The 57,671-nt window shown below is 39.3% G+C and carries 52 protein-coding genes and 2 tRNA genes (1 of these 54 cut by a window edge); 23 read left to right on the top strand and 31 right to left on the bottom strand.

Features of this window, described 5'->3' with window-relative positions; translation table 11 throughout:
- Positions 1 to 345, top strand: the final stretch of a protein-coding gene (locus B4Z47_RS04425; protein ID WP_159333395.1) for a hypothetical protein. 1,335 nt of this gene lie to the left of the window's left edge; 345 of the gene's 1,680 nt are visible here — the last part of the coding sequence; the start codon falls outside the window, past its left edge; the stop codon is at positions 343 to 345.
- 94 nt (positions 346 to 439) lie between these two features.
- Here the strand turns inward: B4Z47_RS04425 and B4Z47_RS04420 are convergent, their stop codons facing one another.
- From B4Z47_RS04420 to B4Z47_RS04410, 3 genes are all read right to left on the bottom strand, one after another.
- The gene (locus B4Z47_RS04420) at positions 440 to 2,356 is read right to left on the bottom strand and encodes a peptide-N-glycosidase F-related protein (protein ID WP_159333396.1); all 1,917 of its coding nucleotides are present in this window, start codon (positions 2,354 to 2,356) and stop codon (positions 440 to 442) included.
- Positions 2,357 to 2,491: 135 nt separating this feature from the next.
- Positions 2,492 to 2,565: transfer RNA gene (locus tag B4Z47_RS04415), tRNA-Met, on the bottom strand.
- 293 nt (positions 2,566 to 2,858) lie between these two features.
- A tRNA-Met gene (locus B4Z47_RS04410) sits at positions 2,859 to 2,932 on the bottom strand.
- Positions 2,933 to 2,998: 66 nt separating this feature from the next.
- On the opposite strand from B4Z47_RS04410, the gene B4Z47_RS04405 reads away from it, so the two are divergent.
- The 5 genes from B4Z47_RS04405 (at position 2,999) to B4Z47_RS04390 (ending at position 8,299) form a co-directional block, all read left to right on the top strand.
- A complete protein-coding gene (locus tag B4Z47_RS04405; RefSeq protein ID WP_070563117.1) occupies positions 2,999 to 3,376 on the top strand; it encodes an START-like domain-containing protein in 378 nt (125 codons plus the stop codon).
- Positions 3,377 to 3,478: 102 nt separating this feature from the next.
- Positions 3,479 to 4,963 (top strand): LptF/LptG family permease, encoded by a 1,485-nt coding sequence (locus tag B4Z47_RS04400; RefSeq protein WP_070563119.1) that lies wholly within the window; start codon positions 3,479 to 3,481, stop codon positions 4,961 to 4,963.
- A 73-nt stretch (positions 4,964 to 5,036) separates the two neighbouring features.
- Complete coding sequence (locus B4Z47_RS04395; RefSeq protein WP_070563122.1) at positions 5,037 to 6,251, top strand: bifunctional 3,4-dihydroxy-2-butanone-4-phosphate synthase/GTP cyclohydrolase II; 1,215 nt, start codon at positions 5,037 to 5,039, stop codon at positions 6,249 to 6,251.
- 141 nt (positions 6,252 to 6,392) lie between these two features.
- The gene (locus tag B4Z47_RS24685; protein WP_070563123.1) at positions 6,393 to 6,788 is read left to right on the top strand and encodes a thiol-disulfide oxidoreductase DCC family protein; all 396 of its coding nucleotides are present in this window, start codon (positions 6,393 to 6,395) and stop codon (positions 6,786 to 6,788) included.
- Between the two features lie 77 nt (positions 6,789 to 6,865).
- Positions 6,866 to 8,299 (top strand): NAD-dependent succinate-semialdehyde dehydrogenase, encoded by a 1,434-nt coding sequence (locus B4Z47_RS04390; protein WP_286726881.1) that lies wholly within the window; start codon positions 6,866 to 6,868, stop codon positions 8,297 to 8,299.
- Positions 8,300 to 8,320: 21 nt separating this feature from the next.
- Here the strand turns inward: B4Z47_RS04390 and B4Z47_RS04385 are convergent, their stop codons facing one another.
- The 6 genes from B4Z47_RS04385 to B4Z47_RS04360 form a co-directional block, all read right to left on the bottom strand.
- Entirely contained in the window at positions 8,321 to 9,214 is an 894-nt protein-coding gene (locus B4Z47_RS04385; protein ID WP_286726880.1) for a DUF4476 domain-containing protein, read from the bottom strand.
- A 76-nt stretch (positions 9,215 to 9,290) separates the two neighbouring features.
- Positions 9,291 to 9,830: a CopD family protein gene (locus B4Z47_RS04380; RefSeq protein ID WP_070563133.1), complete on the bottom strand. Its 540-nt coding sequence runs from the start codon at positions 9,828 to 9,830 to the stop codon at positions 9,291 to 9,293.
- 171 nt (positions 9,831 to 10,001) lie between these two features.
- A complete protein-coding gene (hemE, locus tag B4Z47_RS04375) occupies positions 10,002 to 11,039 on the bottom strand; it encodes a uroporphyrinogen decarboxylase (protein ID WP_070563136.1) in 1,038 nt (345 codons plus the stop codon).
- Positions 11,039 to 11,557 (bottom strand): hypothetical protein, encoded by a 519-nt coding sequence (locus B4Z47_RS04370; protein ID WP_236560284.1) that lies wholly within the window; start codon positions 11,555 to 11,557, stop codon positions 11,039 to 11,041. Before B4Z47_RS04370 ends, hemE begins: the two co-directional genes overlap by 1 nt.
- 10 nt (positions 11,558 to 11,567) lie before the next feature.
- Complete coding sequence (locus B4Z47_RS04365; protein ID WP_286726878.1) at positions 11,568 to 12,275, bottom strand: response regulator transcription factor; 708 nt, start codon at positions 12,273 to 12,275, stop codon at positions 11,568 to 11,570.
- Complete coding sequence (locus B4Z47_RS04360; protein ID WP_070563141.1) at positions 12,265 to 13,140, bottom strand: sensor histidine kinase; 876 nt, start codon at positions 13,138 to 13,140, stop codon at positions 12,265 to 12,267. The genes B4Z47_RS04365 and B4Z47_RS04360 overlap by 11 nt, the downstream gene beginning before the upstream one ends.
- Before the next feature lie 213 nt (positions 13,141 to 13,353).
- Here B4Z47_RS04360 and B4Z47_RS04355 point away from each other — a divergent pair, with 213 nt between their 5' ends.
- The gene (locus B4Z47_RS04355; RefSeq protein ID WP_070563144.1) at positions 13,354 to 14,058 is read left to right on the top strand and encodes a YjjG family noncanonical pyrimidine nucleotidase; all 705 of its coding nucleotides are present in this window, start codon (positions 13,354 to 13,356) and stop codon (positions 14,056 to 14,058) included.
- A gap of 32 nt (positions 14,059 to 14,090) precedes the next feature.
- Here the strand turns inward: B4Z47_RS04355 and B4Z47_RS04350 are convergent, their stop codons facing one another.
- The 3 genes from B4Z47_RS04350 to B4Z47_RS04340 form a co-directional block, all read right to left on the bottom strand.
- A complete protein-coding gene (locus B4Z47_RS04350; RefSeq protein WP_083295832.1) occupies positions 14,091 to 14,900 on the bottom strand; it encodes a 3-keto-disaccharide hydrolase in 810 nt (269 codons plus the stop codon).
- Positions 14,901 to 14,967: 67 nt separating this feature from the next.
- Positions 14,968 to 17,409, bottom strand: a complete 2,442-nt coding sequence (locus B4Z47_RS04345) for a TonB-dependent receptor domain-containing protein (protein WP_286709744.1) — start codon at positions 17,407 to 17,409, stop codon at positions 14,968 to 14,970.
- A 99-nt stretch (positions 17,410 to 17,508) separates the two neighbouring features.
- Positions 17,509 to 17,790, bottom strand: a complete 282-nt coding sequence (locus B4Z47_RS04340; RefSeq protein WP_046671971.1) for an ATP-dependent Clp protease adaptor ClpS — start codon at positions 17,788 to 17,790, stop codon at positions 17,509 to 17,511.
- Positions 17,791 to 17,868: 78 nt separating this feature from the next.
- On the opposite strand from B4Z47_RS04340, the gene B4Z47_RS04335 reads away from it, so the two are divergent.
- Positions 17,869 to 18,915 carry a 3-oxoacyl-ACP synthase III family protein gene (locus B4Z47_RS04335; RefSeq protein ID WP_286726876.1) on the top strand — a complete coding sequence of 349 codons (1,047 nt, stop codon included), beginning with the start codon at positions 17,869 to 17,871 and terminating at the stop codon, positions 18,913 to 18,915.
- 70 nt (positions 18,916 to 18,985) lie between these two features.
- On the opposite strand, the gene atpG is transcribed toward B4Z47_RS04335, so the two are convergent.
- From atpG to B4Z47_RS04295, 9 genes are all read right to left on the bottom strand, one after another.
- Positions 18,986 to 19,885: an ATP synthase F1 subunit gamma gene (gene atpG, locus B4Z47_RS04330; RefSeq protein ID WP_070563149.1), complete on the bottom strand. Its 900-nt coding sequence runs from the start codon at positions 19,883 to 19,885 to the stop codon at positions 18,986 to 18,988.
- Positions 19,886 to 19,962: 77 nt separating this feature from the next.
- Positions 19,963 to 21,537 carry a F0F1 ATP synthase subunit alpha gene (atpA, locus tag B4Z47_RS04325; RefSeq protein ID WP_070563151.1) on the bottom strand — a complete coding sequence of 525 codons (1,575 nt, stop codon included), beginning with the start codon at positions 21,535 to 21,537 and terminating at the stop codon, positions 19,963 to 19,965.
- A 54-nt stretch (positions 21,538 to 21,591) separates the two neighbouring features.
- Positions 21,592 to 22,134: an ATP synthase F1 subunit delta gene (gene atpH, locus B4Z47_RS04320; RefSeq protein WP_112375496.1), complete on the bottom strand. Its 543-nt coding sequence runs from the start codon at positions 22,132 to 22,134 to the stop codon at positions 21,592 to 21,594.
- A 29-nt stretch (positions 22,135 to 22,163) separates the two neighbouring features.
- Positions 22,164 to 22,664 carry a F0F1 ATP synthase subunit B gene (locus B4Z47_RS04315; protein ID WP_112375495.1) on the bottom strand — a complete coding sequence of 167 codons (501 nt, stop codon included), beginning with the start codon at positions 22,662 to 22,664 and terminating at the stop codon, positions 22,164 to 22,166.
- A 96-nt stretch (positions 22,665 to 22,760) separates the two neighbouring features.
- Positions 22,761 to 22,949 carry an ATP synthase F0 subunit C gene (atpE, locus tag B4Z47_RS04310; protein WP_021188666.1) on the bottom strand — a complete coding sequence of 63 codons (189 nt, stop codon included), beginning with the start codon at positions 22,947 to 22,949 and terminating at the stop codon, positions 22,761 to 22,763.
- A 34-nt stretch (positions 22,950 to 22,983) separates the two neighbouring features.
- Entirely contained in the window at positions 22,984 to 24,180 is a 1,197-nt protein-coding gene (gene atpB, locus B4Z47_RS04305; RefSeq protein ID WP_239468755.1) for a F0F1 ATP synthase subunit A, read from the bottom strand.
- Positions 24,181 to 24,286: 106 nt separating this feature from the next.
- Positions 24,287 to 24,673 carry a hypothetical protein gene (locus B4Z47_RS04300; RefSeq protein ID WP_046671964.1) on the bottom strand — a complete coding sequence of 129 codons (387 nt, stop codon included), beginning with the start codon at positions 24,671 to 24,673 and terminating at the stop codon, positions 24,287 to 24,289.
- Positions 24,670 to 24,885 carry an AtpZ/AtpI family protein gene (locus tag B4Z47_RS24680; protein ID WP_070563162.1) on the bottom strand — a complete coding sequence of 72 codons (216 nt, stop codon included), beginning with the start codon at positions 24,883 to 24,885 and terminating at the stop codon, positions 24,670 to 24,672. Before B4Z47_RS24680 ends, B4Z47_RS04300 begins: the two co-directional genes overlap by 4 nt.
- A gap of 83 nt (positions 24,886 to 24,968) precedes the next feature.
- A complete protein-coding gene (locus tag B4Z47_RS04295; protein ID WP_286726875.1) occupies positions 24,969 to 27,194 on the bottom strand; it encodes a helix-turn-helix domain-containing protein in 2,226 nt (741 codons plus the stop codon).
- A 197-nt stretch (positions 27,195 to 27,391) separates the two neighbouring features.
- Between B4Z47_RS04295 and B4Z47_RS04290 the strand changes: the two genes are divergently transcribed.
- The 4 genes from B4Z47_RS04290 to B4Z47_RS04275 all read left to right on the top strand — a co-directional run bounded on the left by B4Z47_RS04290 (position 27,392) and on the right by B4Z47_RS04275 (position 31,024).
- Complete coding sequence (locus B4Z47_RS04290) at positions 27,392 to 27,889, top strand: cupin domain-containing protein (RefSeq protein WP_046671961.1); 498 nt, start codon at positions 27,392 to 27,394, stop codon at positions 27,887 to 27,889.
- A 238-nt stretch (positions 27,890 to 28,127) separates the two neighbouring features.
- On the top strand, positions 28,128 to 28,874 hold the full coding sequence (locus B4Z47_RS04285) for a hypothetical protein (protein WP_112375491.1): 747 nt from the start codon (positions 28,128 to 28,130) through the stop codon (positions 28,872 to 28,874).
- Positions 28,875 to 28,884: 10 nt separating this feature from the next.
- Positions 28,885 to 29,994: a hypothetical protein gene (locus B4Z47_RS04280; protein WP_112375490.1), complete on the top strand. Its 1,110-nt coding sequence runs from the start codon at positions 28,885 to 28,887 to the stop codon at positions 29,992 to 29,994.
- Positions 29,995 to 30,028: 34 nt separating this feature from the next.
- On the top strand, positions 30,029 to 31,024 hold the full coding sequence (locus B4Z47_RS04275; protein WP_112375489.1) for a hypothetical protein: 996 nt from the start codon (positions 30,029 to 30,031) through the stop codon (positions 31,022 to 31,024).
- A 71-nt stretch (positions 31,025 to 31,095) separates the two neighbouring features.
- On the opposite strand, the gene B4Z47_RS04270 is transcribed toward B4Z47_RS04275, so the two are convergent.
- Positions 31,096 to 32,205: a zinc finger domain-containing protein gene (locus B4Z47_RS04270; protein WP_286726874.1), complete on the bottom strand. Its 1,110-nt coding sequence runs from the start codon at positions 32,203 to 32,205 to the stop codon at positions 31,096 to 31,098.
- A gap of 23 nt (positions 32,206 to 32,228) precedes the next feature.
- Positions 32,229 to 33,383 (bottom strand): SPFH domain-containing protein, encoded by a 1,155-nt coding sequence (locus tag B4Z47_RS04265; RefSeq protein ID WP_286726873.1) that lies wholly within the window; start codon positions 33,381 to 33,383, stop codon positions 32,229 to 32,231.
- A gap of 167 nt (positions 33,384 to 33,550) precedes the next feature.
- Between B4Z47_RS04265 and B4Z47_RS04260 the strand changes: the two genes are divergently transcribed.
- The 3 genes from B4Z47_RS04260 to B4Z47_RS04250 all read left to right on the top strand — a co-directional run bounded on the left by B4Z47_RS04260 (position 33,551) and on the right by B4Z47_RS04250 (position 38,146).
- On the top strand, positions 33,551 to 35,404 hold the full coding sequence (locus B4Z47_RS04260) for a DNA topoisomerase IV subunit B (protein WP_070563183.1): 1,854 nt from the start codon (positions 33,551 to 33,553) through the stop codon (positions 35,402 to 35,404).
- Positions 35,405 to 35,441: 37 nt separating this feature from the next.
- Positions 35,442 to 36,284: a formyltetrahydrofolate deformylase gene (gene purU / locus B4Z47_RS04255; protein WP_112375486.1), complete on the top strand. Its 843-nt coding sequence runs from the start codon at positions 35,442 to 35,444 to the stop codon at positions 36,282 to 36,284.
- A gap of 83 nt (positions 36,285 to 36,367) precedes the next feature.
- A complete protein-coding gene (locus tag B4Z47_RS04250; protein WP_286726871.1) occupies positions 36,368 to 38,146 on the top strand; it encodes a hypothetical protein in 1,779 nt (592 codons plus the stop codon).
- A 79-nt stretch (positions 38,147 to 38,225) separates the two neighbouring features.
- Here B4Z47_RS04250 and B4Z47_RS04245 read toward each other — a convergent pair whose 3' ends face one another.
- The 3 genes from B4Z47_RS04245 to B4Z47_RS04235 all read right to left on the bottom strand — a co-directional run bounded on the left by B4Z47_RS04245 (position 38,226) and on the right by B4Z47_RS04235 (position 40,741).
- On the bottom strand, positions 38,226 to 39,131 hold the full coding sequence (locus B4Z47_RS04245; protein WP_112375484.1) for a class I SAM-dependent methyltransferase: 906 nt from the start codon (positions 39,129 to 39,131) through the stop codon (positions 38,226 to 38,228).
- A 107-nt stretch (positions 39,132 to 39,238) separates the two neighbouring features.
- The gene (locus B4Z47_RS04240) at positions 39,239 to 39,997 is read right to left on the bottom strand and encodes an ABC transporter ATP-binding protein (protein WP_070563195.1); all 759 of its coding nucleotides are present in this window, start codon (positions 39,995 to 39,997) and stop codon (positions 39,239 to 39,241) included.
- Positions 39,998 to 40,006: 9 nt separating this feature from the next.
- Entirely contained in the window at positions 40,007 to 40,741 is a 735-nt protein-coding gene (locus B4Z47_RS04235; protein ID WP_112375483.1) for an MlaE family ABC transporter permease, read from the bottom strand.
- Positions 40,742 to 40,987: 246 nt separating this feature from the next.
- Here B4Z47_RS04235 and B4Z47_RS04230 point away from each other — a divergent pair, with 246 nt between their 5' ends.
- Together B4Z47_RS04230 and ispG are read left to right on the top strand one after the other, a co-directional pair.
- Complete coding sequence (locus B4Z47_RS04230) at positions 40,988 to 41,935, top strand: LiaI-LiaF-like domain-containing protein (protein WP_112375482.1); 948 nt, start codon at positions 40,988 to 40,990, stop codon at positions 41,933 to 41,935.
- Between the two features lie 45 nt (positions 41,936 to 41,980).
- A complete protein-coding gene (gene ispG / locus B4Z47_RS04225) occupies positions 41,981 to 43,996 on the top strand; it encodes a (E)-4-hydroxy-3-methylbut-2-enyl-diphosphate synthase (RefSeq protein WP_172462447.1) in 2,016 nt (671 codons plus the stop codon).
- Positions 43,997 to 44,110: 114 nt separating this feature from the next.
- On the opposite strand, the gene B4Z47_RS04220 is transcribed toward ispG, so the two are convergent.
- Positions 44,111 to 44,545 (bottom strand): T9SS type A sorting domain-containing protein, encoded by a 435-nt coding sequence (locus B4Z47_RS04220; RefSeq protein WP_070563202.1) that lies wholly within the window; start codon positions 44,543 to 44,545, stop codon positions 44,111 to 44,113.
- A 259-nt stretch (positions 44,546 to 44,804) separates the two neighbouring features.
- Between B4Z47_RS04220 and B4Z47_RS04215 the strand changes: the two genes are divergently transcribed.
- Both B4Z47_RS04215 and rlmF read left to right on the top strand, forming a co-directional pair.
- The gene (locus B4Z47_RS04215; RefSeq protein ID WP_046671947.1) at positions 44,805 to 46,751 is read left to right on the top strand and encodes a KUP/HAK/KT family potassium transporter; all 1,947 of its coding nucleotides are present in this window, start codon (positions 44,805 to 44,807) and stop codon (positions 46,749 to 46,751) included.
- A gap of 77 nt (positions 46,752 to 46,828) precedes the next feature.
- Positions 46,829 to 47,740 (top strand): 23S rRNA (adenine(1618)-N(6))-methyltransferase RlmF, encoded by a 912-nt coding sequence (gene rlmF / locus B4Z47_RS04210; protein WP_286726870.1) that lies wholly within the window; start codon positions 46,829 to 46,831, stop codon positions 47,738 to 47,740.
- A gap of 88 nt (positions 47,741 to 47,828) precedes the next feature.
- Here the strand turns inward: rlmF and B4Z47_RS04205 are convergent, their stop codons facing one another.
- Together B4Z47_RS04205 and B4Z47_RS04200 are read right to left on the bottom strand one after the other, a co-directional pair.
- Entirely contained in the window at positions 47,829 to 49,523 is a 1,695-nt protein-coding gene (locus tag B4Z47_RS04205) for an amino acid permease (protein WP_112375480.1), read from the bottom strand.
- 80 nt (positions 49,524 to 49,603) lie between these two features.
- On the bottom strand, positions 49,604 to 50,287 hold the full coding sequence (locus B4Z47_RS04200) for an ACP phosphodiesterase (protein WP_070563210.1): 684 nt from the start codon (positions 50,285 to 50,287) through the stop codon (positions 49,604 to 49,606).
- Between the two features lie 103 nt (positions 50,288 to 50,390).
- On the opposite strand from B4Z47_RS04200, the gene tyrS reads away from it, so the two are divergent.
- Positions 50,391 to 51,674 carry a tyrosine--tRNA ligase gene (gene tyrS, locus B4Z47_RS04195; RefSeq protein WP_286726868.1) on the top strand — a complete coding sequence of 428 codons (1,284 nt, stop codon included), beginning with the start codon at positions 50,391 to 50,393 and terminating at the stop codon, positions 51,672 to 51,674.
- Between the two features lie 121 nt (positions 51,675 to 51,795).
- On the opposite strand, the gene B4Z47_RS04190 is transcribed toward tyrS, so the two are convergent.
- A complete protein-coding gene (locus B4Z47_RS04190; RefSeq protein WP_286726867.1) occupies positions 51,796 to 52,305 on the bottom strand; it encodes a GNAT family N-acetyltransferase in 510 nt (169 codons plus the stop codon).
- Between the two features lie 276 nt (positions 52,306 to 52,581).
- Here B4Z47_RS04190 and B4Z47_RS04185 point away from each other — a divergent pair, with 276 nt between their 5' ends.
- The gene (locus tag B4Z47_RS04185) at positions 52,582 to 55,317 is read left to right on the top strand and encodes an FtsK/SpoIIIE family DNA translocase (RefSeq protein ID WP_115046640.1); all 2,736 of its coding nucleotides are present in this window, start codon (positions 52,582 to 52,584) and stop codon (positions 55,315 to 55,317) included.
- A 1-nt stretch (position 55,318) separates the two neighbouring features.
- Positions 55,319 to 55,972, top strand: a complete 654-nt coding sequence (locus tag B4Z47_RS04180) for a LolA family protein (protein ID WP_112375477.1) — start codon at positions 55,319 to 55,321, stop codon at positions 55,970 to 55,972.
- Positions 55,973 to 56,069: 97 nt separating this feature from the next.
- On the opposite strand, the gene B4Z47_RS04175 is transcribed toward B4Z47_RS04180, so the two are convergent.
- A complete protein-coding gene (locus B4Z47_RS04175; protein WP_112375476.1) occupies positions 56,070 to 56,882 on the bottom strand; it encodes a lytic transglycosylase domain-containing protein in 813 nt (270 codons plus the stop codon).
- Between the two features lie 273 nt (positions 56,883 to 57,155).
- Here B4Z47_RS04175 and B4Z47_RS04170 point away from each other — a divergent pair.
- Positions 57,156 to 57,671: hypothetical protein (locus tag B4Z47_RS04170; RefSeq protein ID WP_286726866.1), on the top strand; the 516-nt coding region annotated here is incomplete at its 3' end.

Raw genomic sequence — 57,671 nt, 5'->3', positions numbered from 1 at the left:
CCGTTCAACATTCTGTTTCTTTCTATCTGTGTACCACTATTTGGTCTCAGTTCTATTAATGATCTGCTATTATCTTCCGCTATTGGCGGTATCGAAAGTATTCTGATTATGCTTTTTATTGTCAAAAGCTATCCGTTTTCGAAGGCTAGTCAATCCAATTCAAAAGCAATAACTAATCTACTGATATTAGGTCTATTGGGTATTTTGGGATACTTACATAAAACCATTTTCCACTATGAAACACTAATTTGGATCTTAGCTGGACTTGCATGGTTCATCTTCTTTTTAATGCTGAAGTACTTACAGCGAGAAGACTGGAAAGGCTTAGCTTACGACGACAATTGATTAAACAGATGAAAAAAAGCTCCATAATGGAGCTTTTTTTATCAAATTCTTCAAAATCTAAGCACAAAATATCTTCACGCTTTTCTTTATCCGGTTATCTTTTATTTATTCGTCCTTTAAACTGGCTAATACCATCCATCAAAACTTCTACGATTATTCTTCCTGATGGTAAATGACTCACATCATAATTCAGCACAGCCTGTTGAATGGATTTGTATTCGTGTTTTTGCCACAAAACGCCATCAACCATAAAAAGCACAGTCATCTCACTCGGTTCATTGGAGACTACGCTTAGTTGAGTCTTATCCACAACCGACCTTGGATAAAGCGAGAAGGCATATTGCGTTGAACTTAGACCCGTCTCAAATCCACGTTTAGCATGGAAACTAAACATTTCGCCATTTCCACAATCGCTTTCAAAAGCATGAATAAGGTTTCCTTTCAAATCGAAGATTCGTAAATGGCCATCACCATTTTCAGGTTGTGCCCAAAACTGCAGTCCGTTACCTGCGGTATCGGCCAAAGAGAGTGAGTGGTTTCCATCATTAAGGTGTAAAGTATCTCTATACATCGTTGCCGCAGCCAGTTGGGCGCCATTTTTGCGAAAGACCGTATCCTGCTTTGCATTAATTAGAAATATACGATTATCCGCCGGTTTATTATTGGTCATAAACTCCAAAACAAAATCAGTGGGAAATAGCTGCAGCGCGGTAAAGACGCTTTCCGCCTTATTGTCTATAGGCCACGCATCCGACTTGCCATTCGGTTTTAGAAGTGATACCGTAAATACATTCTCCTGATCTCTTTCTTGTATTTCTCCAGGCAGTATAACTTCTGCAACCTGATTAAAAGAAAGATTACCTTTCCAATGAAAAGTTCTGGCAGGGAATCCCTTCGTGCCATAAACAATTTCTAGGGTACGAATCGGCTCAGCACCTAAATTTCTGAAAGAGATCCTTGGGCCAACACTCGCCGGATTTAATCGAGAAAAACGCTGTTCATCACTTGGAACCATTATTGACTCAACGGCAACATCAACTTTTTGCTTAGGGGCAGAATATTGAAACAAGTAAGCGGATATATTTTCGACAGCCTGCACATTATCAGTCGCTGTATAATGTTCCATCTGTAAGGCAATTTGATGGGTACCAACTTTAGTAAATACATCAATAAAATCAGGCTGCTGTAAATCTCCAGGACACCAATATGCGCGGTCATGTACCCAGGTCCCGCCTTGTGGATAAAGTGGATTACCCCCACATTTCTTCCACATATCACGTTTGTCCACAGTCTTTCCATCGAAGGTTAGTTCGCGCCACCGGCTACAGAATTCGCTACAGCCACGTGGTTTATCCATACCATGCCCTGTATGCTGAATGCGTATTCGGCTCAATGCTGCTCCCGCACTCGAGGTATATGTTATTGGCAGTAGATTTTCTGCTATCTTTTCGTTGACATCCCCATATTTATAGGCTTTATTCCACAGCGTTGTTATTCCCAATGGGGTAACAACTGGTGGACCTGATAAAATTTCAAAATCTACGGTAAGTGCCCATCCCACAGTCTTGTCCTCAAAACCAGAATGAGTATAGACAATTTCCACGCTATCCCTTAAGAAAGGAGCAAAATCAGTTACATCGACCTGCCACTTCCAACTCCATCCCTTATTGTAAATACTACCATATGGCGTAAGCATTCTTCCTAATTCATAATTTAGTGCTGGTCCATTTTTCCCTCCTTTACGACGTAATACGATGTGATCCAAATAGTCCCAATGCGCCGTGCGCAAACTATCCGGGCTCCCCAGCGTAACAAACATAGTAACCTTTCGTATAGGATAATTTTCTTTTGGAAATACTCCCCAAGCCGGGTAAGAATTCTCGCCTTTCTGTGCATCACATAGAATGGTTTTCCGTTGATGTGTAACGACGTGGCTTTTTGTGCCTTGTTGTGCAAAAACATGATGGCAGATAAAAAAGCAAAATAGGGTTAGTATAGGTCTTATATTCATTATTTAAATATTATCCATAAAACAATACAAAGATAGATGTAATCTTGCCAGCAGCGAAAAAAAGGAAATGCGATAAAAAGGAAATACATGCAATCATAAAAAAAGCATCAATCTTGTTAAGATTGATGCTTTTAGTAGCGGGGAGCAGAATCGAACTGCCGACCTTTGGGTTATGAATCCAACGCTCTAACCATCTGAGCTACCCCGCCGTTTCGGTATGCAAATATACCACTTCGTATGTCAATTCAAAAGATTTTTTTATTTTTTTACTGATTCTGGCCTATTTAAAACTTGTATTAAACACAACAAACTCATTTTTAACTCAATAAATTTAGCATTGAAAAATAGAAAATGAACTTAAAAAAATTGACAGCCCAAAAAACAACATGTTTATTAAAAAACGGGAGCAACTTTTTACAAAAAAACTTGCAATAACAAAATAAATATGTATTATTACAAATAATAAGTTGATGCAATAAAAAGCAATTTTGGAAGAGATTTGTAGCGGGGAGCAGAATCGAACTGCCGACCTTTGGGTTATGAATCCAACGCTCTAACCATCTGAGCTACCCCGCCATTTTTGGGAATGCAAATATAGCTTATTTTTGATTTAAACAAACTAAAATTTAAAAAAACATTTTTATGGCAGATAAAATAAAATTCCAACTAGAATATATCATCAACTCTTCACCTAGAATTTTATTTCCGTATTTGCAAGAACCAAACGAATTGGCGCAATGGTTTGCAGATGATGTAAACTATAAAGACACCGTTTATACTTTCATTTGGGATGATGAACCTCACCGAGCAAAAATTGTAGCATCAAAAGAAAATAAATCTGTACGCTTTAAATGGCTAGATGATGATCCCTATTATTTCGATCTGGAGATCGATCAAGACGAGCTAACGAATGATGTTGCTCTTAAGATAACAGATTACGCTAAAGAAGAAGACCTTGAAAATAGAAAGTTAATTTGGAAAAATTCAATAGTCTATCTTCAAAGTGTTATAGGTGCATAAAAAAGCCTATCTTTGCAATATATTTCCACTAGGGGCTCCAGCAGGAGCTTCTTAGTTGGGAGATGCCTTAATGTAAAGGCATCAATTTGCTTTGCGTCACGGATGAAAAAGGTTCATTTACTTATTCTTCAAGCTTTCATAAAACCATTTATTGTCACATTCTTTATTGTGATGTTTGTCTTATTGATGCTTTTCCTATTCAAGTACATTGATGATTTGATTGGAAAAGGATTTGAATGGTATACCATCATGGAGCTAATTGGATATCAATGCGTTGTTCAAATCCAAATGGCAATGCCTTTATCCATGCTCCTTTCCTCCATTATGACTTTCGGAAATCTGGGTGAAAGCTATGAATTAGTTGCAATCAAGGCTGCAGGCGTATCTTTACGTAAAGCAATGACCCCGCTATTTATACTCGTTGCAATTTTCGCAACAAGTTCTTTTCTGTTCTCCGATTATATTCTCCCCGTAGTGAACCTAAAAATGGGTACGCTACTTACTGATGTACGTAATAAAAAGGCAGATTTCCTCATCAAACCCGGAATCTTTAACAACACCATTCCAGGTTACTCAATCCGCGCTAGAGGAAAAAACAAAGCGGGAACAATTCTCTATGACTTGATGATCTATGATCATCGTGGCGGTAATACAGCCAATAATGTACTTATGGCCAAAGAAGGGTATATCTATAACTCTCCTGACAACAATTATATGATCCTTAAACTTAAGGATGGTATCCGCTACGAGGAAGCACGGACTAAAAACTCCAAGACCTACGATCCACGCCAGCAATTTACGCGGTTTAAGTTTAAGGAAACAGAGCAAAAGTTTGATATGGGAAGTTTTCAACAGGGTAAAACTGACGAAAACCTCTTCAAGAGCCACCATGCCATGTTAAACCTGAAACAGTTAGACATGTACATCGATTCCAATCATATCAAAATAGACAGCATGGGAAAGGCAATCGTCCGTACATTAGACACCCGATATAATATCTATTCGAAATATTTTAGTGTGAATCAACCCGGACAGCCAAAGGTCAAAGAGGCTAAGATCAAACCTTTTAAAAATTTGCTTACCGATCTCGTTCCACAAGAACAACGAGCACAAATCACTATGAATGCGCTGAACCAATTGAATTATTTAAAGGAAGATCTAAACGGCCGTACACTTGAATTTAAAGATTACAAATCGAAAGATATCCGTTATCGTATTGAATGGCATCGCAAGTTTACCCTAGCTGTCTCCTGTCTCTTACTATTTGCAATTGGAGCTCCACTAGGAGCCATTATCAGAAAAGGTGGACTTGGTCTTCCTGTGGTGATGGCCATCATTTTCTTTCTGATCTATCACATTATCTCTACAGTAGCAGAAAAAACAGCTAAAGATGGTGCCATATCATCAGCCGTTGGCATGTGGATGGCCATTATTGTCTTAACACCATTGGCCGCTTTTCTAACATACAAGTCAACGACAGATTCCGCGTTATTTGATATTGATCAATATAAATTAAAAGTAGAAGCCGCTTGGAAATGGATTAAGGAAAAGCTTGCAAAAAAGAATAAATTGAAAGAATCACATTAGATTGTGACAACGCTATTATAAATAAATTTAGATTCTACACTAACTTTGTACCAATTACAATATATCACAATAAATGGATTTCAAATTAAACACGATCGAAGAAGCGATCGCTGATATACAAGCAGGAAAAGTAGTAATCGTCGTGGATGACGAAGATCGCGAAAATGAAGGAGACTTTGTCACAGCTGCCCGCAATGCAACTCCCGAAATCATCAACTTTATGGCGACTCATGGTCGTGGACTAGTGTGTGCCCCAATTACAAAAGAAAGAGCAGATGCATTACATCTGGATCTAATGGTGGGACAGAATACAGCAGTATATGAAACAAACTTTACAGTTTCCATTGACTTACAGGGATACGGTTGTACAACCGGAATTTCTGCGTCAGACCGCTCGAAAACAATTAAAGCAATGATTGATCCTAATATTCATTATGAAGAATTAGGTAGACCAGGACATATTTTCCCGCTAATAGCAAAAGATGGTGGCGTATTACGTCGCACAGGACACACTGAAGCTACCGTTGACCTGGCTCGATTAGCAGGATTTGAACCAGCAGGTGTATTGGTTGAGATTCTAAAAGAAGATGGTGAAATGGCCAGACTTCCAGAACTAATAGAGGTTGCTAAAAAATTTGATTTAAAGATCGTTAGTATTGAAGATCTAATTGAATACCGTCTTAAGCACGATTCTTTAATCAATGAAGAAGTCACTGTTAATATGCCAACGCAATTTGGTGATTTTAAGATGAAAGCCTTTACACAAAAAGACACTGGCGAACAACATTTAGCGCTTTACAAAGGCGAGTGGAATGAAGATGAGCCTATTTTGGTGCGGGTGCACAGCTCTTGTGTTACGGGTGATATTTTTGGTTCTTGCCGTTGTGACTGTGGTCCTCAATTGCACAAAGCAATGGAAATGATCCAGCAAGAGGGGAAAGGTGTTATTGTCTATATGAATCAAGAAGGTCGCGGTATTGGACTGATCAATAAGCTACATGCTTACAAGTTACAAGAAAATGGCTTGGACACGGTAGATGCCAATGTACAATTAGGATTTAAAGCAGATTTAAGAGACTATGGTGTCGGAGCACAGATTCTTCGAAATCTTGGTGTCACAAAAATGCGTCTTATGTCAAATAATCCGACAAAACGTGCTGGCCTAGTAGGTTATGGTCTTGAAATTATAGAAAATGTACCTATTGAAATAACTGCAAATCCCTTTAACGAAGAGTACTTAAAAACCAAAAGGGATCGTATGGGACATACAATCATGAAAAACCTATAAAAAGGAATTAAAAAAGGCGGTGTTTCCAATAGAAACACCGCCTTTTTTACATAGAGGACTAAACTCGGTTAATGATAAAATCTCTCCCTTTTATGATCTTGTTGTGGCAGTACTTTCAATAAATAGAAGTAACTTTATAATATGGAACAACAAGGGAGATATATCATCTTTTTCGATGGTGATTGCTTGATCTGTAATCGCTTTGTTCAACTATTATTAAGAATAGATCGCAGAAAGAAATTCTTATTTAGTTCTTTGCAGTCTGAATTTGCCCGGACCACACTAACAAATATTCCCAAAAATACTGACTCCATTGTTTTCCTATCTCCAACCGGTATCTATCTCAAAAGTGAAGCTGTTTTAAAGATTTGTAAGCAATTGGGCTTCCCATACATGACATGTTATTTACTGAAGATTTTACCACTCAAATGGAGAGATGCGCTCTATGATTATTTTGCTAAAAATCGCTATCGATGGTTTGGAAAAAATGAGTTTTGCACAATACCGTCAAAATCTGAGCGAGAGAGATTCATTTGAACAAACAACGATCATATTGAAGTGAAGTTTAGTTCAGAAATCTTCTAATTATACTTGTGACAATTAAATTTACATCGATGAAAAATACACTTTTAATTGACAGTGCCTATATCAATGGCAAATTTATCAAGTCAAAACACACCTTTGATGTGGTAAATCCTGCAACAGGGAAAGTTATTGCTTCGTTGCCAGATCTAAAAGTAGCTGACTGTACTAAAGCCATAATTGATGCTGACAAGGCGTGGAAAAGCTGGAAAAACACAACTGTACTGGAACGATGCAACACCGTCCGAAAGTGGTACGATCTTATTCAGCAATATAAAGACGATCTAGCGGAAATCATGACCTTAGAAAGTGGCAAACCCCTTAGCGAATCGAGGGTAGAGGTTGACTACGGTAGTTCCTTCGTAGAATGGTTTTCAGAAGAAGGAAAAAGGGCCTATGGTGAGACGATACCTTCTCAAAAAAAAGGAACTAGAATGCTTACAATTAGGCAAGGGGTCGGAGTTGTTGCTGCAATTACACCCTGGAATTTCCCCTTAGCGATGATCACCCGAAAGGTTGCTCCAGCTTTGGTAGCTGGTTGTACCATTGTGCTAAAACCGGCATCTCAAACACCATTTTCTGCTATAGCTTTGGCTAAACTGGCTGAAGATGCTGGGATTCCAAAAGGCGTTTTTAATGTGATTACTGGAAAAGATAGTGCTGGTATCGGCAAAGAACTCGCTACGAACAACCTCATACGAAAACTATCTTTCACAGGCTCAACCGAAGTCGGAAAAACACTCATAGAACAATCAGCCTCTAACATTAAAAAAGTGTCTATGGAGCTTGGTGGTAATGCTCCTTTTTTGGTTTTTAACGATGCGGATATTGATGCTGCAGTCGAAGGAGCTATTGCCGGAAAATTTAGAAACTCAGGGCAAACTTGCGTTTCCATCAATAGGTTTCTAATCCAAGAAGATGTCTATGATGAGTTTTCGATGAAACTTAGCCATGCTGTCAGTAAATTGAAAGTTGGCAATGGACTTGACAAAGGCGTCCAGGTAGGTCCATTAATCAATACAAAAGGGCTAGAAAAAGTGCAGCATCATGTGCAAGACGCGTTAAATCATGGTGCCGAATTGGCTACAGGAGGAAAGGTCATCAAAGACCTATTTTTCCAACCAACTGTCCTGACCAACGTCCCGAAAGAAGCACTTATATTCCGCGAGGAGACTTTTGGTCCTATTTGCGCTCTTTTCAGTTTCAAAACAGAAGATGATGGAATAGCAATGGCCAACGCTACTGAATTTGGCCTAGCCTCCTATTTCTATAGTACAAATATAAATCGCTGTTTTCGTGTTGCTGAACAGCTAGAAGCTGGCATGGTAGGTATTAACACAGGTCTTATTTCAAATGCAGCAGCTCCTTTTGGTGGAGTAAAACAATCTGGTGTAGGTCGTGAAGGTTCTAAACACGGTTTGGATGAATATATGGAATTAAAATATATCTGCTTCGGCGGTGAATAAAAAAGGAGCAAAATGCTCATTTTATTTTTTTAAAAAATCCACTAGCTTCTCCCGGGTTGAACTGAACGATAAGGCATCCCCTACTCTCTCATAATGCTGTTTATCCACACAGGTCGGATAAGCATATTTGGCAAAAGCCAGTTTATTATCATCTCGTATAAAAAGTTCCATTAAATCAACAATTTCAGTAACACTTAGGCGCATACTTTTTAATTCCCGAGCAGCTACAGCAAGCCTATCCTGATCGTTTTCCTTCTGATTCAATAGATCGTTCAATCGATTAGAATTCGTCTTTTTCATTACTCCGTTATCAGACTGATCATTATCTTCATTTTCAGCATATCCTCTTTGATTCGCTACAACGTCGCGATAAACCTTATCGTCTCCTGATTGCCTATATCGATCATTATTCCATCCTTTGTTATATCCTTCACGATTATTGTCTGGCAAATCGTCTCGATCTTCTGATTGTCTGTATCGATCATTACCTTGTTCATTGCGATATCCATCCCGGTTAGTATAAGGTAAATCCTCACGATAATTACCGTTGTTATACCGATCAACAGGATTCATGGACTCCAAGATAATCCCCCTATTTCCACGTCTGCTACTGACAGAAAATACAACATTCATATATTGTCCATTTCTATTGACAAGTTGCACGCCGCTACCGTTCAACGTTCGTTGCTGCCTATCAGCAAACACAATACGCAGATCATAACGACGACTCGTCAAATTGGGGACCCTGATATCCGTGGAAGCTCTATTGTTATACAAAACGTTGTTGATATAAAGAAAAAATGGAACATCAGTAGAATAGATATTTAATGCTCCTCCAAAAGGTCTGTATCGCTGCGCGAACCCAGCCTTTGCGACAATAAGCAACGAGACCGTCACCAAAATTTTCCTGTACATAATCCGATTCAATTTATAATCTTTCGACTACACAGCATAAAAAAGGATTAAGAAACCAGACGAATTTAACATTTTGTTATGCTTTCTTGTTCCGGTACTTCTTATAAAGTTTTACGGCCATCATTAAAGCGATGGATAAAATTAAGAGCCCCAAAACACCAAATATCCAATTCAGGGCTGACTTTAAGACAACAGTAAAAACAATCGCAAATAATAAAACTGTCGCGACCTCATTAAACAAACGGAGTTTTGTTGAGGTTAATTTGGATTCTTGACGGCTTAATTTGAACATAATCTTCTGGCAGGTAAAATGATAAATTATCATTCCCAGAACGAATGTCAGTTTTACATGCATCCACCCCATGGATAATAAGCCAGGAGAATACCATAACATAACTAGTGCAGAAAAGACTGTGATGTACATCGCAGGAGTAGTAATTACCCACCACAGTAATTTTTCCATCTTACTGAATTCTTTATGCAAAACATCAAATGCTTCCTGACTCTTGTCCTTAGCTTCTGTATGATATATAAAGAGTCGAGGCATATAGAACAGACCTGACATCCAACAAATCACAAAGATAATATGAACTGCTTTTGCATATAAATAGACCATAGGTACAAAAATAAGAAAAGTTAAGAGCAATCAATACGTCCAAACATCAATTGCACAAATCTTACATCCATTATACAAAAGAACACTATCAAAAACACGAGATTGTAGCATGTAACAACAAAAACGACCTGCCAGAGGCAAGTCGTTTTTGTTGTTGAAGTGGATAGCAAACTAATAGCTAAATTCCTTTACAACCTCAATGGCATATTTTACATTATCAAAAGGAATATCCGGCATAATACCATGACCCAAATTGAAAATAAAACCATTTTCACCTCTCATGCGCTCAAATAGTTCGATAATCTTCTTTTTGATAACAGGTTTATCTGCATACAAAACAAATGGATCCAAATTCCCTTGAACAGCAATACCCTGCGGCAGAGATTGTTTAATATTTTTTAAATCTGCATTCCAATCGATAGAAACAACATCAGGTTGCGCTTCGACCATCATTGGTGCAAAAACAGAAGATCCTTTGCAAAAGGAAATGACTGGAATATCCTTACGGTTCAACTTCGCAATAATCTGCTTATTATAATAATGCGAAAAATCACGATAATCATTCCAAGATAAGGCCAAGGCCCAGCTATCAAATAATTGAATTGCATTTACTCCGGCTGCAATCTGCATGTTAAGATATTCAACCGTTACATCTGCAATCTTTTGAAGGATCAGATGTGCTAACTCAGGCTGATTGTTCAACATCAACTTCGTTAACTTAAAATCTTTTGAAGATCCACCTTCAACCAAATAACTTAAAATTGTAAATGGTGCGCCCGCAAAACCAATCAAAGGGATGCGGCTGTCAAGACGTTGTTGAATGACCTTGATTGCATCAGCAACATACTGCAATTTATCCAAACAGTTGGTAGACAAAGCTTCAGCATCCTTTACAGAGCGAACAGGATTAGAAAAACGAGGACCGACACCTTGCTCAAAGGACAGATCCCCTCCCATAGCTTCAGCTGTAACTAAAATATCAGAAAATAAAATAGCGGCATCAATGCCTAGCAAATCTACTGGGAGCATAGTGACATCCGCAGCAATTTCTGGTGTTTTGCACATCTCCAAAAAGGAATATTTATTCTTGATATCCCAATATTCCTTCATAAAGCGTCCAGCTTGACGCATCATCCACACAGGAGGTCTTTCCGTTTGCTGCGAGAACGCAGCTCTAATCAATAAGTCGTTTTGTAAAGTAGTACTCACTATAAATGTTTTGAAATTTCGTTTTCTATTTTTGTAATAATGCTGTTCTGCCTAGCCGTCAGATGTAACTTATTGGCAACATCTGTATAAGCTCTAGCTCTTTCATAATCCAACTTTCGCAGCGCTATATTTGCTAGATTAATCATAACCATACCCTTTTCATTATCTTTTTTCCAAGGCAGACGCGAAGCTAGCTGAAAATGATATTCAGCCTCATCGACACGTTCCTCTTTAAGCGCAATGTTTCCCATCATAAATTCATAGAAATTGCGCCTGCCTTTACGAAGTGCATCCGGATTCTTTATCTCAGCAAGCAAGTTTTTTGCCTTTTCATAATCTTGTCTATGAAAAGCCTGCGTTGCCAAAAAAACGGACCCTTCTCTAAAATGACTCCAAATCAAGTAGCCTATTCCACCCGCTATCAGCACAGCAGTTTGATAATGCCCCTGGTATAAGCCATAGCCTAAAAATAATGCAGCAATAAAAATAACGGCTATTCTAGCCTTGATTGTCATCATCTCTTTCTACCTATGCGTTATTGTCGGTAAACTTATAACCAACACCTCTGATAGAATGGAAATAAATCGGATGCTTTTGATCTGGTTCGAAATATTTTCGGAAGGTTAAGATAAAATTGTCGATGGTACGCGTAGATGGATAAACATCGTAATTCCATACGGTCTCCAATATTTGTTCCCGTGATACTGCCTCATTACGTCGTTCAATCAACAGTTTCAACAGCATAGTCTCCTTCTTTGTCAAAGAAGTGATCGTGCCATCCGCATGATGTAGCTCATACGAATTAAAATAGATCGTTTTATCACCGATTTGATAAGAATTTAGTTCTTTCAAATCAACCGGTTTCATGCCACGACGCACCAAATTTCCAACGCGAAGGATCAATTCTTCTAAGTTGAAAGGTTTTACCAAATAATCATCCGCCCCTTTCTTAAGACCCGTAATTCGATCCTCACTGCTATTTTTCGCAGTTAAAAACATGATAGGAACTTCAGTGTTTTGCAGTCGAATAGTTTCAGCTACTTGGAATCCATCTATTTCGGGAATCATCACATCCAAAACCACCAAGTTGAAACGTTCCTCCTTGAAGACTTTTAGTGCTTTTTTTCCATCGGTAGCCGTAGTAACACGGTAACCTTCCATTTCGAGATTCAACTTGATAGCTTCTAACAAGTGTTCTTCATCTTCGACAAGTAATATTCTTTGTTTACTTTGCATTTCTTTCAAATGTTACTTCAAAAATACTCCCTTTAGGAGTGTTATCTTTAACTTTTATGGTCGCGTCGTGCTTCTGCAATACGGTTTTCACGATATATAACCCCAAACCTGTGCCTTTGGTTTTTCGTGTTGCCTCACTTCCCACGCGATAAAACTTATTAAAGATAAGTTTTTTCTCTTCATCACTGATACCGATACCATGGTCAGCAACAGAAAAAATTATTTTATTATTCTCCGTATATAATTTCACATCCACCATAGCACATGCCGGTGAATACTTAATCGCATTTTCTATCAGATTAGTAACCACATTACTAATCGCAAACTTATCAGCATGAATAATGATATCCGACTCCAAATAAGGTTTCAAGACTTGCGAACTACAGGAATTCTTTTGAAGTCTATCCACAACCTGTTCTACCAAAGCAGTAAAATTAAAATCCTCTTTCGGCATACTGTAGTTACGGCTGTCCAACTTGGTTGTCATCAATACATTTTCAACCAGATCATCCAAACGCTCGATATCCTTCAGCGAGTTCCTCAAGAACGTTTGTTGTTGCTCCTTGTCAAGATCACGTCTCAAAATCGTTTGAATATACAATTTGACAGAAGCCAACGGCGATTTAAGTTCATGTGTGATAGCCAAAAGAAAGTTCTGCTGTTGCTGCAACAGTTTCTGCTCCCTTTCAACCAGTCGCTTCAATCGCCATGCACCCCACAAGAAAATAATCAAGAAGAATATTCCCTCCCCTATGATCATGTTCTTTTTACTCGGATCAAAACGAATAAACATCACCCCCCACCATATCAGTTGCATAACCGCATAGAACAATAGAAAATAAAAGAGTAACAGCGCTTTCTTCATGTGACAAAAATAGGTATTCACCTATGTATTCGGAAATATCCGAAGGATTATGACACAAAGAAGAAAATTAACCGATTCGCAATAAGACTAAAATCAACAAACAGACTCATATAAACCATCGGAAACCCGATAGCGCTAAAAGTGACCTTTAATTTCATCACTAGCTAACCCAACTGACTTGGAATTTAAAATTAATTTGTTTTAATTTTGTATATGTTTAATCACGAGAAAAAAGACATTTTCTTCGACCTCGATCATACCATATGGGATTTTGATAAAAATGCCGAAGAAAGTCTGCACGAGTTATATTTTAAATACAAGTTTGATCACTTGTTCAATCAAGAGTCATCCACTCGTTTTATAGAAACTTATACGGTTAACAATCATCGCCTTTGGGGGCTCTATCATCACGGAAAGATATCAAAACCAGAACTCAGGAAAGCACGCTTTGCCGACACCTTTACTGAGCTCGGTGTCGATCCGGAGTTGTTTCCTGAAGAATTCGAACTGGAATACCTCGCTATCTGTCCAAAAAAAACAAATCTGTTTCCACATGCACATGAAACCTTGGCTTATTTGGGTGACAGATACAATCTTCACCTGATATCGAATGGTTTTAAAGAGGCCTGTGAGACCAAACTGGAAAAAAGCAACCTCAGCAAATATTTCAAACATATTTTTATTTCGGAAGTCATCGGCGTGAATAAACCGGACCCCCGAATATTTGAGTTCGCTATGACGACTGCTCAAGCTCGGGCGCAGCAATCACTGATGATTGGAGATAACCTGGATGCCGACATCCGTGGAGCCGTAAATGTAGGCATGGATGCCATTTTCTTTAACCCAAATGTTATTGAAAAACCGGACGATGTATCACATATGATTATCGACTTAAAAGAGTTACAATCGATACTATAGCAAATAGAAAAAGCAGCTTAAAGCTGCTTTTTCTATTTTAGAACCTTAACGGTAATATTCTTAAACCAGACATCATTTCCATGATCCTGAAGACCGATAAGCCCTGATTTGCTATCGCCACCAACATGGCTCAACAATTCAAAAGCCAAAGGCCATTTTTCTTCACTGAATTTACTTTTTTGCAATAAATCAATCCACGACTTATCCCATAATGTATATTCAACAACCTTTACACCATTTTGAAAATGCTCGACCTTGCCATTGTTTACTCTGATCTTAACCTTATTCCACTCGCCATACGGTTTACCATTCTGCGGCTTGGCAGGAATCATATCGTACAATGAAGTCGATTTACGGTTTCCATCTACCCCCATTTTAGCATCAGGATGGTTTTCATTGTCCAGGACCTGGCATTCTGGAGACGAGATATAAATCGGCTGTCCTTCCACTTCCTTCGCTAAAAAGAAGATACCCGAATTTGCTCCTTTAGCAACTTTCCATTCCATCTCCAATTCGAAATTCTTAAAATCATGAGCAAAGACCAAATCTCCGCCTTCTTCTTTACCAACATTAGCTTGGCTATCAAATTTGATCGCCCCCTCATTAATTACCCATCTTTTCGGGACTACGGTCTTATCATATCCTCTCCAGCCTTCCAGCGAAGTACCATCAAAAATAACATAGGCTCCAGCTTTATTCTTTTTAAATTTCTTGATATCTACACGAGGTAAATCTAAGATTTTGTAAGCAGGAACCTCTTTTTTTGCTTGCGCTACGGCAGTATTAAGATGTGCTGAAAAAGCAATCACCGATACCGCAAGAACTGTTTTTAATAACTTCATTCTTTTTAGTTTTAGGTTTGTTTTAAAATTAAATTTAAGCATTTGAGTGTATAAAGAGGAATATTTTTTAATATTCCTCTCCACCGCCCATTTCATTTGTATTTGACTCTTTCTTCTTTGATTTGTTTAAATCTTGGCTACCAAACCGATAGGAAAGTGATAAAGTTACCATCCGCTTCATCCAACGGTGCTCAAAATTGGATATAAGTTGAGAGGTTTCTGTCACACCATTCATTTTCCGCGAATTAAATACATCTCTAACATTCAACATAATTGAAGCTTTCTTCTTAAACACATCTTTTTTCAAGGCCAGATCCATACCTTTCATTGTATTCATCTGTCCCTGAGCCATTACACGGGAAGAATTATACTCGCCGCGCACTTGTGCAGAAAATGTTGGCGTAAAACGATAATTAGCGGTCAGATTAGCATTATAAGCGAAATCCTTTCGTTCTTTAATATCATAGTCCGGGTTTGCATTATACTGAATGTGGATCAAATTGAGATTAAATGTAAAGTCAAAATCCTTCGTTGCGTTGATCTTTGAAATAAACTCAAAACCCGAAAGATTACGACTGGTCATATTCTCCCATCTACTGTATGTTCTTCCATCCTCTATCTTGTAAACAAATGGCTGAATAACCTCACTTGCGTGATTGAAATAAGCCGAAGATATGAGGTTTACTTTACCAAAGGTTTTGGCAAAGCTCATTTCCAAACTGTGCACATCTTCCGGTTTCAGATTCGGATTTCCCTGACGATAATTCAAATCATCGGATACGTTTAAAAATGGGTTAACTTGCCAACCACGAGCCCGTTGAACACGGCGCGAGTAGCTAAATTGAACTTTATCCCCATTTTCACCAACATCGTAGGTTAAAAACAGTGTTGGATATAACCTGAAAAATTTCTGTTTAGCATTGGATTCCGTTTCCACAGCAGCTGGATCCTTGGAGAAATAGGTAGACTTCAGCTCAAATTGTTCTCCACGTAGTCCGATTTGATAGCCAATTTTATCCGTTAATTTATTTTGATAATTCGCATAGATCGCATGGACTGTACTCGTGAAATCAAAATCGTTGCTGATTCTATAATCTGGCACATAGTTACCTATAGAATCGAGTGATCTGGAAAACTGGGTATCAAATGACTTTCTGATTTGAGAACGGTAACCCGCCTCAAATTTGCTTACTTCAGAGAAAGGTAAAACATAATCTAATTGAAGGTTGATATTCTTGCCATCCTCAGACGTAACATTCTTCCGTGAAGTGGCCTTCCGTCCATCGGTATAATTTTGAGAAAAATCATTTGTACCATCTTCCTTGTCTCTTCCATAACTTGCATTCCCCGTCAACTCCTCTCCTTCTCGCTTAAATTGATGTTTAAAATCAGCATTTAATTCATAACCCAGATCGTCCTCAAATTGCGTTGAATTTCGAACACTCGTTCCTGTCATCTGCGATTGCTTGAAGAACTCATAATTCAAGTCCTCTATTCGCTTGTTATCACGTATACTTAAATTACCCGAAAAACTCAATGAAGTTCGATCTGACATATTATAATCAAACCCAGCTTTTACCGTATGGCTATTGCCCTTTCTTGACGATTCGGATTCGCTATAATTACGCGTGCTATCACCAAAAAACGTGTTGTCCGTTTTCCCACTTCCCAACATGTTTCGTTTATTGAAGTTATAGGATCCGAAGTAATTGAATTTCCGATCACGATAATTCAATGTTATACCAGCCATATAATTATCATAAGAACCAGCGGATGTATTTATCGATCCGTTCAGCCCTGTTCGAATATTTTTCTTTAAAACAATATTGATAATCCCAGTTTGGCCCTCTGCATCATATTTAGAGGATGGATTTGTGATGACTTCAACTTTTTCAATTGAATTGGCAGGTAGACTCTGAAGCAAAGAAGTTACATCATTTCCTGCTAAAGCAGACTCCCGGCCGTCTATTAAAATCTTCACACTACTTGATCCACGCAAACTGACCGATCCATCCTGATCAACTTGCAAAGTGGGAACATTCGCAAGCACATCAGTCGCTGTTCCACCCGCGCTGACCAAACTCTCCCCTACATTGAAGGTTTTACGGTCTATACCAATCTGCATGGCTGGAGCTCGTCCTTCAATAACAACTTCATTCAACATATTACCTGTAGGTTTCAAAGCAATTCGACCTAAGTCCTTACTTTTACCCCCTAAGACCGCTATACTATCTATAGTTTGTGGCTCGTAGCCAACATAAGTGATACGGACAATATATTTCCCAGGTTTAATATCAGACAACAAAAGGAATCCTTGGGATACAGACTGTCCCCCCTTAACAAGAACGTTACTATGGGCGTCCAAGAGCGCGACACTAGCCGATGAAATAGGTTTAGAGGTTTCGCTATCAACTAAAATAGCTTTGATTTGACCTGTTTGAGCAAAAAGGACAACAGGTAAAAAAAATACAAATAAGAAAGATTTAAACGATTTAGCGTAAAAAAACATGCTTCAGCTTAGTTTATAAGTTATAGTGCAAAGAAAACTAAAACTTATAGACAAAACTGAAGCGTAACCATATTATTACGGTAACAAAAGAATAGTAAATTACTCCACAGAAACAGTCAATCCCTCGGCTTTCAGAATTTTACGATAGATTTCCATCTCCGTATAGGTGCCTTCCAATACAGCACATTTCCCCTCAGTGTGTACTTTCCAGGCAATCTTCTCAGCTTGCTTCTCGGTATATTGTAAATGATAGATGAGACAATGAATCACATGTTCAAACGTATTGGTTTCATCATTCCACAAAATGAGTCGATTAGACTCTTTCACAGAGGCTAATATCTCTTCTAACGTAAAGGTTTCTTCAGCAGTTTGGGTACCCATGCTGCAAAAATAGAATATTTTTTTCTAAATTAACGATAATATAAAAGGGAAGAATACAATCAATTAGAGGAATTTATTATGTTACAGTCAAAAATTGCAGGAATTGGCTATTACGTTCCAAAAAACGTATATACCAATAATGACCTAACACGCTTTATGGATACCAGTGACGAATGGATTCAGGAACGAACTGGCATTAAAGAACGTAGATATGCAGACCGAATTGGCGAAACCACCACCACTATGGGGGTCGAAGCCGCTAAAATTGCCATCGAACGAGCCCATATTACACCTGAAGATGTCGACTTCATCATCTTTGCCACCTTATCGCCAGATTATTATTTCCCGGGCTGCACCGTTCTACTGCAACGGGAAATGAAGATGAAGGAGGTCGGGGCACTGGATATTAGAAACCAATGTTCAGGTTTTATATATGCACTTTCTATTGCCGATCAATTTGTCAGAACAGGGATGTACAAAAATGTGCTAGTGGTTGGTTCGGAGAAACACTCTTTTGCACTTGACTTTTCTACGAGAGGACGAGCCGTTTCTGTTATTTTCGGCGATGGTGCCGGAGCAGTGGTTGTGCAACCCACAACCGAAAACGGCAAAGGAATCCTGAGCACGCACTTACATTCAGACGGAGACGATGCCGAAAAGCTAGCTATGTATTATCCTGGTGCATCCAGTGGAATTTGGCTGGATAAAATGCCCGATTGGCCGGACCAAGAATTGGGGGGATTATTGATGACCAAGGAGATGCTCGAAGATGGGACTGCGTTTCCAAATATGGATGGACAGGCCGTCTTCAAAAAAGCTGTTATCAAATTCCCTGAGGTTATTCATGAAGCGCTAGCAAAAAATAATTTAAAAACTAATGATATCGATTTACTAATTCCACATCAGGCCAATCTTCGCATTTCGCAATTTGTACAGAAAACACTTGGATTAAGGGAGGATCAGGTATTCAACAATATTCAGAAATATGGTAATACCACTGCAGCCTCTGTACCGATAGCACTATGCGAGGCTTGGGAAGAAGGAAAGATTAAAGACGGTGATCTCGTATGTTTGGCAGCTTTTGGAGCAGGATTTACGTGGGGTTCAGCCTTAATTCGATGGTAAAAAATAGCATATATAAAAAAGGTGATAATCGAAAGATTATCACCTTTTTTATATATTTCCGAATAAAGGATTATCCGTTTGATAATGCTGCTGCACCAGATACGATCTCCGTCAATTCTGTTGTAATTGCAGCTTGACGTGCCTGGTTGTAAGATAGCTTCAGTGATTTGATTAAGTCACCGGCATTCTCTGTAGCTTTATCCATTGCCGTCATACGTGCTCCATGCTCAGAAGCATTCGAGTCTAAAACAGCTTTGTATAATTGAATCTTGATTGCTTTAGGAATCAATTCCTCGATAATCTTCTCTTTGGAAGGCTCGATGATATAATCCACCTCAGCTTCTATTTTTGCTTTATGCGTATGTTGTTTGTTTTCCTCCGCAGGTAATAAGGGTAAAATCTGTTCTGCAGTCAACTCTTGAACTGCAGCATTTTTGAACTGATTATAAACCACTTCAACACGATCAAAATTACCTTCTTTGAATTGCTCCATGATAAATTCAGTCACCACAGATACAGAACCAAAATTTAAATCAGAAAACAAATCAGAGTGATTAGCTACCACATTGAAGTTACGTTTCGAGTAGAAGTCATAACCCTTTTTACCAATACCAATGATACTCAAATTGCCCTTAGCATGTTGCTCAGCATATTTGTTAAAGATCAAGTTATTAGTCGTTTTGATAACATTTGCGTTGAATGCTCCAGCCAAACCTCTATTAGAAGAAACAACAACGATTAATACCTTATTTGGCTCGCGATCCACTGTAAAAGGAGAGTTACTTCCCTCAACACTCGCAGAAACATCCGCCAAAATATCTCTTAGTTTATTCGCATATGGGCGCAATTGTAAGATAGCGTTAGTAGCGCGCTTCAATTTAGCAGCCGAAACCATTTTCATAGCTTTCGTGATCTGCTGTGTTGATGATACCGAGGTAATCCGGTTTCTTACTTCTTTTAAATTTGCCATATTTGTTTTAAGTATTAAGTACCTAGTATTGAGTATTGAGCCTAGTCAATAGACTCAATACCAAATACTCATTACTATTAATATTTTGATGCTAAATCCTTAGCTACTGTTTCTAACACTGCAGTTAATTCATCGGAGAACTTATTAGCTTTGAAAGCTGACAATACTTCTGGATGACGTTGTTCCAATTGAGTCAAGAATTCTTCTTCAAATTCTCTCACTTTATTTACAGGAACATTACGCAATAAACCTTTAGTTCCGATATAAATAATCGCAACTTGTTTCTCTACAGAAACTGGAGAATATTGACCTTGTTTCAAGATCTCAACGTTACGAACACCTTTATCTAAGACAGATTTAGTAGCAGCATCTAGATCAGAACCGAATTTCGCAAAAGCTTCCAATTCACGGTACTGAGCTTGATCTAACTTTAATGTACCAGATACCTTTTTCATCGGTTTGATCTGCGCATTACCACCTACACGAGATACAGAGATACCTACGTTGATCGCTGGACGAATACCTGCGTTAAACAAGTTAGACTCCAAGAAAATCTGACCGTCTGTAATTGAAATTACGTTGGTTGGGATATATGCAGAAACGTCACCAGCTTGGGTTTCAATGATCGGAAGGGCAGTTAATGAGCCACCGCCTTTCACCAAGTGTTTGATCGATTCAGGTAGATCATTCATGTTGCGCGCGATATCATCTGAAGAGTTGATTTTCGCTGCACGCTCCAACAAACGGCTGTGTAGATAAAATACGTCACCTGGGTATGCTTCGCGGCCCGGTGGACGACGTAACAATAAAGAAACCTCACGGTAAGCTACTGCTTGCTTAGACAAATCATCATAAACGATCAATGCTGGACGACCTGTATCACGGAAAAACTCACCGATAGCAGCACCTGACATTGGTGCATAAAACTGAAGTGGAGCTGGATCAGCAGCAGATGCAGCCACAACTACTGTATAAGCCATAGCGCCTCTCTCCTCCAATGTACGCACGATATTCGCAACTGTAGAATTCTTTTGACCTACGGCAACGTAGATACAAAATACAGGTTCTCCTGCATCATAGAATTCTTTTTGGTTCAAGATTGTATCGATACAAACAGCTGTTTTACCTGTCTGACGGTCACCAATAACCAACTCACGTTGACCACGACCTACTGGAATCATTGCATCGATCGCTTTAATACCTGTTTGTAATGGTTCAGTTACCGGTTGACGGTAGATAACACCCGGAGCTTTACGCTCGATAGGCATTTCATACAAATCACCTTGAATAGGTCCTTTACCATCGATTGGTTGACCTAAAGTATTTACAACACGTCCCAACAAGCCTTCACCAACTTTGATGGATGCAATACGGTTGGTACGTTTAATAGTATCTCCTTCTTTGATCTCATCCGAAGGACCTAAAAGTACAACACCAACGTTGTCTTCTTCTAAGTTTAATACAATACCTTGTAATCCGTTATCAAATTCAACCAACTCACCGGACTGAACTTTAGTTAAGCCGTAAATACGAGCAATACCGTCACCTACAGCAAGTACGGTACCCACTTCCTCTAGTTCGGCTTCTGATTTAAAGCCCGACAATTGCTCTCTTAGAATTGCCGAAACTTCATCTGGTCTTACCTCTATCATTTTAATTATTATAAGGGGTTTTTTGATTTATTTTACTTCAAGTATCAGAACAAATTAATTATTCTGATTCAAATATCTTTCCAATTTATTCAACTTACCAGCAATACTTGCATCAATTTGGCGATCGCCGATATTGACTACAAATCCACCGATCAAACTATGATCAACTTTATTGATCAATATCACTTGAGCGTTGGTTTCCTTCGCAAGTACATCTTTCATCGCTGCCAAATTAGCTTCAGAAAGTGGCGCTGCAGATGTAACTGTAGCTTTCACAATTCCTTTTACCTCGTTATACTCACGAATAAATTCTTGAGCAGTGGCATACACAATCTCGCCACGACCTTTGTTGATCATGATCTTAAAGAATGCCACGATATTGGGATTGATCTTATCTTTAAATAGCGCATCCAATATGTTTTTCTTCTTGTCCAAAGGAACAATAGGATTGGCAAAAACAGCTTGCAATTCTGTACTGGATTTTAAAACAGCAATGAATGAATCCATATCCGCCTTGACTGTCTCCAGTGAGCCTTGCTCGCTAGCCAAGTCAATTAATGACTTAGCGTATCTTGATGCTACTTTAAATACTGACATAATTCTATTTCGTAATTTGAGTGACCGGATTAGTTCAATTTAACGTCATTAAGCAAATCTGCTACTAGAGCTTCTTGCTTTCCTTGGTCCTCAAATTCTTTGTTTAACACTTTACGAGCAATATCCAAAGACAAAGAAGAAACCTGAGACTTAACCTCAGCCAAAGCTTTGTTCTTTTGTTCGTTGATCTCGATTTTTGCTTGTGCAATCAATTTTGCACCTTCAGCCTGTGCCTGCGTTTTTGCCTCAGCTACAATCTTATCTTTAAGTTCTTTTGCTTCCTTAAGGATAACATCGCGTTCTGCGCGAGCTTCTTTTAGTAATTGTTCGTTCTCATTTGTTAAACGAGCCATTTCTAATTTCGCTTTTTCAGCAGCCTCTAAAGCACCTGCAATACCTTTTTCACGTTCGTCTAGGGCATCAACAATTGGTTTCCAAGCGAATTTACCTAATAAAAAGATAATAACCACAAGGACGATGACCATCCAAAAAAACAAACCGTACGAAAACGAATGTATTAATTTATCCATTGTTATACTATATAATGATAATTCTTATTTTTTAAGATTCAGGAATAATATAACCTGCAACCAACCGTTGCAGGTTATATTATAAAACCGTTGTGACTATTTACCTAATAATAAAGCACCGAATGCTAAACCTTCAAGTAAGGCACCAATGATAATCATTGCAGTTTGGATTTTAGATGCTGCTTCTGGTTGACGAGCGATAGCTTCCATTGCAGAACCACCAATTTTACCTAAACCTAAACCTGCACCGATAACGATTAAACCGGCTCCAATTAAATTGTACATAATGTATGATTTGAATAATTAAAAAATTTACTAATTAATGATCGTGATGTTCTTCAACAGCCATACCGATAAATAAGGATGACAACATCGTAAAAATAAATGCTTGTAAGAATGCTACCAATAATTCGATAACCATCAAGAAGATTGTCAAGAACATGGAAACACCGATACTACCCACTACAGTCAATTGGTGTTGCAATAAATAAACAATTGCAATCAGTCCCATTACGACAGTGTGACCAGCTGTAATATTTGCAAACAAACGTACCATCAACGAAAATGGTTTTGTAAACAATCCCAATACTTCAATTGGTGCTAAAACAAATTTAAATGGAACCGGAACACCTGGCATCCAAAAAATATGCTTCCAGTAGTTTGCGTTTGCTTTGATATTGACAATTAAGAATGTAAAAAGAGCCAAACATAAAGTTACTGTGATGTTTCCTGTAACGTTAAACCCTAGTGGTGTCAAACCAACCAAATTCAAAATCCAGATCAAAAAGAATACAGACAATAAATAAGGCATGAATTCCTTGTAACGATGACCAATGTTTGGAATAGCCATCTCATCACGTACATAGATAACCAAAGGCTCCAATACACGTCCAACACCTTTTGGCAAATTGTTAGCACCTTTTTTATACGTTTTAGCCAAACTAATAAATGCCCAAAACATTAAAAATGCAGCCAAAAACAAACCGACAACATTTTTAGTGATCGAGAAATCTAAAGGCATCGCTACAGATGGATGAAAATCAACAGCATCATGAATTTCATGAGAACCAATCACATAAGAAGTTTCAAATTCCTTTTTCTCTTCTTTTCCATCTTCATTTATAGTCATAACATAACTACCATCAGCATTTTTACGATACTCATGACCAGCCAAATTACCGGCAGCATCAGTCTTATAAATTTTTCCGTGGTACAATGCATAATACTGACCGTCAACCTCAGCAACTTTATTACCGTGATCGAATGCCGAAGCCATAAAAACTTTCAAGCCATTATCGATCAAAATAACGGGCAATGAAAAACCATAATGTTTACCTGTCTCTTCATCCGAAAAGAAGCTAAAATAATAATCATCTTGTAAGTGATGCTCAATATGGCTATTGATTTCCTCAGCCTGCGATTTTTCTCCGTGTGCATTCTCATTCGCCTTTGTTAAAAATGGCGCAACTGCAAACAGAATAACTGCTAAAAATTGAAGTGTTCTTTTAAGACTCACGATACTACTATTATGTTATTTAAAATTTTTTGCGAAAATACTATATATAAAGCACAAAAGCTACTTTAATATTACATTTTTTTGAAAAAACTATCGTTTTTCTCCCTTAGGATTTGTTTAAAGCCTTGTAAGCAAATATAACATCGTAAAAAAGGAATAAAACGACAACGATCAAATAGTTATATTTTAAAATATCAGCCTGCGGTTTTGCCAACCCATTATGGATGTATACATAATTTAGGACAAACTTTAAAGTCAATAATCCCAAGAAAACAAAACCAACATACTGCGGAAATTTCTGCGAACAGTAACTTATCCCCACCATGATGATCACGGATAATATCAGTTGAAAAATATAAATTTCATACAATGGAAAATGTAGATCTTCCAAGGAATGAATACCATCAAAAGATTTTAATAAAAAGAAATGAACGGCAAAAATCAAAACCGCAACAAAAAATAAAATAAGGGTCTGCTTTATATATACTATCATCTATCGTTTAATCGATTCACTTGTCTAATGACTTGATATAGAGAAATTCCAATCCCGCCAAGGGTACAGATCTTCATCCATAGTTGGTTCTCCGCATGAAACTTACCGTCCAGCCAATCCCCTAATAAATAAAATACATAAATGGTAAAAACCATCTGGGTTGAAATAGTCGTCAGCACAAGCCACTTGTTAGGATCTTTCTTGTCTTCCATAAGCAATCTTAAGGTTATCAATGGGCTTTCAACAAACTATATCACACAATTTGTTACAAATATACGCTATAAATTTTTATTGCCTACAATCCCAAAACTTTTTGTCCAATTTTAATATCCGGATAATCAATATCCACGCCCAAAAGCATCTTAAGTTCCGAAGAGGATTTATCCGGATTTGCACGAATAACACCAAGAATACGATCCAACTTCTCCTGCTCGATCAACTCTGTTGCTTCCACTTCCGTACCAACAAAATTAATTAAATGTCCATATATCGTACCAGCGACCATCCCGCGCTTAACCGCTATATCAGCAATGCTCATACCATCTTTAAACATTTCTAAGGAAATCTCCTTTGTATCCAACTTCTTCGGCCCTTCTTCATCTGCACTTTGCGCAGCCAATTCATCTTTTTCTTTGGTCTTCACACTAGCAGCAACATCGAGCATCGCTGTTTGAAAATCTTCCCGTTTTGAAAGCGTATCAGCAATAAGTAGACAATGTTGCAACTGCTCGCGTTTTCGCTTGTAATCAAGCAATAATGCTTTTAACTCATCAATATATTTCTTCGTACGTTTTCGTATCTGGTACTCCTCAATATGTTTGGTTAAAGCCTCAATCAGATCTACATCCATTTTCGGTAAAAACCAATTGACCGCAGCAGTAGAACGTTCACAGATGACGTCATAATCGATTGCGTTTTTATCCCGCAACAAATCATACAGTACAACAATAAATTTATGTGCAACTTTCTCTTGGGTCTGAAGGTGCTTGACCAATTGTTGGAAAAATAATACGGCTTGTTCCTTTCCATCAATATTACGCTCTTCAAGTGATTTCAGCAGCTCCGAAGTCTCGGCCAATAGTCCGTCCCAACGGAAACCGTGCATTAAAATCTGGCCAAGATAATTCCGTTGGCATTGCTCCAAAATCTCATTGACGTCAGCCTGCCCCTGAGCACGCTGTGCAAATTCGACCACTTGGTAATCGGTACGGATGGCATAAGAAGGGATAATGGATTTTAATACAAGTCCATCTAAACTCGTTAAACGGCTCAATGCAACGTACACCTGTCCCGCGGCAAACGAGGTCCCTGCGTCAATGATCGCTTTTTGAAAAGTTAAACCCTGACTTTTATGAATAGTGATAGCCCAAGCCAATCGAAGTGGAAATTGCGAAAATGTACCCAATATCTCCTCTTTAATCTGATCTTGCCCCTTATCGTAATTATACCGAATATTCTCCCAGGTCTCCCTTTTTACCGTTACAGATTCCGACCCATCAGGAAATGTAACCGTTACCGTGCCCTGCACCGTATCGATGTCCTTTACCGTACCGATCTTTCCATTGTAATATTTACGTTCATCACCGGAATCGTTTCGAATAAACATCACCTGAGCCCCTATCTTTAAGGACAACGTTTCTTCAGCAGGATAGGAGCCCTGCGCAAAATCGTCCTTTACAACTGCTTTAAGATTTAACATTTTACCCGATAATGATGCCAGCTTGGCTCCATTTATTTCATCCGCATTTCGATTATGGGAGGTCAATGTAATATACTGTTCCTCTTCATTTGGAACAAAGTCCTGTTGATAATAACCATTTAAGGTCGTGAGCATGTCACTTGTACACTGATTGTTTCGTATGGCATTCAAAATTGAAATAAAACCTTCATCTTGTTGACGATAGATTTTATTGAGCTCTAACATCACCAGCGGATTATCCCTCAAAATTTTAGCATTAAAGAAGAAAACAGAAGAATAATGATCCCGCAAAACATTCCATTCGGCATCTTTCACAACTGGCGGCAACTGGTACAAATCTCCGATAAACAGCACTTGTAATCCACCAAAAGGCCGCATATCGCGACGAACAGATTGCAGAATTACATTAATCGCATCTAATGTATCTGCACGGACCATCGAAACCTCATCAATCACCAAAAGCTCTAGCTCCTGCAAGATGGCCCGACGCTGCTTGGTCAATTTAATCGTGCTGAATAAACGTAATTTATTGTAGATATGACTATCCTGTTCGTCCCAACGTAACTCATAATCTTCAATAAAAGTCCCAAAAGGAAGCCAAAATAAAGAATGTAAAGTTGTTCCGCCCGCATTCATCGCCGCAACACCTGTAGGTGCAGTAATAGCCATCTTTTTGTAGCTATGCTCACGGATATACTTCAAGAAAGTCGTTTTTCCGGTACCCGCCTTTCCTGTAATAAATACATTCTGGTTCGTTTGGTTAACAAAAGCAACAGCCTGCATAAATGCAGTATTTTCCCGATCGACTTGAAAGTTTGACATATCCTGAAATTAGATTGATCACAAAATTAGCAATTTCATTTTTAACTTTACGCGATATAGTATAGCTTAGGGTATCTAACGCAGCTCCATTATAAAGGATTTAGATTAAGCTAAAACGGTTAACTTAAAATATTAAATGGATTTTTTTTATATTTAGCAACTGAATTAACGAATAACAAATTTTTAGAATTTTTAATATGGCTATAGATAAAATCGCATTGTTTGAAAAAGTACAGGAAATGCTGACATCCAAAGGTTTTCGTATTGATAAATCAGATGCTGCACGCCCTTGGGGAGGATTTTTCGTAATCGACGAATCCCAAGCGCAAGAATTTGCCGATGAGTACTTCGGCGGAATGGATGTACAAGAATTAAGAATCTCAGGAAAATTAAGTCCAAAAATTTTAATTGTTGCACCAGAAAAAAGACTTTCATGGCAATATCACCACCGTCGTGCCGAAATATGGCGTGTTATCCAAGGTAACGTAGGTGTTATGGTTTCTGACACCGATGAAGAATCGGTTGTTTCAACCTTGAAAGAAGGCGAAACAATTAGATTACGCCAAGGACAGCGTCACCGTTTAATTGGATTGGATGGCTTCGGTATTCTAGCCGAGATCTGGCAACACACCGATGCCAACAACCCTTCTGATGAAGACGATATTGTTCGCGTACAAGATGATTTTGGCAGATAGTAGTCCCACAGGACCATGACCACCAAAACAAAGATTCCCAATCAACAATTGGGAATCTTTGTTTTTATCCCTAACATAAAATGCGATAGCAGCTGATTCACTCGCCCTACAGGTCCATTTCATCGCTTCTATCCAAGCTCCTATACCTCCTGTATCCATTTCAGGTATTCCATAGCGCAATTCATTAGAAGAGAATATTAATTTTTATTATTTTAGTACAGATATAATCAACTATGATATGATGAGTAACGACGATACTAAAAGAGGATCCAGTATATTAAACAGTCTAAAGAAATTAATTTTTGAGGACGATCAGCCGCAGCAAACGCCACCGGCACAAGCCCCTCCAGCACCAGCTACTAACGCTGCTCCAGAAAGACCCCATGTACCACCGGCATATACATCGCCCACGGCCCAGGCTCCAACTGGAAAAACACCTCCCCCAATCCCCCTAACAGCCAATGACGGAACAACCGACCTCAAAGAAATGAAATTAAAGGTCTATGCCATTCTTGAAAAACTCAACGAGCAGGGTGTCGATTTTTTCGAAGTATGGAACGCTGCTGCCGCAATGGGAAAAGTAGAGGAAAACACATTAAAAGCGGCCTATACTTCATTGAAATTTGTAGACAGTTCGTTAACCAAGGATAAACTGGTAGCAACTGGCACAAATTATGCTAATAAATTGAAAGAAACCATTGCCAAAGAATCGGAACAAAAACAGGCTGAAAAGAAAAAGACTGAACAGGACCGAACCATGGAGATTGCAAATCTGAACACTGAAATCAAAACAATAACGGAGAATATCGCCAAATTGCAAGATGATCTACAGAAAAAACAACTCGCTTTGGCACAAATTAATGAAAAGTACGAACCAAGGATTAAAGATATCGAACAAAAAATAAACATCGGCAACGCGGCCGTTGATGAAGTGGTCACCGAAATCAACACTGCATTGCGTATGATTAATCAATCAATAACATAAAAACAAATCAATGGAAAGAAAAGATCAGTATGTTAATATTCCCGCTGAGATAAAAACGCAACTTCCGATATTTCAAGTACTGGGCGATCATTTGCCTGCACAATTAAAATCACCAGAAGCGAAGAAGACAGCTTCGTCGATCTTCTTTTGGGCGCTTTTACTTGGCGGAGCCTTTGCTTTTTTCAAATACTTACCGATTATGCTGGAATATGCCGGAAAAAGTATACTTTTTGTGCTATTCAGTATAATCCTAATTACCTTATTATTGCTAGCGCCAAAGATCATTGCGCTATTGCACAGATTGGGAACCGTCCTACTTTTTAAAGGTGAAAAATCCATCATTAGAAATAACCCCATAGAAACCTTACAACTGTTATCAAGAGATGCAAAAGACACCCTGAAACGTGTGAAGGAAAAAATCAGCAATGTAGACGGTGTCCGCATCGACATGATTCAAAGCGGTGAAACTGCTCAAAAAACAGCCGAAGAGAAGTACACCTATGCGAAACGTTTCACCGCAGAAGCGGCTAATCTCGACGAGAAATCAAAGGAGGAAACGAGCAAAAATAATGCAGAGAAGGCCAATGCTTATGCAAGAGATGCCAAAGAAACACGCACCAAAGCATTTCTATTGGGAAAAGAAGGTGAATCTGAAGAGCAAAATGCGCGCAGTTATGTACAATATGCCAATCAATTTGCAAAAGTATTGGAAGTCCTAAAAGATAATGAAAGCGCAGCACGTATCTATGTCAGCACCTTGGATAGCAGCATTTCCATTATTTCCAAGAAGCTGGAAGCAACGCAAAAGATGAAAAATGCCACCGATGGCCTAGCCGATGTGTTCAATATTAAAGATGGCTGGGCATTTCAAGAGGCCATGAATGCCGCAACAGGTGCCATCAGTCAAAATATTGCCTCTATCCGATCCAATCTTGATTTCTTGGATCAAAACAACAATATCACAGTGGGTGGTACGCCTACTCAAGGTGAACTGGAAGAGTTTATCCGAAAAGTTGACGAACGTAATCTAAATGTATTAAACGTAACGCAAATGGCCGATGCCAGCTATGAACTCAAACCCGAAGAAAAAGTAGATAAAGGATTTACATTACTCGATTAATATTAACTAAAATCAAACTTACTATACGAACATTATGGAAGAAAAATCAACATGGGCAAGATTAAGATGGCCAATCAAAGCAATTATCATCGCCTTACCTATTCTCGCAATCGGTTATTGGGCCATTCAATCAGGCAAATTTGATGCTAATTCGACAGTCCAAACAACAGATTCAACAAGCAATAATGGTCATGCGGCCGCACCTTCATCAGGCTCAGAAACGACTCGTTCATTCAACTATCAACCCGAAAAACCAGTCGACGGCGAATACAAGGGTGTCGTTGAAGTCGGCGCTTCGGGTTTCAATTCCTTTGTCGTCAATATGGACAAAGAAAATCGCTGGGAGATCATTTCCAAAGACTTCGGAAAGTCATTTGCCTACGAAGGATTGGCAAATACGGAAGACATCCGTAAAGGATTAAAAGATTATATAGGCATGATGCTCGATAAAGGCGTCAAATCCAAAAACATACATTTCGTTATTAGCTCCGGAGCTCAAAAAGAACCTAAAACTTCAGTTATCAGTGCTGAACTTAGAAAAATGGGCTTTGTGGTCAACCTAGTTACAGCAGAGCAGGAAGGAAAATTAGCGTTAAAATCGGTTCTTCCGAAAGCTTACGAAGACAATTCATTTGTTGTTGACATTGGCTCCGGTAACACCAAAATCTCCTGGATCGACGGTGACACAAAATCGGTAGAAGCACCTGGTGCGAAATATTATGAAAAAGACCTTAAAGATGATGCGGTCTATACAGAAGTAAAAAAATTAGGCGAAAAAATTCCGGCAAATAAAAGAGAGGTTTGTTTTATTATTGGCGGGGTTCCTTTTGAATTAGCATCGCAGACACGCCAAGGTGAAGAGCGTTTTACAGTTTTGAACGATCCAGCATCTTACAAAGCAGATAAAGTAAAAACAAAGAGCGGTGTCAACATCTATAAAGCAATTAAAGATGCAACCAATTGCGACACCTTCGTATTTGATTGGGATGCCAATTTCACGATCGGATTCCTACTTTCACTAAACAAATAGTCAAGACGATTAGCATAAAAAAGCGCTGTTCTCTTTTATTGAGAACAGCGCTTTTTTTATAACCGTTTTTGTTATACCATAAAACTCAATAGATACAACACAACAATGATCGCCAATACCAAAAAAGCAATTTTCCAAAAGCTATAAGGTCGTTGTCCATAAACTTTATCGTTAAAAGCATTGACCATGATCTGATAACTCTTTCCTTTGTACTGATAAGCGGATAACCATACAGGTAAAAGAATGTACTTCAATTTAATGGATTTAAAATCGCTATCAATAGAATCAATATCCTGTGTATCACCACCGATGTCATGCTCAACCTGACGTTCGATTTCCCGATCCATAATAGTCCGGGCAGTCTCCCCCGCTTTTACATGATCCACGCTAAAAGTTTCAGCGATAAAGCCACTTAAATATTGCTCATTGAAAGGTTTTAGGTAACCCAAATTCCAAGGTCCAATTTTATCAGAAAACTTTTCGGGAAGAGATGTTGATCCCGATATAACAATATCCTTAAATTGGCTATAGATACTTCCTGAAGCCGGATACCAGTTTGTGCGTCTTTCTTCGTATTCTTCCGTCTCGCCATCCGAATTGCGTCTTGTACGCGTCACATAATAATATTCTCCACGTGATCCTACGTAATCAGATTGTACATCTGCATCATAGGACCAAAATGGCACATACACCCCTTTTAAACGATCATTTCTTGAATTAAAAATTCGCTTAAAGTCATTCGGAGCGAACCATATCTTACCCGCCCATTGTGTCAATAGCCCAAAAGCATTTTTGTAATCAACGGAAAAGGGAACAAGACCATGTGGCTTCACAATACGCTTTTGCTGATGGTCAATTACCAATGGTGAAGCACAAAAAGCACATAAATCTGCCGTAACATGAGGATTCAAACGCGAGTTTGCGCCACAGTTACTACAATGCACAACTTCAGCCAAATAGCTATAGCGCTCATCGGCGAGCCCCTCCATTGCTTGTCCAAAAACTTTATAATCTGTAGATTCAATATGCCCATCTTCCGGTAGCTGATCCGCTATTTCATTCCTGGTTCCACAATAGGAACACGCTAAATAGGACGTACCGGGCTGATAAGTCAAAATAGCACCACAGCCCTGACATTTTAACCCCTGCTCTATTTCGGAGGTTTTTTCTTCAAAACTCATAAAACTCGGTAATGCATTTTACCCTAAACTCCTGGTATCGGTGGCGGGTTCTGCGAAAACAGATCCTTTAATTCGACTACCTTTTCAGCCTCAATCCAGTTTTCAAGTCCCTCTTTCCAGACCAAGGTAGCAAGTGTCATCGTCCCCTCTTTTATCAGAGCGCGCAGCTGTTCCGAATCAAAGGGCCCTTCCTGTTTACCTTTAACGGCCAGGTAATAAGCGACCGCTTTGGACAATGGAGGAGGTCCAACGGCCCCTGCAGACGAAGCCGCAGCAGCTGATCCCGTACCAGTAGGATTATTCCCATCAAAACTATTTTGCTGAAATACATTACCCATTTGACCAACCATTCCTGCTCCCAGCCCAGCACCAAATCCAGCACCTACAATCCCTCCACTACTGGGATTCTCAGCAGCTTTCTCCATTGAATTTGCGGCTTGGAATTGGGCATATGCCCCCAGATTACCAACGACCCCCATACTGCTTCGCTTATCAAGGGCCTTCTCGACTTCTTCTGGGAATGAAATATTTTCAATTAAGAACTTCGTTAAGCTCAAACCCAACTCATCAAAATCAACCCCAATTTTTTGCTGTATCAAGGCCGAAACTTCATCATAGTTGGATGCAAGATCCAAGGCCGGTATCTTCGACTCAGCAATAGCATCCATCCCCCGCGATACCGCAATGTTTCGAAGCTGCTCTGTGATATCTTCAACTGTAAATAAAGGCGTCGTCGCAACAAGCTGTTTCATAAAAACAGTAACGTCCTTCACCTGAAAAGAGAAATTACCGAAAGCCCGAAGTCGAATGGGACCAAATTCAGGATCCCGCAACATAATCGGATTTTTAGTTCCCCATTTCTGATTGACAAATTGTCGAAGGTTGACAAAATAAACATCGGCTTTGAATGGACTATTGAACCCATATTTCCAACCTCTGAGGGTTGTCATGATCGGCATATTCTGGGTCGTAAGTTCGTAACGACCAGGCTGAAAGACGTCCGCAACCACGCCTTCATTCAAAAATACCGCAGCCTGCCCTTCTCGCACAGTCAACTGTGCCCCCATTTTTATTTCATTCTGATACCGTGGAAACTTCCACACAATCGTATCTGTGCTATTATCGACCCATTCGATAATATCGACAAACTCATTCCTGATTTTATCAAATAATCCCATAAATTATTCTCTTTACAATTACTTACACTAAATGTAAACATTTCCCCGCAAACCGGCAATTTTCTCCAGCAGTACGCAAACTAGCGATATCTAAAAAATTTAGCCTTTTAAACTACTTATCGTAGTTTATTTTTTTTACTTTTGTTAGCTAAGTTCTACATTAATTTATGAGTACATATAACGAAGACAGCATTAGGTCCCTGGATTGGAAAGAGCATATCCGCCTCCGTCCGGGAATGTACATTGGAAAGTTGGGGGACGGTTCGGCCTATGATGATGGTATCTATGTTTTATTGAAAGAGGTCGTTGACAACTCAATTGATGAGTTTGTTATGGGGGCCGGTAAAACTATTGATATCACGGTAAACGAAAATAAAGTTTCCGTACGCGATTATGGACGTGGTATCCCAATTGGTTCTGTGGTTGATGTTGTTTCTAAAATCAATACGGGTGGTAAATATGATAGTAAGGCTTTCCAAAAGTCCGTCGGTTTAAATGGTGTCGGTACAAAAGCCGTAAATGCTTTGTCCAGTCAGTTTACCGTCCAGTCATACCGTCAAAATATAACACGCATTGCCCAATTCTCTAAAGGGGAATTAGTCAATGATGAACAAAAAGATACGACGCAACGGAATGGTACATCTGTAACATTCTATCCAGACGATTCTATTTTCAGAAACTACAAATACCGTCCCGAATTTGTAGAGAATATGATCTGGAACTATGTTTTTCTAAACTCAGGTCTTACGATCAACTTTAATGGGCAAAAGTTTATTTCTGAGCACGGACTAAAAGATCTACTGGAACGAAATATTGATGCCGAGTCCATGCGCTATCCAATTATCCACTTACGGGGGGATGATATTGAAATCGCGATGACTCACGGCCAGCAATATGGAGAAGAATATTATTCTTTTGTCAACGGTCAGCACACCACACAGGGTGGAACACACCAGGCAGCCTTCCGTGAAGCACTAGTCAAAACAATCCGCGATTTTTACAGAAAAGAATTTGACGCATCGGATATTCGTTCATCAATTATCGGTGCCATCGCCATCAAAGTGCAGGAACCCGTTTTTGAATCACAGACCAAAACAAAGCTAGGATCTCAAAGTGTAGGCCCAGAAGGCCCTACGGTAAGAGGATTTATCAATGACTTTGTTAAAAAAGCATTGGATGATTACTTACATAAAAATCCGGCTACGGCAGATGCTCTTCAAAAACGTATTCTTCAATCGGAACGTGAACGTAAGGATATCGCCGGTATCAAAAAACTCGCCAACGAAAGAGCGAAGAAAGCCTCTTTGCACAACCGTAAACTACGTGACTGTAAAGTGCACTTCAGCGATAAAAATGAACGTAACCAAGAAACAACGTTGTTTATCACCGAGGGGGATTCTGCATCTGGTTCTATTACCAAATCGCGGGATGTGCAGACTCAAGCTGTTTTCAGTCTGAAAGGAAAACCGTTAAACTCCTACGGTATGTCCAAAAAGATTGTTTATGAAAACGAGGAATTTAACCTCTTACAACATGCGCTTAATATTGAAGACGGTCTCGATGGATTACGCTACAACAATATCGTAATTGCTACCGATGCCGATGTCGACGGCATGCACATCCGCCTGTTGCTATTGACATTTTTCTTGCAGTTTTTCCCAGACCTTGTCAAAGCTGGCCACGTTTCCATCTTACAGACACCACTTTTCCGTGTCCGCAACAAAAAGGAAACGATCTATTGCTATTCCGATGAAGAACGACAAAAAGCAATCGCAAAATTAGGCGCTAAACCTGAAATTACCCGATTCAAAGGTTTGGGTGAGATATCACCTTCCGAATTTGGATTATTTATCGGAAAAGATATCCGTCTTGACCCGGTTATCTTGTCCAAAGACAATAAAATTCAACAGTTATTAGAATATTACATGGGCAAAAACACACCAGATCGACAAAAGCATATTGTCGAAAATCTGCGTGTTGAAGTTGACCTTGAAGAAGAACTAACAAAAAAAGCGGGTTAAAATAACCCGCTTTTTTAGCAACCTACAACCACCTTTCATGCACAACCAAACCTTAATTCTGATCCAATGTCAAGATGCCGTTGGATTGGTCGCCAACATTTCAAATACGCTGGCAAAATATCAACTCAATATTGTCACCATGCGTGAATATGTGGATGAAGAAGCCAACAAATTCTTCGTGCGTGTCGTGTGTAACGGTATCGTGCCTGAGCAGAAACAGCTTTCGGATTCCCTTGCCGAAGTACTTCCCCCATCTGCTCAGATACAGATAAATCCCAATAACCGCAAAAAAATCGTCGTCCTCGTGACCAAAGAGCATCACTGCCTTGCCGATATCCTGGTACGTCAACACTTCGAAACATGGGGAGCCGAAGTACAGGCCGTAATTGGTAATTATGAATCATTACGCTCCTTTACGGAAAAGTTTGATATTCCTTTTCATTGCATCTCACATGAAAACCTAACAAAGGAAACATTCGAAAAACAACTGATCGCACAAATCCAAAACTATAATTTCGATTACATCATTCTGGCGAAGTTCATGCGAATCTTGTCTCCTCAGTTTGTCAGTACCTTTGAAAATAAACTGGTCAACATACACCATTCATTTCTACCCGCTTTTATTGGTGCCAACCCGTACAAGCAGGCTCATGCAAGAGGCGTTAAGATCATCGGTGCCACAGCGCATTTCGTTACCGACCAACTCGATGAAGGCCCCATCATCGTACAGGATATACGACATGTCAATCACACCTATACTGTAAAAGATATGGTAACTGCCGGCAAAGAAATAGAAAAGGCTGTTCTGAGCAGAGCAATTCGTCTGCTTAGTGAAGATCGTGTGATGCGCAACGATTACAAGACAATTGTATTTGAATAGTGATTACGATCATGTCCCGATAAAACAATCATTACTTTTTTTCAGCGTTATTCTCCATTATTTCGTAAAAGAAATATTTAAGAATGACGCATACTTTTCATATCCCCGTATTAGGCTTAGCTTTCTCCATCGACTCCGCACTTAAGGTCGCACAATATGGTATCTCCACCGTAATGTCTATTGTTGACGATGAACTCATCGAGCGCATGCGCCGCTATTACTGCGGACAATATCAAATCGTCTATCATCCGATCACTAAAACAGAAGAAGATTACCGGGCAAAAAGAATTACGGCCTATCTCAATCTCGTACAGTTTGTGGTCAAGAAGCAAGTCGTGGCCTTGAAGCGTCAGCCCTTTACCGAAAATTCAGAACTTACCAAATATTTTCAGCTTTTACCCGAGTCACATCCTTCAAAACCGATTTATCACGCAATGGAAATGGAAACCAATCGCGCGATTAAAACCGAGCTGCAAGATCTATTGATCAATTATCTCAAACCGGGAGACATCGATGTTAATATTATGTCCAAAGTAGATAAAATGAATTACCAGGATGGTAACCTATTGGATCAGCGTTATTCTGATGCTTCAGCAGCCTTACGTGGTTTTGCAAATTCCAACTTGCATTCCTCCCTTATCCTTTCCGCAGGGATGAATCCACACCTATACGCTTACCTCGCTGAATTACCGGCTTTCTTCCCCAATAGTGAAGGTCTATTTGACAAAAAAGTCGTTTTGAAAGTAAGTGACTTTCGATCGGCGCTCATCCAGGCAAAATATCTCGCTAAGCGTGGTGTATGGGTATCTGAATTCAGAATAGAATCCGGTTTGAACTGCGGTGGTCATGCTTTCGCAACCGATGGTTTTCTTCTGGGACCAATCCTTCAAGAGTTTAAAGAGAAAAAAGAAAGTTTGAAAACCGAACTTTTCGAGATATACCACGCATATTGGGTTTCCCAGGAGCGCTCATTAACAACTCCTCCCAGCATCAAATATACAGTTCAAGGAGGCGTGGGAACAGCTTCAGAACATCAGTTCTTATTAGACTATTATGGATTCGATGCCGTAGGATGGGGATCCCCATTCCTGATGGTTCCCGAAGCAACCACAGTAGATCAAGAAACCCTGAAAGCATTGGAACTTGCCAAGAAAGAAGACTTCTACTGTAGTGGAGCATCTCCATTGGGAATTCCCTTTAACAATTTCAGACAAAGTGGCGCAGAGTACCTACGGTTGGAACGTATAAAAAAAGGGCGCCCCGGTAGCCCTTGTAAAAAAGAATACCTTATTTCGAACACCGAGTTTGGTGATAAACCGATCTGCACTGCATCACGCGTCTATCAACATCAAAAGATCCAGGAACTACAAAAACAAAATCTGTCCGCTGCGGAATACGATAAAGCCTTTGACGACATTACAGAAAAAACCTGTCTTTGTGAAGGGCTCGCAGCACCAGCTTATCTTAAGTACAATATCCAAAAGAGCAAAGAACAGACCGCTGTATCCATCTGCCCAGGCCCGAATCTTGTCTGGTTCAAAAAACAATATTCTTTGCGGGAAATGATCGACCACATCTATGGCCGTATATCAGTTTTTGAAAATGACAACAGACCTTTTGTTATGATCAACGAACTCAACCTGTATATCGATCATATTCAAAAATATGTCACAGACAATAAAAATATCATGAACGATAAAAAGATAAAATATGTAGCTAGATTCAAAGCACAATTACAAGCTGGAATAGCTTATTACAACGAACTTACCCAGCACTTATCGCTTATTCCACAAAATATCAGCACAGCGATACCCAGACAGCTTGAACTGGCATCACTACGTTTAAAAGACATCCATATGTAACCTCCTAATATAACTTTAAACAAACACGGGGCGCTTCAATAAGCGCCCCGTGTTATTATCAGGAATCTTTTGACAAGCCTTACTTCGCTATTTTGCGAAATTTACCGAATACCCCAAGTGGAAGTTTCGGTCCTGCTGTTGCTTGTAAGAACAACTCGCCTATTTCCAAGTTTTCCACTTTTGGGAAAGCTGTCTTAATTAAATTTTCAACAATAACAGAGGAAAACCCTAATGAATACGTATTCAAAATCAAGAAATGCTCTTTAGGATCCAATAGTTGAACGACTTCAGTCATCATTTCCATAATGTGATCTTCCAATTTCCATTTCTCGCCCTTTGGCCCATGCCCATATGCGGGTGGATCCAAAATAATCCCATTATATGTATTACCTCTTTTCAGCTCACGCTTTACAAATTTCAAAGCATCTTCAACCACCCAACGAATGTTATCCAAATTGGAAATTTCCATATTTTCATTTGCCCAGGTAACAACCTGTTTAATCGAATCTACGTGAGTCGTATCCGCGCCCGCAGCCTTTGCTATTAAAGATGCTCCACCAGTGTATGCAAAAAGATTTAGAACCTTCGGTCTTTCCGTCTTAAATGAACGTACAGATTCCGAAATATAGTCCCAATTTACAGCCTGTTCCGGAAATATCCCGACGTGTTTAAAAGATGTCAAGCCCAATCTAAATTTGATGGCCACATCCTTATTTTTATATTCGATATGCCAACGGTCTTGGGCCTGAGGATTTTTCTTCAACCATTCTCCTGAAGTAGCCGAACGACCTTTGAATTTGATATGATAACGCTTGTTCCACTCCGCATCAGTCAATGCCTTAGGCCATACAGCCTGAGGTTCTGGTCTGATTAAAATTAAATCACCAAAACGTTCCAGTTTTTCAAAATCACCACAATCAATGAGTTCATAGTCCTTCCAATGCTGTGGGGTCAATAGTTGTATATTTGTTGCTGCCAAAATCAAAATTTTCCGACAAAACTAAGCTAAATTTCAATATAAAAGAAATCTGCATGATGCTAACACAGATCAAACACATAAAATTACGCGCAATAAAGCCACGTTCCCAGCCCTTATTGCCCCATAGAAGCTTTCGCACTTTTCATTAATGGGCTTGCAAAAACAAAGTTGTTCAATTCCTCCACATCTGACCGCATCATATCCTTATTGGAACCTTCCCAGAATTTCTCTCCTTTATAGAGAAACAAAATATACTCACCAATTCCCATCACAGAATTCATATCATGTGTAACAACGACTGTCGTACATTTCAACTCTTGCGTAATTTTTAGTACCAATTCATCAATAACAATCGAAGTCTCCGGATCCAATCCCGAATTGGGTTCATCACAAAATAGATATTTAGGGTTCATACTAATTGCACGTGCAATTCCAACCCGCTTTTTCATCCCCCCCGAAAGCTCCGCAGGGAACAGTTTATTTCGTCCCTCCAGATTAACCTGTTCCAAACAATGATTTGCACGGTCTAATTTTTCCGCTTTGGACATATCCGTAAACATGTCCAACGAAAACATGATATTCTGCTCTACCGTCATCGAATCAAACAGCGCTGAATTTTGAAAAAGCATACCTATTTCTTTTCGAATAGGAACACGCTCTTCAAAATTCATCCGAGTAAAATCCTTGCCATCAAAAATTACCTTTCCTTTTTCCGGTTGGTGCAGGCCTACGATACATTTCAATAAAGTACTCTTTCCCGAACCCGACCCTCCAATAATCAGACTCACCTTTCCGGGTTCGAAATTTGCACTAATTCCTTTCAGAACATGGTTGTCACCAAACGATTTGTTAATATCTTCGATTTGAATCATAAAATCTTTTTAAAGCATTAATGCGGTTATCACATAATCCGCCGCAAGAATAGTTATACAGCCAACGACAACTGCTTCTGTGCTAGCTTGCCCAACTTCCAACGCTCCGCCCTTTACATTATACCCTTTATAAGCAGATATCGAGGTAATAATAAACCCAAACAAAACAGCTTTAACAAGGGCAACTGTCACCGTGAAGCCGTTGAAGCCATCTTGAATTCCTAAAATATAATCCGCCTGTGTCACAGCGCCCGAAAGGGATCCACCTAACAAACCGCCCACTAAAGCGCACACGATAGAAATAATCACCAACATCGGAATCATGGTGATACCCGCCAATATTTTGGGTAATATCAAATAACCAGGAGCATTGATCCCCATAATTTCCAAAGCATCAATCTGCTCTGTAACACGCATGGATCCGATCTGTGAAGATATAGACGACCCAATTTTCCCCATTAAGACCAATCCCGAGATCGTCGGTCCTAATTCCAAAATATTTGAATCCCGGTTGATCGAACCTATAATTGAATTTGGGATCAAGTCGGATACCATCTGAAAGGCAATTTGCATGGTCATAACAGCGCCAATGAAGGTGGAAATAATAACGATAAGTCCCAGAGATCCTATACCAATATCGGTCATTGCCAATACGGTTTCCTTCCAATAAATTCGCCCTTTCTCCGGTCTTTTAAAAACTGATTTCAGGAGTATGAGATATGCACCAATGTGATGAAAGATCATATTATCTATTTAATTTCAATGTATTACGCCAATTTAACGGCTATACTGAGCCAAGCTATCCATTAAAGGTAATTAATTCCAGCAAATATATAAACAAGCAAAAACCCAAAAAGTATACGAAAAACGAAATTACTTACCGATCAATTAGTCACATTTACCGATTTTTTATGTATAATAGCCTAAACATTCATACGGTATCTCCCAAAGCGACTTACTTTTGAGATATATTAACAAACGGAATTAGTTATGAATACACGAAGAATAACAACTGGTATCACCATTCTCTTTATAGGGGTTGTCTTATTATTATCACAGCTCAACACAATTTCTTTCAACTGGGTAGGTATTTTTAGATACTGGCCGCTGTTTATTGTGCTTGCCGGAATTCGTATGCTGGTACCCAAAGACCAACAGATTGGACAGTTTGTCGCCATCGGTTCTACCGTCGTAATTTTAGGTTTTTTGACTTACATAGGGCTGTCGACACCAAAGGAACCACTTTTAACACAGCTTTTAAAAAGTAAAGGCGTCAACATCAATGTCGACGATCCCAACGATAAAACAAATTATACAACAGAAAAATTAAACGTCCCGCTGGATGATAAAATCCATAGTGCTACCCTAAACCTCGATTTGGGGGCCACTTCATTAAGAAATGATAGTAGCACTACTTCAGAAATCTTCTCGGCATTTAACACCTCAAAAGAATATCTACTGGGCATAACTGTACATGGAGAATCTGCAGACAAATTAGATATCAACCTAAAGGGAAAATTCAAAAACAAGGATTTTAACAGCAAAAACAACAATACGTTTATCGCTTTAAACCCCAACATCCTATGGAATCTGAATTTTGATGTAGGTGCAATTGATGCCAGGTTAGATCTTTCACCCTACAAGATAGAAACATTGGATATCGATGCTGGAGCGACTAGTCTAAAGTTAAAATTAGGTCAACCGCTGGCAACAACTAAAATTTCTATGGATGCTGGAGCCTCCTCTATTGAAATCTCCATCCCCAAAAACGCGGCCTGTCGTATTACAAGCGACAATGCATTATCCTCGACAGATTATGAGGGCGATTTCCTAAAAAGTGAAGGCGAAGTAAAATCGACAAATTACGACTCTGCCGCTCAAAAATTCGATTTCGATATCAACGGTGGCATCGCGTCAATAAAAATTAGAAGATATTAATTGACACCCGATTTTTAGTCAAGAAAAGCTAACTTTGTGTTAGATATGGACACAAGTAATATGTTGACATTACCTGGAATCTATTGCAATTCCAAGGTAGATTATTCGAGATGGAAAACAAGGGAAATTCAGATCGGTGATATTCCCATGGGTGGCGATAATCCCATTCGTATTCAAAGTATGACTACGGTAGATACAATGGATACGATGGGCTCAGTTGAGCAGACCATTCGAATGGTAGAGGCGGGCTGCGAATACGTTCGTATTACCGCTCCAAGTATTAAAGAAGCGCAAAATTTAGCTAACATAAAAGATGAACTTCGCAGAAGAGGCTATAAAGTCCCTTTAGTCGCTGATATTCATTTTACACCAAATGCTGCCGAGGTCGCTGCGCGCATCGTCGAGAAAGTAAGGGTCAATCCCGGTAACTATGCAGACAAGAAGAAATTTGATCAGCTATCTTATACCGATGCTGAATACAAGCGCGAGTTAGATCGCATCTATCAAAAATTCACTCCGCTCGTAAATATCTGTAAGGAAAATGGTACCGCTATGCGTATTGGTACCAACCACGGCTCACTTTCGGATAGGATCATGAGTCATTATGGTGACACTCCGGAAGGGATGGTCGAATCAGCCATGGAGTTTATCCGGATGTGTGAAGATCTGAGTTTCTACAATCTCTGTATCTCCATGAAATCGTCCAACCCGCAGGTCATGGTCAAAGCCTATCGATTGCTGGTCGAAAAAATGGTTTCCGAAAACATGAACTATCCCCTACATCTCGGTGTAACTGAAGCTGGAGACGGTGAAGATGGTCGTGTAAAATCTGCCGTCGGTATCGGAACACTGTTGGAAGATGGATTGGGCGATACGGTACGTGTATCGCTAACCGAAGAGCCTGAACGGGAAGCTCCGGTCGCTATAGCACTTGTCAATAGATATAGCAAAAGAAAGGCAAACATCGCGAGTCAGCCCAAACAAGAGATTGTTCAGCTCTCTCCGGAGACACCACATATTGCTTATGCCAGCCAAGAAGTAAATACCTTCATCGGCGGCTCTTTGGTACCTAGGGTTGTGGTCGACATTTCTAAGGAAAATCTAAAGGACGCTCAGATCCTTACCAAAGTAGGTTATCGCTACGATATCTTATTAGATAAATACCACATGGGTGAGCAGTCTGTAGACTTTGTTTATCTCGCAGACAGTTTACCATCCTTTACGATGCCGGCAAATCTGAAGCAAGTATATAACTATAATACCTGGTCAAAACTTACCGATCAAACCAATATTCATCCCCTCTTTACCTTAGAAGAATTCGTAAAGTCAGACAATAAGGATAAAGTCCTGAATATGGTCAAAATCTGTAATTCAGATTTATTAACCCCATTGTTTGAATCCTTACAGCTAGACAAAACAATCGTATTTATCGTAGAAACCGATTACTTGCACGGTATGGCAGATCAAAGACAGTTCTTTCGAAATCTGCAGGAAATCGGTATTGACAATCCTGTCATTATCAAGCGTTCTTATTTAGCGGAAGAATTCTCAGGACCCATTGGTGATTTTATGAATCCCGAAGAACCGATATCAAAAATACAGCTGTACGCTTCTACAGATCTAGGGGCATTATTAATTGATGGTTTAGGTTCAGGAATTTGGATTGACTCTCCGGCAACGGCATTGGAAAATATCGCCTCACTTTCGTTCGGAATTTTACAGGCGACACGATCCAGAATATCCAAGACAGAATATATTTCCTGTCCAAGCTGTGGCAGAACCTTATTTGATCTCCAAGAAACCACGCAGATGATCCGAAGCCGTACCAATCACTTAAAAGGCTTAAAAATTGGAATCATGGGCTGTATTGTTAATGGCCCTGGAGAAATGGCAGATGCAGACTATGGTTATGTTGGGGCGGGCCCTGATAAAGTGACATTATATAGAGGTCAGCAGGTGGTTAAGAAAAATGTGAGTTCAGCCCATGCCTTAGATGAATTGATCAAGATCATTCAAGATGATGGACTGTGGATCGAAGAACTACAACAAGACCAAAATTAACAAATCAAGCTATACATAAAATAGCAAAGGGGATCATTTGATCCCCTTTGCTGTTTTATGTATACGAATGAACGTACATTACAAATTACCTTTTTATCGAAAAATGTTACTTTCTTATCGAATAGAAAATCTTTTCACCACGGTTTCCGAACCTGCAACTACGCGTACAAAGTAAAATCCTGTCGTTAATTTCCCACCATGCTCAAAGGAAAGATTTTGAATTCCTGAATCCAGATTACCATTCATTAATTGGAGAATCTCATTGCCCAATGCATCCATTACTTTGATAGACACACTCGACGATTTTGCCAATTTAAAAGAAAGATTTATTTGTTCAGCAATCGGATTGTAGAAAACCTTCACATTATTGATAAGTTTCTCTGTCTCCTTGATGTTATTATCTTCTCCGAATGCCTCACTGCCGTCCCAAATATGTTGCGAAATAGTATGGTCATAAGGAGACTTTGCATACACCCGAGTCAACCCGCTACACAATGTCAGTGCGGATAAAAGTGTTAAACAAGCTGCTTTAAGTAGATTTCTCCCCATAGTGTTAAATTAGACTTCAAATACTGGTTACGGTTTAATCAAATATAACGCTAACTATTTGAATTATCAACAACAAAGTTAGTATTTTGTTTAAAAGTTTTTCAGCAAATAGATTCATTCTAAGTTTCTTTTAACAAATTTTAACAGCTCTTGCGCATGTCAAAGTAAATGCTAAAATTTGGCGCAGGAAATGTACCTACTTAAAGTACAGGCAAAAAGTATATTTTTGCAGTATATTTTGAAATAAAATAATTGATAAATGGCAGACAACAGTCATCACAACAGTATCAATAAGGTGAGTTTCGCCGGATTATTGATCAGTTTAGGAATCGTTTTTGGAGATATCGGAACTTCTCCATTGTATGTTTTCAAAGCAATCATGGGACAAGGAGCCATTCAAAAAGACTTAGTCTTGGGCGGGCTATCCTGTGTTTTTTGGACACTGACGCTCCAAACAACAGTAAAGTATGTTTGGATCACACTCCGGGCAGACAATAAAGGTGAAGGCGGTATCCTATCCCTCTATTCATTGGTACGCAAACGTGCCCCTTGGTTAATTTTCCCGGCGATGATCGGTGCAGCGACCTTGTTAGCGGACGGAATGATCACCCCTGCCATCACAATATCCTCGGCTATTGAAGGTTTGGATCTCAAATTCCCAGGATTACCTACAGTACCTATTGTAGTTACAATTATCTCCTTATTGTTTATTATCCAACGATTTGGAACATCTGTTGTAGGAAAGGTTTTCGGCCCATTGATGACCATCTGGTTTACAATCATTGGTGTAATCGGTTTATCTCATCTTCACCTCGCACCAGAAGTGATGAAAGCGATCAACCCCTATTATGCTTTCCATATTTTGATTACCTACCCCCATTCGCTATTACTGATCGGTGCCGTGTTTTTATGTACTACAGGTGCCGAAGCATTGTATTCGGATATGGGACACTGCGGTAAAAACAATATCCGCATCAGCTGGATCTACGTAAAAATCACACTTATACTAAATTATTTCGGACAAGGAGCCTGGTTGTTGACACAGGAAGGACGTGTCCTTGGAGGTGAAAATCCGTTCTACTCAATCATGCCCGATTGGTTTATAGGCTACGGTATCGCTATCGCGACGATTGCAGCGGTCATCGCCAGTCAAGCCATGATATCCGGATCCTATACCTTAATCTCGGAAGCAGTACGGTTGAATATATGGCCCAAGGTGGCTATCCGCTACCCCAGTGAACATAAAGGTCAGTTGTATGTACCATCCATCAATTTAATTTTATGGGTCGGCTGTATGATTGTCATCTGGGTTTTTGAAGAATCAAGCCGTATGGATGCAGCCTATGGTCTTGCGATCAATTTAACGGTATTGATGACCACGATTTTAATGGGATACTTCCTCGCCATGAAAAAAGTCAACCGTGTACTAATTGCGGTATTTTTGATTGCTTATTTTGTTATTGAACTAACTTTCTTAATAGGAAATGGTGTCAAAATAGCCCATGGTGGTTGGTTGACTCTTCTGCTTGCTACTGCGCTATATATAACAATGTATTGCTGGTACACAGCGCGAAAAATTAAAAATCGTTTTGTTAACTTCATTAACATCAATAAATACTACCCCATTATCTCCGAATTGAGCGAGGACAAATCCGTCCCTCCCTATGCGTCGCATTTGGTCTATCTGACAAGTGCAAATTTCAAATCCGAGATAGAGGCTAAAATTATTTATTCAATTATTAATAAAAAGCCAAAACGTGCGGATGTATATTGGCTCGTCCACGTTGATGTGATGGATCATCCACATACAAAAGAATATTCAATCGATCAGCTTATCCCGGGTAAGTTAATACGGGTTGATTTTAAACTTGGCTTTAGAGAGGAACAGCGCATCAGTCTACTGTTCAGAAAAGTAGTTGAGGAAATGGTGAAAAAAGGTGAAATTGACATCACCAGTCAATACGACACCCTACGTAAACACAATATTCCTGGTGACTTTAAGTTTGTTGTTTTGGAAAAAGTACTCTCCAAAACCAACCAGATGACATGGATAGAAAAAGTAATTATGGACATCTATGGTTACCTCAAAAAAATGAGTTTGTCCGAAGAAAAAGGTTTTGGTTTAGATTCCAGCTTTGTTACAATTGAACGGGTTCCGCTCAATTTTCCACAGACTTCAGAGGTCCATCTCATACGGAAAGATTAAGACTCCTCAAGGTGATGCTCAAGCATCACCTTTTTTATTCAATAGAATTGCATTACTTTTGTTGCAAATAATACATCATGGCAGACGCTAATCCAAAAAAGAAATTACATCCTAGAAATAGACATCTCGATAACTACAATTTTGAAGAATTGAGCAAAGTGGAACCTTCGCTCAAAGATTTTGTTATAGAAAATGCGTATAAAGTAAAGTCCATCGATTTTAACAACCCCGATGCTGTTAAAACGTTAAACAAGGCACTTCTAAAAAAATATTACCACATTCAACACTGGGATATCCCCAAAGAGAATCTTTGCCCCCCTATTCCGGGCCGGGCAGATTATATTCATTATATCGCAGACGTTCTTGCATGGGACAATAATGGTGAAATTCCAAAAGGCGGAAACATCCACGTCCTCGACATCGGTGTTGGTGCAAATTGTATCTACCCCATCATCGGACATCAGGAGTATGGATGGAGCTTTGTAGGGTCTGAAATCATCAAGAGCGCATACAAAAACGCCATCGAGATAACACGGACAAATATGAGCTTAAAAAAGAGCATACAGATCCGCCTCCAAAATAATCCGAAGGCCATATTCAAAGACATTATTCTTCCAGGGGAAAAATATGATGTGGTGATCTGTAATCCCCCATTTTTTAGCTCTCAGACCGAGGCTTTACAGCAGTCCATCCGTAAGACCACAGGTATCAAAGACGCTAAAATAGACGAAAAACCGGTCACACAGGCATTTTCTGGACAAGGAAGCGAGTTATGGTGCGATGGTGGTGAAAAAGCGTTCTTGTCACGCATGATCTTTGAAAGCCAATTTCACAAAGATCAAGTAAAATGGTTCACAACATTAGTTGCCCACCGCGAAGACATTCGCTTTCTACAACACAAACTAAAGAAAATAAACGTAAAAGAGACCGAAGTGATCCGCATGGAACAAGGTAATAAGGTAAGCCGGATCCTTTTATGGAGATTCTAATAAGTCCATGATATTAAAAAAAAGGAGCTATCTTTTATGCAGATAGCTCCTTTTCTTTGATCCATTACTGTACGACGCTTCTCCTATACTAGGCTTGCGCCTGTTTATTTAACTTTGAATGTTTATAGCCATACATAAAATATACAGCCAATCCAATCACGAGCCAGATCACAAATATTATCCAGTTACTTGCCCCCAGCTCCGTCATTAAATACAGATTGATCAGAATACCAACGACAGGCAATAGGGAAAAGTTCATTTTAAAGCTATAAATCCCCAGTCCAAGCCAAGTTAACCAAAATATGATGACTAACATTTTATGTTCTAGAATTTCAAGGATGGTAAGCGATTTCCACTCCTGTATCGTCTCTTGCGCATAGCTAAAAATAAACACAATAGCAATCAGTAGCCCTGCACCAACCAAATACTTACCGTTGATGTAAGGAACTTTAAATTTGGATTTTGCCGATAAACCCGAATAATCCATATACAATACACCGGCGCACACAAGTATAAAGGCAAAAAAGGTACCGACGCTCGTTAAATCCACAAAGAAATCCATTTTAAAAAATAACGAAGGGATAGCAACCACCAAACCCGTTACAATAGTTGCAAACGAAGGTGTTTTATATTTTGGGTGAATGGTCGCAAATTTCTTCCACAACAAACCATCCCGACTCATCGTCATCCAGATTCTTGGTTGCGCCAATTGATACACCAGCAAGGCACTGGTGATGGCAATCACAGAGGTCACCGATATAATTCCGGCCATATGGTCAAAGCCCACATATTTAAACACGAAAGCAAGCGGATCCTTCACATTTAATTCGGTGTAATTAACCATCCCCGTCAAGACTAAGGTAATAGCGACATACAATACAGTACAAATCAATAGGCAATAGATCATCGCCTTAGGTAGATCGCGCTGCGGGTTTTTACACTCTTCGGCAGTTGTGGAGATCGAATCGAATCCGATAAAGGCAAAGAAAACCGCGGCCACACTTCCGAGTACACCTTTGAGGCCGTTCGGCGCAAAAGGTGTCCAATTTTCAGGTTTAATGAAAAATATACCCCCAAAAATTACGGCAAGGATAATCGCTACCTTGATCATAACCATAATCATACTCGCTTTCTGGGACTCTTTGATTCCGATATAAACCAACCAAGTAACCAAAAATGTAATGACACCTGCTGGTAAATCGAAAATAATAGGCATTCCTCCTATTCGTGGTGCACTATTAAAAGCATCCAGACCATGTTGGTCGATTGCGGTCAGTGCAGCCGCACCATGTTGGTTCATCTTCTCTACAGCATCATAAGCATAGCCTGGCGCCATGGACAACCAAGCCGGTATGTGGAGTCCAAAGCCCTCCAGCATGGAGACAAAATACTGCGACCAGGAAATGGCAATAACCGTATTGGAAACAGCATACTCCAAGACCAATGCCCAACCTATAATCCATGCAAACAACTCACCAAAGGCCACATAAGCGTATGTATATGCTGAGCCAGACACAGGAACTGTACTGGCAAATTGCGCATAGGCCAATGCCGTAAAAACACAGGCAAAAGCCGTAAAAACGAAGAGGAGTGATACCGCTGGTCCACCTTCATAACTCGCCAATCCAATTGTGCTGAAGATTCCAGCCCCTACAATAGCGGCGATACCCAACGAAACCAGATCTGTTACCCCCAATACCTTTGCAAGGCCCGTCCCCTCCTCTTTTTGAGTGTCATGCAGAATCTGATCAACACTTTTCTTCCGAAAAAGTCTATGTGACATGTAAATTTAGTTTTTGATACTTAAAATTATGCGAAAATAAATATTTTCAAGGTCTTATACTATTGGTATTTTCTGACAGACTAATTAAAGTCCACCAGCTCATATTGAATATACTGGTAAATTTCTTGATAATCGGTCATCTGCGTATGTAAATAGGAAATCAGCTGTTCTGTCAGAAGCTGTCTTTGCTCCACTGAAACTTCAAATTTCCACAATCGCTTACAAATATTGAAAAGCGCACCTGCAATTTTTTCTACCTGTGCATAGTCATAAATATACGCCCACTCAATAAACTGATGATAGAACTTTTCAAACTTAGGAATATCACTCAGCTGATTAATTTTCAAAAACTTCCGAACAGCATCTTCATTGACATGTACCAGTGCAGCGTAGAATTTATCGATGGAGACCGCTTTATTTTGTGTTAGGATATGATCCAACAATAGCTCCAACGCAATATGGGCCATAAAGGACGGACGGATAGGCAGCCCGGCTAAACTAGACTGGATTTTTAGTTTCAGCTGATGTGTATGATGAAAAAAGTAAGGTGAATTGTGAAATAGACGATCGACCTCGATATGACGATTCCAGCCTATGTACAATTGTTCCAGTAAAGGATTGTCCAAGAGCTCATCTTCATACTGACGCGGTTTTAGCATAAAGGATTTATCCGCATTTTTTAATAGATCGGGTAACAATCCACCCACCATACGTTCGGGATTAGTTGCAAACCGTTCAAAATAGAAATGTGATAAAAAATTCATACCAGCTTATTAGCGTGTGCTTTTATGGGAAATAATTCGCTCAATATACGCTTAATCTCCTATCTTTGCATCTTGTAAATTAAAAAATTAAATCCATTTAACAATGAGCTTTGTAGAAGAATTACGTTGGAGAGGCATGTTGCAAGATATTATGCCAGGCACTGAAGACTTACTGAATAAAGAAAAAGTCGCTGGTTATATCGGCTTTGATCCCACAGGCGACTCTCTACACGTAGGACACTTGACGCAAATCATGACGTTGATCCATTTCCAAAATGCAGGCCACAAACCAGTTGCCCTGGTTGGAGGAGCAACAGGCATGATCGGAGACCCTTCTTTCAAATCTGCAGAGCGTAACTTGTTGGACGAAGCTACCTTACACCATAATGTCGCTTGTCTGAAAAAACAGTTAGGCAAATTTCTTGAATTTGGAGAAGGGGAAAATGACGCCCAAATGGTTAATAATTACGACTGGTTTAAAGATTTTAAATTTTTGGATTTTATTCGTGATATCGGTAAAATGATTACCGTTAACTATATGATGTCAAAAGATTCTGTAAAAAAACGTCTGGAAGGCGACAATGGTCTTTCATTTACAGAATTTACCTATCAATTGATTCAAGGATATGACTTCTACTATCTTTGGAAGCACCACAACTGTAAAGTTCAAATGGGCGGGTCGGACCAATGGGGTAACATCGTAACAGGAAGCGAAATGATCCGTCGCCAAGATCAGGGAACAGCCTATGCCATCACGACGCAATTAATCAAAAAAGCCGACGGCCAGAAATTTGGAAAGACCGAATCTGGTGCCGTATGGTTAGATCCAAAGAAAACCTCTCCATATAAATACTACCAATTTTGGTTGAATACGTCAGATGATGATGCTAAAAACTGGATCAAAATTTTCACACTCAAACCTCAGGAAGAAATTGAGTCCATTATTGCAGAACATGATGCAGCGCCACACTTACGTTTAGTTCAAAAAGCACTGGCAAAAGATATCACCATTCGTACCCACTCCGAAGAAGCGTACGAAACTGCGATCAAAACTTCTGAATTTCTTTTTGGAAATGGCTCTTTAGAATTCTTAAACAACTTAGATCACGACGCAGTTTTAGAGGTATTTGAAGGCATTCCGCAGTTTCAGGTCGCTAAAGCAGATCTCGCAGCAGGCATCAATATTCTTGATTTACTAGCTGTTCAGACACAGGTATTCCCCTCAAAAGGTGAAGCCCGCAAAATGCTTCAGGGCGGCGGCGTTTCTATCAACCGAGAAAAAGCAACCGATATTGAAGATTCGATTACGGACAATCACCTTGTAAACAATAAATATATAGTTGCACAACGCGGTAAAAAGAATTACTACTTGATTATTGCAGGTTAATGATCAGCAGTATCCTGATTTAATAATCCATAAACATAAAAAAGTCCCTTTTGAACAAAGTAAAAGGGACTTTTTTATGCAATCCAATGTTAATCTTCCTCCGCAGAAGAAATCGGTTCGGTTATTTTAATAGTTTTTCAAATGCTTTGCGTGAAGCTCCCCTAAAATGTACTTCCCCACAATAGCGGTACCCTAACTTTTCGAACACATGCAGCATACCCCCATTGTCAAAATTAGTATCCACCTTAATACTATAAACGTCATGATCAACAGCGATCTCCTCCACCCCGGACATAATAGCCGTCCCCACACCTTTCATATGCGGATCCTGCGCCGAGGCCAGTCGGTGTATACCGACATAAGGACCATCACTTAACCATTTTCCGTCAATATCATTATATGCAGGTTCGACATCAAAAATAATAGCAACATAACCTACAATCCGACGCTCCACTTCAACGACATGCCCGTAGCCCTTATCAATATCCGACTGAACCACATCTTCATTCGGATAACCATCTTGCCATTGTCGGCTACCTTGTTCTTTCCTGAGGGCAATTGCTTGTTGTATAATTTCCCAAATCCGTCCTTTATCAGCTAATGTCGCTTTTCGTATTTCAAACTTGTTCATGCTATCTCTTATTTTATTCGTAAAACTACATATTTTAGAGCAACTCTAAAGAATAGGCAAAAACAGAAACAATCTTTAGCCATATCCCATATTCTTTAGCCCACCCCACTTGCAGGGCATACTATTTGCTAGCCATTATACCTATCAAGCTTTTTAGCTACATCTAAATTTATTCATTCATAAAAAACGACAAACTTAAAATAATTAGGCTATCGGCATCTTTAAAATACTATCAAAATAACTAAGTTTGTAAGCAGTATAATTGTGAGCTTTTCAATGTCAAACAAAGGAAATACATTTAGGCAGACAGGGAATTCAGTTTCCGGCAAACGTGCCCCTCAAAAGGAATCAACAACATTTAAAAAAGAAAAAAGTCAAAAAAATAGTGTACCAAGAGATTATTCTGATGCACAGCAAAAGGCTGTCAAGATATTAGGGATTTTATTGATCTTGCTTTCATTAGCATTTGCTACCGCTTTCGTATCCTACCTATTCACTTGGGAAGACGATCAAAGTTATATCGCAAAAACTAATGGCGGATGGTCAACATTATTTAGATCTACGGAAGAAATTCATGATGAAAGTGTTGATCTACCCGTTGTTGACAATAAACTAGGGAAATTTGGTGCATTGCTTGCCAACCAATTCATGTACGAATGGTTTGGTGTCGCATCTTTTCTTTTTATCCCGGTATTATTCATTTTAGGATATCGCCTGTTGTTCAAGAAATCATTACTTCCGTTGTACCGTACGGTAGTCTATTCTTTCGTTGCTATCGTTTTTATCTCGGTAACATTAGGCTTCCTGCATGGATTTATGGCCGATACACCGCATATGCTTGAGGGCAAATTTGGCTTTTGGACCAATAAATTATTGGAAGCACAAGTTGGCATTGTCGGCGTTGGCTGTATTTTGGCCTTTGCATATCTGACAACTTTAATTTTACTTTACAATCTTGATTTCAAGTTTGTCCTTTTCAGCAATAGAAAATCCAAGTCATTCTCCGAAGATACGGACGAAGAGGATGAGGATGAATACGCTCCACAAAATCTTAGAAACAAAATTCATATTGAAGATGATTCCATCCAGTCGGTGCGAGAATCTTTCCAACGGTCAACGTCAATCAATGAGCGATTTCAATCTGCTCGGGACAAAGAGGTACAGGAAGAACTTCAGCGTCCTGCCTTTACGCATCACCCTGTACCCGAAGTACAAATTGATCCGAAGGACAAAGTGGTGCTCACCTTCGACGATAGTCCGCTTGAAAGAACAGAGAATACACCTTCAATCAGTTTTACAATTGATCAGCCAAATGAAGAATTTGAAGCCGAAGACTTACCGTTAATCCAGGAATATCAAGCGCCGAAAATCGAAGCAGAACCCCAACGAGAGCCAGAAGCTATTATTGAACCCGATGCAGTACCCGGTCTGGTGGTCGAAGATATCAAAGAGGAAAAAGAAATTACCGCCAGTGATCTTGTGGCCCAATTCGGACAGTATGACCCAAAATTGGATCTTTCTGGCTACCAACATCCGGCATTGGATTTATTGAAGGACTATGGTGGTGGTAAAATTACCATCAATCAACAGGAACTCGAAGCGAACAAAAATAGGATTGTTGATACACTGAGAAACTATAGCATCGAGATCGAAAGCATCAAGGCAACGATAGGACCAACGGTGACTTTGTATGAAATTATACCAAAACCAGGTGTACGGATTTCAAAAATCAAAAATCTGGAAGATGACATTGCCTTAAGTCTTGCGGCCTTAGGTATCCGGATCATTGCACCGATGCCCGGAAAAGGAACTATTGGTATTGAGGTACCAAACTCCAGTCCGGAAATGGTGTCCATGCGATCGGTCCTTGCTACGGAGAAGTTTCAGAAAACAGATATGGATCTCCCGATCGCTTTAGGTAAGACAATTTCAAATGAAGTGTATATTGCCGATTTAGCTAAAATGCCTCACCTTCTGGTTGCGGGGGCTACCGGGCAAGGTAAATCAGTAGGTATTAACGCGATTCTGACCTCTCTACTGTATAAAAAGCATCCAGCCGAACTAAAATTTGTCCTTGTTGACCCTAAGAAAGTGGAACTTTCTCTATTCAAAAAAGTAGAGCGCCACTTCCTTGCAAAATTGCCTGACGACGGAGATGCGATTATCACCGATACGAAGAAAGTAATCAACACCTTAAATTCCCTCTGTATAGAAATGGATCAACGTTATGATTTGTTAAAAAATGCGCAGGTACGGAATTTAAAGGAATATAATGCAAAATTTATCAATCGCAGATTAAACCCTGAGGAGGGTCATCGATTCTTACCATATATCGTTCTTATTGTTGATGAGTTTGCCGACTTGATGATGACAGCAGGAAAAGAGGTCGAAACACCGATTGCACGATTGGCACAATTGGCCCGTGCGGTAGGAATTCACCTGGTTATTGCAACCCAGCGTCCTTCTGTCAATATCATTACCGGTACAATCAAGGCCAACTTCCCTGCACGTCTGGCATTCCGTGTGTTGTCGAAAGTCGATTCACGGACCATTCTAGATACAGGCGGTGCAGATCAGTTGATCGGTCGGGGTGACATGCTTCTAGCGACTGGAAGTGATTTGATACGTATTCAATGTGCTTTTGTGGATACGCCTGAGGTTGAACAAATTTCCGATTACATCGGTGCGCAACGAGGCTATCCTTCGGCATTTATGCTTCCGGAGTACGTAGACGAAAACGGAGATGGTTCTGGTAGTGTAGATTTTGACCCCAAAGACCGCGATCAGTTGTTCGAAGAAGCTGCCCGATTGATTGTCATGCATCAGCAAGGCTCAACTTCATTAATCCAACGTAAATTAAAATTGGGTTATAACAGAGCAGGACGAATCATCGATCAATTGGAAGCTGCAGGAATTGTAGGTCCATTTGAAGGAAGTAAGGCCCGGGAAGTGCTTTATCCAGATGAGTATTCATTAGAACAATTTTTGGAGACGTTAAGAAAGGACAACTAAGATGAAAAAACAAGTATGGTTTATTGTAGGTCTGCTAATCATGGCATACAGCCAAAACAGTTATGCACAAAATGACGCTGCTGCCAAGGCGCTACTGACGAAAGTAAGCCAAAAGTACAATGCATACAAAACAATACAGGCCAATTTCTCATTAGATATTAAACAAGCTAATGGCGGCTCGCATACTGATGCCGGAACAATATACCTGGACAAGAGTAACAACAAGTACCAGCTCAATACCAAAAATCAAGTATTGATATCGGATTCCAAGACACAGTGGAATATCATGAAAGCGGAAAAAGAAGTTGAAATCTCAGAAGCAAGCAATTCGACCAACGAGATCAATCCAACAAATATATTCAGCTTTTATACCACCGGTTTTAAATATACCTTGACCAATACAGAAAAGGTAAAAGGGCTTACACTAAGTGTTGTTGAATTAAGTCCTCTTGATAGCAAAAAAAACTATTCAAAGATCAAGCTGCGCATTAACAAAGCAAGCAGTCTGATCTATGATACCACCGTATTTGATAAAAGTGGTAATCGCTATACGTATACATTAACTTCTCAGGAAGGTAATAAGGCGCTTTCCGGTAGTCTATTCGTATTCAACAAAAATGATTATAAAGGCTTCGACATCGTCGATCTGAGGTAAAAATAGAACAATACTACAGGTCTGATTAAAGACAGTACAATAAAAAGGGCTTTCCACTATGCAGTGGAAAGCCCTTTTTATTGTGAAGTACACTATTTTACAGCATGTTCGGTTCCTTATCCAACGTCTCACTTTCTTTATTGGCATAACGTGAATAGCCATGCTTCTGTGGATGTTCGATAATTTCCTTCATAGAAACAAGTTTGTACACATACGAACCCGTTTCATTATTCAATTTCAAGGCAAAATAGTCGTCCTTTTTTTGTCTTCTTATAGAACCTCTTAAACTGCCATCACCAACATTATACGCCGCAGCAACCAAGGTCCAGTTACCAAATTGGCCATAGAGGTATTTGAGGTATCTCGCTGCAGCATGCGTAGATTTAACAAGATCCTTTCGGTCGTCTACCGTACCATTGACTTTTAAGCCATACAAACGGGCTGTTGCCGGCATAAATTGCCAATAGCCACCAGCTCCCTTCGATGAAACAACAGCTTTACTAAGGCCACTTTCCACCAATGGAATGTACTTGAAATCTTCCGGAATACCATGTGATTTAAGGATCTTTGCAATCATAGGCAAGTAGGTCTCTGCCTTTTTGTGCATATCGTACGATCCTGTTTTTTTAAACGAGAATCGACTGAAAAATTTACGCAATTTACTTTCCACAAGCGGACGATCCATCGGTAATGAATCTTCGGCAAATGTCAATGAATTCATATACGATTCAAAGGAATTGCTTTTTTCTTTTTTTTCTTCTTCATCCCCATGATGAACGGGAACTACTACGAGCTTCGGTTCAACGATCTTATCGCCGTTTGAAGCATTGTTGTGTGGGGTTGAGTATAACTTTGACAGCAATAAAGCAAACAAAATCAAACTACTACATAAAACTTTCTTTCTTATCATTCACTCCCTTAATGCTACCCTATCCACGACTGCAATCGATCAAAAAATAGCTTGGTTCAAATTCAAGGGTACAAAGGTAAACACTATTTATTTAAAAAACAAATAGTTACATTCTAGACAACTTAAAGCGGGTTTGTTAGCGTAAAAACGCAGCAAATTCAAGAAAAGACAAAAAGATAAGGATTTTTTCGCAAAACCCAAAATTATACCTAACTTTGTCGTTCACATTTTAGCAAAACACAATGCCATTCAGCAATAAAAGGAACAGTCGTGATGACAACTCCAGAAAGTCACGAGGCAACTCAGATAGTTTCAAATCTAGAGGCGATAAGAACAATAGTTTCGGAAAAAAATCATATGGGTCGAATGACCAATCTGAAAGAGGCTCTTTCAGAAAAGATGATAATCGTGAGAACAGATCATTCGGATCTAAAAAATTCTCAGACAAACCTTCCTTCCGAGGAGATAACAATTCCTTCCGTTCAAAAGATAATTCAGAAAAATCCTTTGGTAGAGGAGGCCGCTCATTTGATAAAAATGATTCTTCAAGATCTTTTGACAAAAAAGATTCCTTCAATAAATTTGATAGATCAGAACGTTCTTTTGACAAAAAAGATAACTTCAAACGTTCCGATAGAAATGACTCTTCAAGATCTTTTGACCGTTCAGAACGTTCTTTTGATAAAAGAGATAGTTTCAAACGTACAGATAGAAATGATTCCTCAAGATCTTTTGACCGTTCAGAGCGTTCTTTTGATAAAAGAGATAGTTTCAAACGTTCAGACAGAA

Origin of the sequence: Sphingobacterium sp. UBA2610 (assembly GCF_002339225.1) — a bacterium.
Classification (GTDB): Bacteria; Bacteroidota; Bacteroidia; order Sphingobacteriales; family Sphingobacteriaceae; genus Sphingobacterium; species Sphingobacterium multivorum.
The sequence above is the reverse complement of the archived record's forward strand: the minus strand, read 5'-3'. Positions and strand labels throughout refer to the sequence as shown.

What these genes read in the sequence shown, in the direction of transcription:
- B4Z47_RS04420 (WP_159333396.1), bottom strand. Translation starts at nt 2,356, where the DNA reads ATGAATATAAGACCTATACTAACCCTATTTTGCTTTTTTATCTGCCAT.
- B4Z47_RS04405 (WP_070563117.1), top strand. Translation starts at nt 2,999, where the DNA reads ATGGCAGATAAAATAAAATTCCAACTAGAATATATCATCAACTCTTCA.
- B4Z47_RS04400 (WP_070563119.1), top strand. Translation starts at nt 3,479, where the DNA reads ATGAAAAAGGTTCATTTACTTATTCTTCAAGCTTTCATAAAACCATTT.
- B4Z47_RS04395 (WP_070563122.1), top strand. Translation starts at nt 5,037, where the DNA reads ATGGATTTCAAATTAAACACGATCGAAGAAGCGATCGCTGATATACAA.
- B4Z47_RS24685 (WP_070563123.1), top strand. Translation starts at nt 6,393, where the DNA reads ATGGAACAACAAGGGAGATATATCATCTTTTTCGATGGTGATTGCTTG.
- B4Z47_RS04390 (WP_286726881.1), top strand. Translation starts at nt 6,866, where the DNA reads ATGAAAAATACACTTTTAATTGACAGTGCCTATATCAATGGCAAATTT.
- B4Z47_RS04385 (WP_286726880.1), bottom strand. Translation starts at nt 9,214, where the DNA reads ATGTACAGGAAAATTTTGGTGACGGTCTCGTTGCTTATTGTCGCAAAG.
- B4Z47_RS04380 (WP_070563133.1), bottom strand. Translation starts at nt 9,830, where the DNA reads ATGGTCTATTTATATGCAAAAGCAGTTCATATTATCTTTGTGATTTGT.
- B4Z47_RS04370 (WP_236560284.1), bottom strand. Translation starts at nt 11,557, where the DNA reads ATGATGACAATCAAGGCTAGAATAGCCGTTATTTTTATTGCTGCATTA.
- B4Z47_RS04365 (WP_286726878.1), bottom strand. Translation starts at nt 12,275, where the DNA reads ATGCAAAGTAAACAAAGAATATTACTTGTCGAAGATGAAGAACACTTG.
- B4Z47_RS04360 (WP_070563141.1), bottom strand. Translation starts at nt 13,140, where the DNA reads ATGAAGAAAGCGCTGTTACTCTTTTATTTTCTATTGTTCTATGCGGTT.
- B4Z47_RS04355 (WP_070563144.1), top strand. Translation starts at nt 13,354, where the DNA reads ATGTTTAATCACGAGAAAAAAGACATTTTCTTCGACCTCGATCATACC.
- B4Z47_RS04350 (WP_083295832.1), bottom strand. Translation starts at nt 14,900, where the DNA reads ATGAAGTTATTAAAAACAGTTCTTGCGGTATCGGTGATTGCTTTTTCA.
- B4Z47_RS04345 (WP_286709744.1), bottom strand. Translation starts at nt 17,409, where the DNA reads ATGTTTTTTTACGCTAAATCGTTTAAATCTTTCTTATTTGTATTTTTT.
- B4Z47_RS04340 (WP_046671971.1), bottom strand. Translation starts at nt 17,790, where the DNA reads ATGGGTACCCAAACTGCTGAAGAAACCTTTACGTTAGAAGAGATATTA.
- B4Z47_RS04335 (WP_286726876.1), top strand. Translation starts at nt 17,869, where the DNA reads ATGTTACAGTCAAAAATTGCAGGAATTGGCTATTACGTTCCAAAAAAC.
- atpG (WP_070563149.1), bottom strand. Translation starts at nt 19,885, where the DNA reads ATGGCAAATTTAAAAGAAGTAAGAAACCGGATTACCTCGGTATCATCA.
- atpA (WP_070563151.1), bottom strand. Translation starts at nt 21,537, where the DNA reads ATGATAGAGGTAAGACCAGATGAAGTTTCGGCAATTCTAAGAGAGCAA.
- atpH (WP_112375496.1), bottom strand. Translation starts at nt 22,134, where the DNA reads ATGTCAGTATTTAAAGTAGCATCAAGATACGCTAAGTCATTAATTGAC.
- B4Z47_RS04315 (WP_112375495.1), bottom strand. Translation starts at nt 22,664, where the DNA reads ATGGATAAATTAATACATTCGTTTTCGTACGGTTTGTTTTTTTGGATG.
- atpE (WP_021188666.1), bottom strand. Translation starts at nt 22,949, where the DNA reads ATGTACAATTTAATTGGAGCCGGTTTAATCGTTATCGGTGCAGGTTTA.
- B4Z47_RS04300 (WP_046671964.1), bottom strand. Translation starts at nt 24,673, where the DNA reads ATGATAGTATATATAAAGCAGACCCTTATTTTATTTTTTGTTGCGGTT.
- B4Z47_RS24680 (WP_070563162.1), bottom strand. Translation starts at nt 24,885, where the DNA reads ATGGAAGACAAGAAAGATCCTAACAAGTGGCTTGTGCTGACGACTATT.
- B4Z47_RS04295 (WP_286726875.1), bottom strand. Translation starts at nt 27,194, where the DNA reads ATGTCAAACTTTCAAGTCGATCGGGAAAATACTGCATTTATGCAGGCT.
- B4Z47_RS04290 (WP_046671961.1), top strand. Translation starts at nt 27,392, where the DNA reads ATGGCTATAGATAAAATCGCATTGTTTGAAAAAGTACAGGAAATGCTG.
- B4Z47_RS04285 (WP_112375491.1), top strand. Translation starts at nt 28,128, where the DNA reads ATGATGAGTAACGACGATACTAAAAGAGGATCCAGTATATTAAACAGT.
- B4Z47_RS04280 (WP_112375490.1), top strand. Translation starts at nt 28,885, where the DNA reads ATGGAAAGAAAAGATCAGTATGTTAATATTCCCGCTGAGATAAAAACG.
- B4Z47_RS04275 (WP_112375489.1), top strand. Translation starts at nt 30,029, where the DNA reads ATGGAAGAAAAATCAACATGGGCAAGATTAAGATGGCCAATCAAAGCA.
- B4Z47_RS04270 (WP_286726874.1), bottom strand. Translation starts at nt 32,205, where the DNA reads ATGAGTTTTGAAGAAAAAACCTCCGAAATAGAGCAGGGGTTAAAATGT.
- B4Z47_RS04265 (WP_286726873.1), bottom strand. Translation starts at nt 33,383, where the DNA reads ATGGGATTATTTGATAAAATCAGGAATGAGTTTGTCGATATTATCGAA.
- B4Z47_RS04260 (WP_070563183.1), top strand. Translation starts at nt 33,551, where the DNA reads ATGAGTACATATAACGAAGACAGCATTAGGTCCCTGGATTGGAAAGAG.
- purU (WP_112375486.1), top strand. Translation starts at nt 35,442, where the DNA reads ATGCACAACCAAACCTTAATTCTGATCCAATGTCAAGATGCCGTTGGA.
- B4Z47_RS04250 (WP_286726871.1), top strand. Translation starts at nt 36,368, where the DNA reads ATGACGCATACTTTTCATATCCCCGTATTAGGCTTAGCTTTCTCCATC.
- B4Z47_RS04240 (WP_070563195.1), bottom strand. Translation starts at nt 39,997, where the DNA reads ATGATTCAAATCGAAGATATTAACAAATCGTTTGGTGACAACCATGTT.
- B4Z47_RS04235 (WP_112375483.1), bottom strand. Translation starts at nt 40,741, where the DNA reads ATGATCTTTCATCACATTGGTGCATATCTCATACTCCTGAAATCAGTT.
- B4Z47_RS04230 (WP_112375482.1), top strand. Translation starts at nt 40,988, where the DNA reads ATGAATACACGAAGAATAACAACTGGTATCACCATTCTCTTTATAGGG.
- ispG (WP_172462447.1), top strand. Translation starts at nt 41,981, where the DNA reads ATGGACACAAGTAATATGTTGACATTACCTGGAATCTATTGCAATTCC.
- B4Z47_RS04220 (WP_070563202.1), bottom strand. Translation starts at nt 44,545, where the DNA reads ATGGGGAGAAATCTACTTAAAGCAGCTTGTTTAACACTTTTATCCGCA.
- B4Z47_RS04215 (WP_046671947.1), top strand. Translation starts at nt 44,805, where the DNA reads ATGGCAGACAACAGTCATCACAACAGTATCAATAAGGTGAGTTTCGCC.
- rlmF (WP_286726870.1), top strand. Translation starts at nt 46,829, where the DNA reads ATGGCAGACGCTAATCCAAAAAAGAAATTACATCCTAGAAATAGACAT.
- B4Z47_RS04205 (WP_112375480.1), bottom strand. Translation starts at nt 49,523, where the DNA reads ATGTCACATAGACTTTTTCGGAAGAAAAGTGTTGATCAGATTCTGCAT.
- B4Z47_RS04200 (WP_070563210.1), bottom strand. Translation starts at nt 50,287, where the DNA reads ATGAATTTTTTATCACATTTCTATTTTGAACGGTTTGCAACTAATCCC.
- tyrS (WP_286726868.1), top strand. Translation starts at nt 50,391, where the DNA reads ATGAGCTTTGTAGAAGAATTACGTTGGAGAGGCATGTTGCAAGATATT.
- B4Z47_RS04190 (WP_286726867.1), bottom strand. Translation starts at nt 52,305, where the DNA reads ATGAACAAGTTTGAAATACGAAAAGCGACATTAGCTGATAAAGGACGG.
- B4Z47_RS04185 (WP_115046640.1), top strand. Translation starts at nt 52,582, where the DNA reads ATGTCAAACAAAGGAAATACATTTAGGCAGACAGGGAATTCAGTTTCC.
- B4Z47_RS04180 (WP_112375477.1), top strand. Translation starts at nt 55,319, where the DNA reads ATGAAAAAACAAGTATGGTTTATTGTAGGTCTGCTAATCATGGCATAC.
- B4Z47_RS04175 (WP_112375476.1), bottom strand. Translation starts at nt 56,882, where the DNA reads ATGATAAGAAAGAAAGTTTTATGTAGTAGTTTGATTTTGTTTGCTTTA.